The 57,671-nt window shown below is 62.7% G+C and carries 45 protein-coding genes and 1 riboswitch (1 of these 46 running past the window's edge); of the genes, 24 read left to right on the top strand and 21 right to left on the bottom strand.

Annotation, left to right across the window (positions count from 1 at the left end; genetic code table 11):
* Positions 1 to 57 precede the first annotated feature (57 nt).
* From SSA02_RS10075 to SSA02_RS10085, 3 genes are all read right to left on the bottom strand, one after another.
* Entirely contained in the window at positions 58 to 777 is a 720-nt protein-coding gene (locus SSA02_RS10075) for a carboxymuconolactone decarboxylase family protein (RefSeq protein WP_147093964.1), read from the bottom strand.
* A 158-nt stretch (positions 778 to 935) separates the two neighbouring features.
* Positions 936 to 1,505 carry a cyclophilin-like fold protein gene (locus tag SSA02_RS12825; RefSeq protein ID WP_222591074.1) on the bottom strand — a complete coding sequence of 190 codons (570 nt, stop codon included), beginning with the start codon at positions 1,503 to 1,505 and terminating at the stop codon, positions 936 to 938.
* The gene (locus SSA02_RS10085; RefSeq protein WP_147093965.1) at positions 1,477 to 1,872 is read right to left on the bottom strand and encodes a (R)-mandelonitrile lyase; all 396 of its coding nucleotides are present in this window, start codon (positions 1,870 to 1,872) and stop codon (positions 1,477 to 1,479) included. The genes SSA02_RS12825 and SSA02_RS10085 overlap by 29 nt, the downstream gene beginning before the upstream one ends.
* Before the next feature lie 218 nt (positions 1,873 to 2,090).
* Between SSA02_RS10085 and SSA02_RS10090 the strand changes: the two genes are divergently transcribed.
* Complete coding sequence (locus SSA02_RS10090; RefSeq protein WP_147093966.1) at positions 2,091 to 2,795, top strand: DUF4396 domain-containing protein; 705 nt, start codon at positions 2,091 to 2,093, stop codon at positions 2,793 to 2,795.
* Between the two features lie 380 nt (positions 2,796 to 3,175).
* Positions 3,176 to 4,573 carry a carbohydrate porin gene (locus tag SSA02_RS10095; protein WP_186807762.1) on the top strand — a complete coding sequence of 466 codons (1,398 nt, stop codon included), beginning with the start codon at positions 3,176 to 3,178 and terminating at the stop codon, positions 4,571 to 4,573.
* Between the two features lie 66 nt (positions 4,574 to 4,639).
* On the opposite strand, the gene SSA02_RS10100 is transcribed toward SSA02_RS10095, so the two are convergent.
* Positions 4,640 to 5,302 (bottom strand): DUF421 domain-containing protein, encoded by a 663-nt coding sequence (locus tag SSA02_RS10100; RefSeq protein ID WP_147093968.1) that lies wholly within the window; start codon positions 5,300 to 5,302, stop codon positions 4,640 to 4,642.
* A gap of 267 nt (positions 5,303 to 5,569) precedes the next feature.
* Between SSA02_RS10100 and SSA02_RS10105 the strand changes: the two genes are divergently transcribed.
* The 5 genes from SSA02_RS10105 (at position 5,570) to SSA02_RS10125 (ending at position 11,739) form a co-directional block, all read left to right on the top strand.
* Entirely contained in the window at positions 5,570 to 6,355 is a 786-nt protein-coding gene (locus SSA02_RS10105) for an ImuA family protein (protein ID WP_147093969.1), read from the top strand.
* Positions 6,246 to 7,883 (top strand): DUF6504 family protein, encoded by a 1,638-nt coding sequence (locus SSA02_RS10110; protein ID WP_147093970.1) that lies wholly within the window; start codon positions 6,246 to 6,248, stop codon positions 7,881 to 7,883. The genes SSA02_RS10105 and SSA02_RS10110 overlap by 110 nt, the downstream gene beginning before the upstream one ends.
* On the top strand, positions 7,883 to 8,149 hold the full coding sequence (locus tag SSA02_RS10115) for a hypothetical protein (protein ID WP_147093971.1): 267 nt from the start codon (positions 7,883 to 7,885) through the stop codon (positions 8,147 to 8,149). The genes SSA02_RS10110 and SSA02_RS10115 overlap by 1 nt, the downstream gene beginning before the upstream one ends.
* Positions 8,146 to 11,301 (top strand): error-prone DNA polymerase, encoded by a 3,156-nt coding sequence (locus SSA02_RS10120; protein WP_147093972.1) that lies wholly within the window; start codon positions 8,146 to 8,148, stop codon positions 11,299 to 11,301. Before SSA02_RS10115 ends, SSA02_RS10120 begins: the two co-directional genes overlap by 4 nt.
* A gap of 96 nt (positions 11,302 to 11,397) precedes the next feature.
* Positions 11,398 to 11,739 carry a TfoX/Sxy family protein gene (locus tag SSA02_RS10125; RefSeq protein WP_147093973.1) on the top strand — a complete coding sequence of 114 codons (342 nt, stop codon included), beginning with the start codon at positions 11,398 to 11,400 and terminating at the stop codon, positions 11,737 to 11,739.
* Positions 11,740 to 11,796: 57 nt separating this feature from the next.
* Here SSA02_RS10125 and mmsB read toward each other — a convergent pair whose 3' ends face one another.
* From mmsB to chvE, 3 genes are read right to left on the bottom strand one after another with little or no spacing between them, the layout of a single operon-like run.
* Positions 11,797 to 13,053, bottom strand: coding sequence for a multiple monosaccharide ABC transporter permease (mmsB, locus tag SSA02_RS10130; RefSeq protein ID WP_222591075.1), 1,257 nt, complete (start codon positions 13,051 to 13,053; stop codon positions 11,797 to 11,799).
* A 2-nt stretch (positions 13,054 to 13,055) separates the two neighbouring features.
* Complete coding sequence (gene mmsA, locus SSA02_RS10135) at positions 13,056 to 14,657, bottom strand: multiple monosaccharide ABC transporter ATP-binding protein (RefSeq protein ID WP_147093974.1); 1,602 nt, start codon at positions 14,655 to 14,657, stop codon at positions 13,056 to 13,058.
* A 4-nt stretch (positions 14,658 to 14,661) separates the two neighbouring features.
* Positions 14,662 to 15,741, bottom strand: a complete 1,080-nt coding sequence (gene chvE, locus SSA02_RS10140) for a multiple monosaccharide ABC transporter substrate-binding protein (RefSeq protein ID WP_147093975.1) — start codon at positions 15,739 to 15,741, stop codon at positions 14,662 to 14,664.
* 484 nt (positions 15,742 to 16,225) lie between these two features.
* Positions 16,226 to 16,431, top strand: a riboswitch (cobalamin riboswitch).
* A 122-nt stretch (positions 16,432 to 16,553) separates the two neighbouring features.
* Between chvE and SSA02_RS10145 the strand changes: the two genes are divergently transcribed.
* The 8 genes from SSA02_RS10145 to SSA02_RS10180 all read left to right on the top strand — a co-directional run bounded on the left by SSA02_RS10145 (position 16,554) and on the right by SSA02_RS10180 (position 29,603).
* On the top strand, positions 16,554 to 16,958 hold the full coding sequence (locus tag SSA02_RS10145) for a DUF1636 family protein (protein ID WP_147093976.1): 405 nt from the start codon (positions 16,554 to 16,556) through the stop codon (positions 16,956 to 16,958).
* A gap of 9 nt (positions 16,959 to 16,967) precedes the next feature.
* Positions 16,968 to 17,984, top strand: coding sequence for a cobalamin biosynthesis protein CobW (gene cobW / locus SSA02_RS10150; RefSeq protein WP_147093977.1), 1,017 nt, complete (start codon positions 16,968 to 16,970; stop codon positions 17,982 to 17,984).
* Between the two features lie 3 nt (positions 17,985 to 17,987).
* Positions 17,988 to 21,329, top strand: a complete 3,342-nt coding sequence (gene cobN, locus SSA02_RS10155) for a cobaltochelatase subunit CobN (RefSeq protein ID WP_147093978.1) — start codon at positions 17,988 to 17,990, stop codon at positions 21,327 to 21,329.
* A 142-nt stretch (positions 21,330 to 21,471) separates the two neighbouring features.
* A complete protein-coding gene (locus tag SSA02_RS10160) occupies positions 21,472 to 22,821 on the top strand; it encodes a cobyrinate a,c-diamide synthase (RefSeq protein WP_147094142.1) in 1,350 nt (449 codons plus the stop codon).
* Positions 22,818 to 23,387 (top strand): histidine phosphatase family protein, encoded by a 570-nt coding sequence (locus SSA02_RS10165; protein ID WP_147093979.1) that lies wholly within the window; start codon positions 22,818 to 22,820, stop codon positions 23,385 to 23,387. The genes SSA02_RS10160 and SSA02_RS10165 overlap by 4 nt, the downstream gene beginning before the upstream one ends.
* A gap of 58 nt (positions 23,388 to 23,445) precedes the next feature.
* A complete protein-coding gene (locus tag SSA02_RS10170) occupies positions 23,446 to 26,007 on the top strand; it encodes a TonB-dependent receptor plug domain-containing protein (protein WP_147093980.1) in 2,562 nt (853 codons plus the stop codon).
* Positions 26,008 to 26,221: 214 nt separating this feature from the next.
* Positions 26,222 to 27,694, top strand: a complete 1,473-nt coding sequence (locus SSA02_RS10175) for a carbohydrate porin (protein ID WP_246103841.1) — start codon at positions 26,222 to 26,224, stop codon at positions 27,692 to 27,694.
* A gap of 76 nt (positions 27,695 to 27,770) precedes the next feature.
* Positions 27,771 to 29,603, top strand: coding sequence for a glycoside hydrolase family 15 protein (locus tag SSA02_RS10180; RefSeq protein ID WP_147093982.1), 1,833 nt, complete (start codon positions 27,771 to 27,773; stop codon positions 29,601 to 29,603).
* A gap of 136 nt (positions 29,604 to 29,739) precedes the next feature.
* Here the strand turns inward: SSA02_RS10180 and SSA02_RS10185 are convergent, their stop codons facing one another.
* The 5 genes from SSA02_RS10185 to SSA02_RS12935 all read right to left on the bottom strand — a co-directional run bounded on the left by SSA02_RS10185 (position 29,740) and on the right by SSA02_RS12935 (position 35,842).
* Complete coding sequence (locus SSA02_RS10185; protein WP_147093983.1) at positions 29,740 to 30,753, bottom strand: glycosyltransferase family 61 protein; 1,014 nt, start codon at positions 30,751 to 30,753, stop codon at positions 29,740 to 29,742.
* A gap of 370 nt (positions 30,754 to 31,123) precedes the next feature.
* Positions 31,124 to 32,122: an LLM class flavin-dependent oxidoreductase gene (locus SSA02_RS10190; protein WP_147094143.1), complete on the bottom strand. Its 999-nt coding sequence runs from the start codon at positions 32,120 to 32,122 to the stop codon at positions 31,124 to 31,126.
* An 86-nt stretch (positions 32,123 to 32,208) separates the two neighbouring features.
* Positions 32,209 to 33,627, bottom strand: a complete 1,419-nt coding sequence (locus tag SSA02_RS10195) for a chloride channel protein (RefSeq protein ID WP_147093984.1) — start codon at positions 33,625 to 33,627, stop codon at positions 32,209 to 32,211.
* A gap of 200 nt (positions 33,628 to 33,827) precedes the next feature.
* Complete coding sequence (locus tag SSA02_RS10200; protein WP_147093985.1) at positions 33,828 to 34,727, bottom strand: cation diffusion facilitator family transporter; 900 nt, start codon at positions 34,725 to 34,727, stop codon at positions 33,828 to 33,830.
* Complete coding sequence (locus SSA02_RS12935) at positions 34,721 to 35,842, bottom strand: cation diffusion facilitator family transporter (RefSeq protein ID WP_371859212.1); 1,122 nt, start codon at positions 35,840 to 35,842, stop codon at positions 34,721 to 34,723. Before SSA02_RS12935 ends, SSA02_RS10200 begins: the two co-directional genes overlap by 7 nt.
* A gap of 498 nt (positions 35,843 to 36,340) precedes the next feature.
* On the opposite strand from SSA02_RS12935, the gene SSA02_RS10210 reads away from it, so the two are divergent.
* From SSA02_RS10210 to SSA02_RS10220, 3 genes are all read left to right on the top strand, one after another.
* Positions 36,341 to 36,664: a helix-hairpin-helix domain-containing protein gene (locus tag SSA02_RS10210; protein WP_147093987.1), complete on the top strand. Its 324-nt coding sequence runs from the start codon at positions 36,341 to 36,343 to the stop codon at positions 36,662 to 36,664.
* A gap of 44 nt (positions 36,665 to 36,708) precedes the next feature.
* On the top strand, positions 36,709 to 38,376 hold the full coding sequence (locus SSA02_RS10215; RefSeq protein ID WP_186807768.1) for a M28 family metallopeptidase: 1,668 nt from the start codon (positions 36,709 to 36,711) through the stop codon (positions 38,374 to 38,376).
* Positions 38,377 to 38,675: 299 nt separating this feature from the next.
* Positions 38,676 to 39,698, top strand: a complete 1,023-nt coding sequence (locus SSA02_RS10220) for a glycosyltransferase domain-containing protein (RefSeq protein ID WP_147093989.1) — start codon at positions 38,676 to 38,678, stop codon at positions 39,696 to 39,698.
* A 61-nt stretch (positions 39,699 to 39,759) separates the two neighbouring features.
* Here the strand turns inward: SSA02_RS10220 and SSA02_RS10225 are convergent, their stop codons facing one another.
* Entirely contained in the window at positions 39,760 to 40,080 is a 321-nt protein-coding gene (locus tag SSA02_RS10225) for a hypothetical protein (RefSeq protein WP_147093990.1), read from the bottom strand.
* Positions 40,081 to 40,131: 51 nt separating this feature from the next.
* Here SSA02_RS10225 and SSA02_RS10230 point away from each other — a divergent pair, with 51 nt between their 5' ends.
* Positions 40,132 to 41,760, top strand: a complete 1,629-nt coding sequence (locus tag SSA02_RS10230) for an NAD(P)/FAD-dependent oxidoreductase (RefSeq protein ID WP_147093991.1) — start codon at positions 40,132 to 40,134, stop codon at positions 41,758 to 41,760.
* 108 nt (positions 41,761 to 41,868) lie between these two features.
* Here the strand turns inward: SSA02_RS10230 and SSA02_RS10235 are convergent, their stop codons facing one another.
* Both SSA02_RS10235 and SSA02_RS10240 read right to left on the bottom strand, forming a co-directional pair.
* On the bottom strand, positions 41,869 to 43,278 hold the full coding sequence (locus tag SSA02_RS10235) for a cytosine permease (protein ID WP_147093992.1): 1,410 nt from the start codon (positions 43,276 to 43,278) through the stop codon (positions 41,869 to 41,871).
* A gap of 259 nt (positions 43,279 to 43,537) precedes the next feature.
* On the bottom strand, positions 43,538 to 44,194 hold the full coding sequence (locus tag SSA02_RS10240; RefSeq protein WP_147093993.1) for an aspartate/glutamate racemase family protein: 657 nt from the start codon (positions 44,192 to 44,194) through the stop codon (positions 43,538 to 43,540).
* Between the two features lie 249 nt (positions 44,195 to 44,443).
* Between SSA02_RS10240 and SSA02_RS10245 the strand changes: the two genes are divergently transcribed.
* The 3 genes from SSA02_RS10245 to SSA02_RS10255 all read left to right on the top strand — a co-directional run bounded on the left by SSA02_RS10245 (position 44,444) and on the right by SSA02_RS10255 (position 49,148).
* Positions 44,444 to 45,277 carry a GntR family transcriptional regulator gene (locus SSA02_RS10245; RefSeq protein ID WP_147093994.1) on the top strand — a complete coding sequence of 278 codons (834 nt, stop codon included), beginning with the start codon at positions 44,444 to 44,446 and terminating at the stop codon, positions 45,275 to 45,277.
* Positions 45,278 to 45,466: 189 nt separating this feature from the next.
* Positions 45,467 to 46,345 (top strand): SDR family oxidoreductase, encoded by an 879-nt coding sequence (locus SSA02_RS10250; RefSeq protein ID WP_147093995.1) that lies wholly within the window; start codon positions 45,467 to 45,469, stop codon positions 46,343 to 46,345.
* 679 nt (positions 46,346 to 47,024) lie between these two features.
* On the top strand, positions 47,025 to 49,148 hold the full coding sequence (locus SSA02_RS10255) for a Hint domain-containing protein (RefSeq protein ID WP_186807763.1): 2,124 nt from the start codon (positions 47,025 to 47,027) through the stop codon (positions 49,146 to 49,148).
* A gap of 88 nt (positions 49,149 to 49,236) precedes the next feature.
* Here the strand turns inward: SSA02_RS10255 and cyoD are convergent, their stop codons facing one another.
* The 4 genes from cyoD to SSA02_RS10275 form a co-directional block, all read right to left on the bottom strand.
* Positions 49,237 to 49,554: a cytochrome o ubiquinol oxidase subunit IV gene (gene cyoD, locus SSA02_RS10260; RefSeq protein ID WP_147093997.1), complete on the bottom strand. Its 318-nt coding sequence runs from the start codon at positions 49,552 to 49,554 to the stop codon at positions 49,237 to 49,239.
* Positions 49,551 to 50,204: a cytochrome (ubi)quinol oxidase subunit III gene (locus SSA02_RS10265; RefSeq protein WP_147093998.1), complete on the bottom strand. Its 654-nt coding sequence runs from the start codon at positions 50,202 to 50,204 to the stop codon at positions 49,551 to 49,553. The genes cyoD and SSA02_RS10265 overlap by 4 nt, the downstream gene beginning before the upstream one ends.
* Positions 50,204 to 52,237, bottom strand: coding sequence for a cbb3-type cytochrome c oxidase subunit I (locus SSA02_RS10270; RefSeq protein ID WP_456316336.1), 2,034 nt, complete (start codon positions 52,235 to 52,237; stop codon positions 50,204 to 50,206). Before SSA02_RS10270 ends, SSA02_RS10265 begins: the two co-directional genes overlap by 1 nt.
* 98 nt (positions 52,238 to 52,335) lie before the next feature.
* Positions 52,336 to 53,274, bottom strand: coding sequence for a cytochrome ubiquinol oxidase subunit II family protein (locus SSA02_RS10275; protein WP_147094000.1), 939 nt, complete (start codon positions 53,272 to 53,274; stop codon positions 52,336 to 52,338).
* Positions 53,275 to 53,556: 282 nt separating this feature from the next.
* On the opposite strand from SSA02_RS10275, the gene SSA02_RS10280 reads away from it, so the two are divergent.
* Both SSA02_RS10280 and cls read left to right on the top strand, forming a co-directional pair.
* Positions 53,557 to 54,105, top strand: a complete 549-nt coding sequence (locus SSA02_RS10280; protein ID WP_147094001.1) for a hypothetical protein — start codon at positions 53,557 to 53,559, stop codon at positions 54,103 to 54,105.
* Between the two features lie 120 nt (positions 54,106 to 54,225).
* A complete protein-coding gene (gene cls, locus SSA02_RS10285) occupies positions 54,226 to 55,680 on the top strand; it encodes a cardiolipin synthase (protein WP_246103845.1) in 1,455 nt (484 codons plus the stop codon).
* A 9-nt stretch (positions 55,681 to 55,689) separates the two neighbouring features.
* Here cls and SSA02_RS10290 read toward each other — a convergent pair whose 3' ends face one another.
* Both SSA02_RS10290 and SSA02_RS10295 read right to left on the bottom strand, forming a co-directional pair.
* Positions 55,690 to 56,493, bottom strand: a complete 804-nt coding sequence (locus SSA02_RS10290; RefSeq protein WP_147094145.1) for an aminotransferase class IV — start codon at positions 56,491 to 56,493, stop codon at positions 55,690 to 55,692.
* Positions 56,490 to 57,671 carry the 3' portion of an anthranilate synthase component I family protein gene (locus SSA02_RS10295; RefSeq protein ID WP_147094002.1) on the bottom strand. It continues 147 nt past the right edge of the window, so 1,182 of the gene's 1,329 nt are visible here — the last part of the coding sequence; its start codon lies beyond the right edge, outside the window — the gene reads right to left on this strand; it ends in the stop codon at positions 56,490 to 56,492. The genes SSA02_RS10290 and SSA02_RS10295 overlap by 4 nt, the downstream gene beginning before the upstream one ends.

A 57,671-nucleotide genomic window follows, 5' to 3' on the forward strand; every position in this document is an offset into this window, starting at 1 on the left:
CATATACATCCCCAGAAAACAGGGCCATACCGCGATCTTGCGGCTTGGCCCTTTCTCTTATTTCGCTCTTTTTCCGAGCACCGCCGCCACGACCGGAACCGCCGAGAATGCATTCGGCCAGCCCGCATAAAAGGCTGCCTGGGTAAGCACCTCCCCCGCCTGTTCGGCCGTCAGGCCGTTATCCATTGCCTTGTTGAGATGATACGGAATCTGGGCAGATTGCCCGTTGGCGACAAGCGCGCTCACCGTAACCAGGCTGCGGTCTCTCGGGGATAATCCGGGGCGCAACCAGAGATCGCGGAACAAGGGCATGGTGGTAAAACTCTCGAGCCCGGGTGCGACCGGGCCGACCGTTTTCGCCACAGCAGCCACACGCTGCGCTTCGCTTTCCTCGTTGATCGGGTTCAGGGGCGGCGAAGCGGGAGGCAGATGCGCCGGATCGACCCCGCGTCGGGCGAAAACCTCCCGGGTTGCCCGGATCGCGCCCATGGCGTTCGACCAACCCGCATAAAAAGCCAGATGGGTGATGATCTCCGAAATTTCCGCCGGTGTGACGCCGTGATCGAGGGCGATGTCGAGATAGGCAGGAAGATCGTCGGGCTGGTTGCGCGCGATCAGGATCGCGACGGTGACGATGCTTCTGTCCCGTGTCGAGAGCTGGGGGCGTTTCCACAGATCGTCGCGTACCGTCTGATCGGCATAACGCGCCAGAGCCGGCGAGACCGCGCGGATCGCGTCACTCTCCAGGGTCGATACCGGCATGGGGGAAGAGGGCATTTTTCGGTCTCCTTGAGCGTAAGCATTCCGGGGAGCGTAAGCATTCCCGGGAAGCCATCCCCCGGAAAGGACCAGCAGGATCAATCCCGGGATGAGCCGTCTCGTCGCAGCCCCGGAAGCGCCTCTCCTGCAACTGGGAGGGCGGATGATCGCGGTCATCAGCGTTTCCGATCCAGCTGGGCGATCGTAACGGGAATCGTGCCGGAACGATCGAGAGCGGCAATGTCGGACCGGATAGCACCGAGACGGATCAATCCGCACGCATGTCTGAAATCCTGCCGGAAAATCACCAGATTACCCCAGGGGGCGTAATAGGCGATATCGCCCCGGCGGGGAGAATATCCCGCAGGGGTCTCCTCGCTTTTCAGGGGATGCGGCAGATCGCTGACTTTCTCGATCGTGCCGTAATCGGTCAGACGCAATGCGAGAGGCAGCATGGCGGCAAAGTCACGCGCCGTCTCGTTGTCGTCGAGCGATGCCGTAAGGCGCTGTCCTTCGGCATTGATCTCCAGCGTCATGAAATCGACCTTCCGGGGAGATGGGTCACGGCGCGTTGCAGCCATGGCCCCGGAGAACATGGCCCCGGAGAACATGGCCCCGGAGAAAAGGCCGGAGCCGGTCAGCGCGATCACGCCGCCACCCCGAATGGCGGTCAGGACGGTCCGTCTGGCGAGCGTCCCTGCGCCAGGGATTTCGGGATCAGCCTGCATAATCCGCGTCTGAGACATGCTCGAGCCATTCCACGGCGCTTCCATCCAGACGTTCCTGAATGGCGGTATGGGTCATGGCGACATTCGGAGACGCGCCATGCCAGTGTTTTTCTCCCGGTGCGATCCAGACGACATCTCCGGGCCGGATTTCCCGAGCCGGTTGACCTTCCAGCTGCACCAGACCGAGACCGGCGGTCACGATCAGCGTCTGGCCGAGCGGATGGGTGTGCCATGCCGTGCGCGCGCCGGGCTCGAAGGTGACGCTTCCGCCCGAGACGCGTGCAGGATCCTCCGCGTTGAAGAGCGGATCGATCCGCACGGTTCCGGTGAACCATTCCGCCGGTCCCTTCATGGAGGGCTGAGAACCGATTTTGGTGATGTCCATCACTGATCTTCCGTCATGAGATTTGTCTGTGACGACCGGAGCCCCTGTCGGGGAGAGCCGGACGATCCGCTCAGTCTATCGGGATGAGCGTGCGGGATAAGACAAACGGCCTCGCATGAGCCTATGAAAAATCTGCATCAATACGGTGCAGGGAACTCTGACGCTTTCCTTCGCGCTTGAGAAACAGTTTCCTGCATGTCTGTCCCCGGAGTGACGCGATGACGATACTGATCGATCTATGGCTGGCTTTGTCCGTGATTGCGGTGCTCTGGATCGCTTCGGATTGCCGTGCACGTCCACAGCATATGCGTATCATGGATGTCACATGGCCGTTGACGGGTCTCTATTTCGGCCCCCTCGCACTCTGGTTCTATCATCGTCTCGGACGGGCGCCCGAAAAGAGCCATCAGCATCACCACCACCACCAGCATCATCAGCACGAGCACCATCATCACGGTCACGATCATGACCGGGGGCAGGCGGTCTCGGCGCGCTCCACCTTCGTGAGCACGACCCATTGCGGCGGCGGCTGCGCTCTGGGCGATCTGATCGGAGAGACGCTTGTCGGTCTGTTGTCCCTGACCCTGTTCGGCTCCGCGCTCGTTGCCGGATGGACCCTCGATTTCGTTCTCGCTTTCGGTCTGGGTATCGTCTTCCAGTATCTCTCGATCCGCCCGATGAATCCTGACATGCCGCCCGCTCAGGCGCTGCGCGAAGCGCTGAAAGCCGATACGTTTTCCATCGTTGCGTTCGAGATCGGCATGTTCGCCATCATGGGGCTGCGTGCGTTCGTGGCGCCCGGTCTCACGATCGGAGACGGTGCGTTCTGGTTGTGGATGCAAGGCGCCATGGTCGCAGGTTTCGCAACGAGTTTCCCGGCCAACTGGCTGCTCGTCAGGCTGGGGGTGAAACAGGCCATGTAAGCCACCGGGGGACGGCCTCCTCCCGGGATAAGATCATTTCCGAATGATTAAATAAAATCAATATGACCGTTCTGTCTCTCCGCGAGGCTGCGTAAGGAAACCGGATAACGGATTTTCTTCATGCAGGGAGCGTCCAGAACGGTTCTTCGTCTTTCCGGAATGGTTTCAGAACGGACATCCTGCCGGAGTCAGGCAGCGATACCCCCTGCCCGGAAAGTCCCGGCCGGAAATGGATGCTCCCTCCGAAAGGGGGCGGAACGATCGTGTCTGGTCTTGAGCAAAAGGAGCTGCTTCGGGTTTTTTCTTCCCGTCGGCATCAGGAACGCCTTTTCCCGAAGGCAGGGATTTTTCTGCGTCGCATCACGGCCCGGATCTGTCTTGTGGCGGTCGTGTCTCTCGCCGCAATTCCGTTTTCCCCGCTCAGGCAATGCCATGCACAGAGTGTTCCGGACTGGGTAAGGGAGGTGGAATCGTCGCGGCAGATCGTTCCTCTGAAAAACGAGACGCTGGCCCAGATGATCGGACTGACACCTCTTTATATCATGCACCCATTACCCCCCGAGGAAACACAGCATCTGCTGGGTGGCGGTTATGCCCGCATGACAAATGCCCTGCTGAAACGGGGAATCGATTTCCAGCTGGGTTACTGGTCCCAGTTTGCAGCCAATATCTCGGGTGGAACGGCAAAACATCAGGATTACGCCCATCAGATCGGATTGAATATCGGTTTCGATCTCGACAGGATCATGGGTGTTTCGAATACCAAGCTTTTCTTTTCGGGAACCGAGCGGGCCGGTCGCAATCTCGGTTACGATGCCTTGGGCGACAACACCTTCCGGCCTACGCAGATCTACGGTGGCGGTGGCAACGTCCTGTTTCACCTGATCTATTTCTACATCCAGAAAAGCTGGGCCGATGACAGGCTCCGCTGGATCATCGGGCGTTACGCTGTCGGGCCTGATTATAATTTCTCCATGCTGAATTGTACGTTCGGCGCCCTCGCGATCTGCGGTCAGCCGCGTGCCACCACATTTCTGCCGGGATATGTTTCATGGCCCAGCACGGCCTGGGGAACCAATGTGAAGGTCAGACCGACGCCGGATACCTATATCGTGCCGGGACTGTTCGTCTCCAATCCCAAACGGGGGGGAACCGCCGGTACGGCCTGGGGCGATGCGTCGGGTGTGACGCTGGTCGGTGAAATGGGATGGGAGCCGGAATTCGGGCCGCATGAGGATTCGGGCCACTACAAGATCGGCATTCTCTGGGACAGTTCGTCATATCGTTACAACAATGCCCGCAACACGCTCGATCTGGGCAGCCGCAAGGGTATTCTCATGACCTGGGCAGCCTTCGACCAGATGATCTGGCGTCATGGCTCGTACCAGACGGCGGGTCTGATCCTTCTCGGAGGATACACGCATGTGACTTCGGCAATCACCCAGATTTCGGATCAGGCCTATGTGGGGCTGATCGATTTCGGTGCCATCAAGTCACGGCCCTATGATGGCGTTGCTGTCGAATATTCGCAGGGACGTTACGGCGCCAATTTCGCGGCAGCCTATCAGCCCAGCTATTTTCAGGGGCCGCTTTATGCCCAGTCGCAGGGCAGACCGGTCATGGCGTCTCTCGAACGGATTTTCGAGGTGACCTATCGCATTCATGTCGCCAGGGGCGTCTATTTCTCGCCCGAGTATCAGCGCATATGGCGTCCCGGGGGAGGAGGCTATGTCAAGGATGCTTCTGTCTTCAGCTTCGACCTGCGTGTTTTCCTGTAGGGAGAGGAGAGCGGCGAAACAGACCGGTCCCCGTATTTCGTTTTCCGGGGGCTCGTATCCCGTGTTTCACTCTCCGTGTACGATGCCGTCATCGGTCACGACCAGCATGTGATCGCCGACCCATTCGGCGAGAAAGATATGGTCCGGATCGGGAAGACCCATTGCAGTCAGCATTGCGAGAAGCCAGGCTTCGTCCCGGTCGAGTATCCTGAGCTCTTCCTGGAGGATCTCGCCGCGATGCACCAGAAAGCGTGACGGTTTCTTCGCTTCATCCTGCATGATGACGCTGACATGGCCCGTCGTCTCGATCTGGGCGAAGGCGATCCTGTCGAAGCTGAAGATGTTCTGCATGCGCAGGGCGGTCGCGACATCCTTGATGTCGATCCGGCTCGCATTCTCCTCGAAATTCCCGATCAGGAAGCGTCCGTCCCGGATGATGGTGATCGGCTCGCCGATGGTACGCTTGCGCAGGCCGGGGATCTTGCGCGACAGGGCGTTGAAAAGCGCCATGAGCAGGATGCAGAGCACCAGAAGCGCGATGTAGTGAAGAATGGGCAGCTTGTCGTTGTAGAGAATACCCCCCACGACGCCGCCCAGAATGAAGTTTCCGACCAGATCGACCGAGGTCATCATGGCGATCTGGTTGCGCCCGGTGACATTCAGATAGGAGATGATCAGCGTAAAGCCGATCACGAGTTTCAGTATGACCCAGAGATAGAGGGTGATCACGCGAATCCGGTCCTTCAGGTTCTGTATCGTTCGAGCAGGGCATGGCGCGGGAAGAGGCGCGGCCCCCTCTTCATTGCGCCTGTGCGAAAACAGCGTCGGGACGAAAAGGTTTTTCCCGCCGCATCCCCGGCCAAGCGTCTGATTTCAAAAAACATCCTTTCCGTCTGTACCGCAGAGGGATGGAAGAGGGGGCATTTTCCTGCAACCAATATAGTTGTTCTTGTTTTGTTCGTATGATACGGCCCGAACCGGAAGGAGGCTCCAGTCATGAAGAACGGGACAGAGATGGCCCGGCTGCGCGACAGCGTGGCACGGATCGAACAGCGTTATCGAAAGAGTTTTGCAGCGCTCTATCTGGAAACGGGGCTTCCATGCGTGGATGAGGCGCTCAGGGGCGGATTGCGCCGCGGGGTCGTGCATGAATTTCTGGGGGCGGGGTACGATCGCGTGCTCTGTGCCAGACCGACGCATTTCATCGCGCGTGTTCTGGCGCGGGCAACGGGGCCGGTCATCTGGATCGTTCCTGCGGCTTCGGGGCAGGGGACACTGACCCTGGCCGGTCTGGAGACCGCCGGTCTGGCCTCCGAACGTCTGCTCTGTGTCGAGGCGGAGCCCGCGCGTCTGGTGGGCACCATGGAAGACGTGCTGCGCACCCCCGGCGTCACGGCCGTGGTGGCCGATCTGACCGGGCCTCTTTCCCTGACCGCCTCGCGCCGCTTGCATCTGGCGGCCGAGCACGCCGCTGCAACCGGATTCCTGCTGCATCGGCATGATCGCCCGCTTTCGCCCAATGCGTGCTGGACACGCTGGCGTGTCGGCGCTGCGCCTTCCGGTCCCGTCATTCTGGGGCGTCGCGCCCTGCTCCCTTTTGCCGAAGCCTTTTCCCTGTCCCTGCTGCGTCGTCGCGGGGGTGAGGCCCTGTCCTGGAGGATCGGTACAGATCATGCCGCGCCGTCTGCTCTCCCTCTGGCTGCCGCACTGGCACACGACACTCTGGCACAAGGTGCATCCTCACAGCGATCCGGGCTTGCCACTGGCGCTGTATGGGCGTGACGGCCAGAGCCGCAGGATCGTGGCGGTCAATCGGGCCGCTCGGGCGTACGGGGTGCAAAAAGGGCAGTTTCTCGCCATGGCGCGCAGCCTTGTGCCCGATCTGGTCACACATCCCGAAACGCCCGGACGCGATGCGCGCAGCTTGCAGAAACTGGCCGAATGGTGCCGGTGCTTTTCGCCGCTCGTGGCGGCCGATCCGCCGGACGGGCTCTGGATCGACAGCACCGGCTGCGCCCATCTCTTCGGCGGTGAGGCCTCCATGCTCGAGACCGTAAGGGCCCGTCTGGCCGAGCGCGGCCATGAGATCCGGGCGGCCCTGGCCGATACGGCCGGAGCCGCCCATGCTCTGGCGCGTCATGGCGACCGGGAACTCACATGCGTTCCACCCGGAAAAACCGGACAGGCTCTGGCGGATCTGCCCGTTGCTGCCCTGCGTCTGGCGCCGGATATACGGACAGGGCTCGGCCTCATGGGGATCACCCGTGTGGCGGATCTGTGTGCCGTACCGCGCGCCTCGCTCGCACGGCGTTTCGGCATGGCGCCTCTGTCCCGGCTCGATCAGGCGCTCGGTCGGGAAAAGGAGGCGCTGTGCTTCGATCGGCCCGTTGCAGCACTGCATGCGAGACGTGTCTTGCTGGAGCCGATCGGCACGGCCGAAAGCCTGCTCCATGTGGTGGGGGTTCTGTGCGATGATATCGCGTCCCGGTTGCAGAAAGCCGGGCAGGGGGCACGCAGGCTCGATCTGCTTTGTCAGCGCGTGGACGATGCCACCCAGGCCATTCGCGTGGGAACCTCGGAGCCGGTCAATGATCCGGTGCGTCTGTGTCGTCTGCTTCAGGAGCGTATCGAGACGATCGATCCGGGCTTCGGTATCGAGGCGATGAGCCTGCATGTCGATCACGCAGAACCTCGCCAGCCCGTAACCGGAACCTCCGGCCTTACGCCTTCCGGTCTCGTTTCTTCCGACCCGGCCTCTTCCGGCCTCGCCCCTGCCTCCCCTGCGGCGCCCGAAGCGCCCCGCATGCCGGCCATGCTGGTCGAGCTGGCGGAGCGTCTGCGCAACAGACCGGGATTGCGGGGGATCTATCATCTGGCGGCAACCGACAGCCCTTTTCCGGAACAGGCCCAGAAGCCGGCGGACAGACCGGCGCGTCGTGCGGCCGGGCCCTGCGCTTCCCGCTTCCGTTCGCCGGGGAGCGATGACACTGCCGGTGACGGTTTTCCTCGCCTCTGGCCGCGTCCCGTGCGGCTTTTTGCGGCACCATGTGCCATTGCGCCGCCCGTTCTGGCCGAGGATGACAGCCCGAGGCGTTTCGTCTGGCAGGGGCAGATGCTGCGCATTCGCGGGGCGAACGGGCCGGAGCGATTGCATGGCGCCTGGTGGCAGCATCCTGCACAGGCCGGTGCCATACGCGATTACTGGATCGTGGAAACGGAAGCGGGCGACCGGTTCTGGCTCTTTCGTCGTGGAGACGGACAGAACGCCTGGTCGGGCGATGGCGCCTGGTTCGTCCACGGGTTATTCTGATGGCACGGGATTCCTCTTCTCCCCTGTCGGTCATGCGCCCCGCCGAACCGCGGGAAATCGCCGAGGCCCTGACCCATGCGCTGCGTTTCGACGGCCGTCGCCGTGTGCATGATGCCGACGAACTCATGGCGACTCTCGTGGCAGAGCGGCTGGTGGCGCATCTGGCGCGCTGCGGTTTCGTGCTCATGAAGCGCGCCGATACGGTGCCCCACGACACGAGCGGGCATCATCATCCCCATGATTCGCCAGGAGGGCAGGGGGCATGACGACCCCGCTTCAGGTCACCTCCTATTATTCCTTCCTGCGTGGCGTCAGTGCTCCGCACGACCTGTTTTCCGTCGCCCATGCGCAGGGACACAAGGCACTGGCCCTGACCGACCGTCATTCCGTGGCGGGCATGGTGCGGGCGCATGATGCGGCGCGACAAAGCGGTTTGCGGCTTCTGCCCGGCTGTCGGCTCGATCTGCTCGATGGATCGACGCTTCTGGTCTATCCGGTCGACCGGACGGGATGGGGCGCACTTTGCCGCCTGCTGACGCTCGGGCACCGCCGGGGCGCACGCGCGCTCTTTTCTCTTGGCTGGGACGATCTGCTTCAGGGTGCGCGGAACCTGATTCTGGTGCTGCTGCCCGATCGGCCGGATATGCAGGCACAGCAGCAATTTCGTCATCTTGCCCGGATCGGCGCTGCTCTCGGTCAGCCTGTCTATTGCGGGCTGGCGCATCGCAATGCGCCGGGCGATCTGCTGCGGTTGCGGGATCTGGAGATACTGGCGTCTTCCTGTGGCGTGGCCAGTGTCGTGACGGGGGACGTGCTCTATCACGAGGCGCGCTGTCATGTGTTGCAGGATGTCGTGACCGCCATTCGCGAGAACTGCACGCTGGAGACCCTGGGCGACCGGCGCGAAAATCACGGTGACAGGGCACTCAGGACGCCCGGTGCCGTGGCGCAGCTCTACGAGGCTTTTCCCGAGGCGCTGGCGCGTGTGGCCGAGATCGAGGCGCAGTGTCGCTTTTCGATGGAGGATCTCTGTTATCAATATCCGCAGGAGACCGACCGGCCGGACGAGACCCCGCAGCAGACCCTGACCCGTCTCGTGCGCGATGCCCTGCCGCGGCGTTATCCGGCCGGCGCGAGCGAGGCGGTGAGAAAACAGATCGCCCATGAGCTCGCGCTCATAGACTCACTCGACTACGCTCCCTATTTCCTGACCGTCCACAGCATCGTGCATCAGGCACGCGCGCTCGATATCGTCTGTCAGGGGCGTGGTTCGGCTGCCAATTCCGCCATCTGCTATGTGCTGGGCATCACGGCCATCGACCCCGTGCGTTCGGGGCTCCTGTTCGAGCGGTTCATTTCCGCGGAGCGTCGCGAGCCGCCCGATATCGATGTCGATTTCGAAAGCGACCGGCGCGAGGAAATCATCCAGTGGATCTATCGCCGCTATGGCCGCAGCCATTCGGCGCTTTGCGCCACGCTCATGCGCTATCGTCCCAAGGGCGCCCTGCGTGAGACAGGCAAGGTTCTGGGTCTGAGCGAGGATCTTCTGGGTCTGCTCTCGAAATATCTCGCATCGTCTCTGGGAGACCCCGAACAGCTCAGAACGCGTGCGGCGGAGCTGAACCTCAATCTGTCGGACAGGCGTCTGGCCCTGACCCTGCGTGTGGCCGCCGAGCTCGTGGGCATACCGCGTCAGCTCGGTACGCATCCGGGAGGTTTCGTGCTGACGCGCGACAGGCTGGACGAACTCGTGCCCGTTCAGCCTGCCGCCATGGAGGACCGCCAGATCATCGTCTGGGACAAGGACGATATCGACAGTCTCAGATTCATGAAGGTCGACGTGCTGGGTCTTGGCATGCTGGGCTGTCTGCGTCGCGGTTTCGAATTGCTGGCCGCGCATCGTATCCGTCAGCTCGACATGGCGTCGGTGCCGCCCGAGGATCCCGCCACCTATGCCATGATCCGTCGCGCCGATACGCTGGGCACGTTCCAGATCGAGAGCCGCGCCCAGATGTCCATGTTGCCGCGTCTCAGGCCCAGGACCTTCTACGATCTGGTCATTCAGGTGGCGATCGTGCGTCCCGGCCCCATCCAGGGCGACATGGTGCATCCCTATCTGCGCCGTCGTGACGGTCTCGAGCGACCGGATTACCCCAGGCCGGAACTCGAACGGATTCTCGGCAAGACGCTGGGCGTACCGCTGTTTCAGGAACAGGCCATGCAGGTGGCCATTGCCTGTGCCGGGTTTACGCCCGGCGAGGCGGACCAGCTGCGCCGTTCCATGGCGACCTTCAAGTTCACCGGTGGGGTGTCGCATTTCCGCACGAAGCTGATCGAGGGGATGGTCGCCAATCATTACGACCGAGACTTCGCCGAGCGTACGTTCCGTCAGCTCGAGGGGTTCGGATCCTATGGCTTTCCCGAAAGCCATGCCGCCAGTTTCGCGCTTGTGGCCTATGTCTCGAATTATCTGAAATGCCATCATCCCGATGTCTTCTGTGCGGCCCTGCTCAACTCGCAGCCTATGGGTTTTTACGCGCCCGCCCAGGTGGTGCGCGATGCGCGCGAGCACGGCGTGACCGTACATGCCATAGATATCAATGCCTCGCGTTGGGACTGCGCGCTCGAGCCGGATCGGGACAAGCCGACACTGGCCGTTCGTCTGGGGTTCCGTTTCGTGAAGGGCCTCTCGAACGCGCATGCGGCGAAACTGATCGCCAATCGCTTTCCAGCCTATGAATCGCTCGACGATGTCTGGCGGCGCGCGGATATTCCCGTTTCGGCTCTCGAGGCGCTGGCGGCTGCCGATGTCTTTCGCAGCCTCGACCTCGATCGTCGGGCCGCGCTCTGGGCCATCAAGGGGCTGGCCGATACGGTCCTGCCGCTTTTTGCCGCTGCCGATCGCAGGCTCAACAGACCCGGACCCGAAACGATCGAACCCGGTTATACGCCCCGCCCCATGAGCGAAGGGCGCGAAGTGGTGGAAGACTACAACACGCTCGGCCTGACCCTGCGTCAGCACCCGATGGCGTTTCTGCGTCCCCGGTTTTCAGCGCGCGGCATGGTGACCTGCGCCGATCTGCGCCGGTTGCGCGACGGGAGTCGCGTGGTGGTGCCGGGTCTGGTGCTCATGCGACAGCGTCCCGGCACGGCCCATGGCGTGATGTTCATGACGCTGGAGGACGAAACCGGAACGGCCAATATCATCATCTGGAAAGATCGCGCCGAAGCCCAGCGCCGTATCGTGATCGGCGTCAATGCCGTGGCCTGTCACGGTATTCTCCAGCGTGAAGGAGAGGTCATTCACGTGGTGATGCAGCGTCTGGAGGATCTGACACCTCTGATGCGCGATATCGCCATGTCCGAGGCAGAAGAAGGGTCGGTATCGCCACGGTTGAAGGCGAGGGATTTTCATTGAGATAAAATATTGTTCTCTCTATCTTGCGAAGAAGCGGAAGAATATTCCGGTTATTCTGTCTGTTCCGGAGACAGGTTTGCGGCGGAGGTCGGGATAATGGCTTATGATCCGGCTGTTTTGCAGAGAATACTGACGATTCCGGAGCTGGCGGAATTCGATCTGTCCTTCAGATCGATGTTCGGCGGGATCATGGGCTATGCGGGCGGCAAGGTCTTTGCCTCCCTCTCCGATATCGGCCTCGCCCTGAAGATGAGCGGCAAGGACCGCGAGGCCCTTCTGGCGCTCCCCGGAGCGTGCGCCTTGCGTTACGAGCCGGAAAGCGCTCCGAGCAAGACCTATGTCGTCGTGCCGGAGGCGCTGCATACGCGCCCCGATGCGTTGAAAATCTGGGTGGCGCGCTCGATTGCCGGTCTTCCTGCGCGCAAACCGCGTCGATAGGGGCCATCCGCAGGCGAGAGGCGGTTTCATCCTCTCGACATCTGCATCCGGGATTATTCATGCCCTGCGCTGGTTGTAGACATCCACGCAGACGGCACCCAGCAGCACCAGCCCTTTGAGCACCTGCTGGTAGTCGATGCCGATACCCAGGATCGACATGCCGTTATTCATGAGCCCCATGATCATGGCGCCGATCACGGCCCCGCCAACCCGGCCCACACCGCCATAGGCAGAGGCCCCGCCGATGAAGCATGCGGCAATCACATCCAGTTCGAAACCGAGCCCGGCTTTCGGGGTGGCCGTGTTCAGCCGTGCTGCGAAAATCAGTCCGCCAAGCGCCGCGAGCACGCCCATATTCACGAAGGTCAGGAAGGTGAGGCGCTCGGTGCGTATGCCCGACAGCGCCGCTGCGCGTACATTGCCGCCCACTGCATAGATCTGTCGTCCCAGCGTGGTGCGGCTGGTCACGAAGCTGTACAGCGCGATCAGTACGGCCATGATGATCAGCACATTGGGCAGGCCGCGATAGCCGGAGATCAGGGTTGCGAGATAGACGATGATGCCGAAGACAGCGACATTCTTGCCGATGAAGAGCGGCATGGGCTCGACATCGATCTCGTTGCGCTGATAGCGCGCACGGGCGCGCACCGCACCGACCACCATCGCCGCAGCAACGATGACGCCGAGAATGAGCGAGCTCGGGTTGTAATGACCGATTTTTGGCAGGAATTCGGGGATGAAGCCGGAGGAGAGCTTCTGGAATACGGTCGAGAACGGCCCGAGAGACTGCCCGCCCAGCAGGGCCAGAGCCAGCCCCTTGAAAACCAGCATGCCCGCCAGGGTCACGATGAAGGAGGGGATTCTGAAATAGGCGATCCAGTAACCCTGTGCCGCACCGATCAGCGCGCCCGTGGCAAGGCAGGTCAGCGTCGTCACCACCACATTGCAGTGCCACTGCACCATCAGCACAGCGGCTACGGCACCGGTGAACCCGGCGACGGATCCGACCGACAGATCGATATGACCCGAGACGATCACCAGCAACATACCGAGCGCCATGATGACGATATAGCTGTTCTGGAGCACCAGATTGGTCAGGTTCAGCGGACGCAGCAGCGTGCCGTTGGTCATGATCTCGAAAAACAGACCGATCGCGACCAGCGAGATGAACATTCCGTATTCGCGCAGATTGTTGCGGATGAACCGCCCCATAGCGCTATTGCCCAGCGTGTGGCCGCCCGGCGCCCCACCGGCTGGGCCGGTGTCGCCAGCAGAAGAGAGCGGATCGCCGGGGAGGAGGATATGGTCGCTCATGATCATGATGCTCCCGCAGCAAGTGAGGACACAGCGAGACTGGCTGTTTCGCTCGGGATGGTGGAAATGGGCATGGAGTCGGACGTGCTGCGCACGATGGCGCGCATGATCTTTTCCTGACTGGCCTCCTCGCGGGTGAACGCGCCCACGAAACGCCCTTCATTCATCACGCAGATACGGTCGCAGATACCGAGCAGTTCGGGCATTTCGGATGAGATGACCACGCAGCCCCGACCGCTATCGGCCATTTGCTGGATCAGCGCATAGATCTCGTATTTGGCCCCCACATCGATTCCGCGCGTGGGTTCGTCCAGAATGAGCACGTCGGGATTGGTGAACAGCCATTTGGACAGCACCACTTTCTGCTGGTTGCCGCCCGAAAGCCTGCCCGCCATCTGCTGCACATCCGGCGAGCGTATGCGCATCCTGTTGCGGTAATCCTGCGCGATACGCAGCTCGGCGATCTCGTCGATCACGCCATGACGGGCAATGCCGCGCAGTTCGGCCAGGGAGATGTTGTGGCGGATCTCGTTGCCCAGATGCAGCCCGAGTTCCTTGCGATCCTCGGTGACATAGGCGAGTCCCGCCGCAATGGCGCGGCTGACGGTAGAGACATCCACCGCCTTGCCGCGCATGATGACGTCGCCCGATATACGCGTGCCGAAGGAGCGCCCGAACAGGCTCATGGCAAATTCCGTGCGCCCTGCACCCATGAGGCCGGCAATACCCACGATCTCGCCCGCGCGAACGTGGAAATCGACATTGCGTATCACCTGACGGTCGGGGTGGAGGGGGTGCCAGGCCGACCAGCCACGCACTTCCATCAGCATTTCACCGATAAGCGGCGTATGCGGTGGGTAGCGATGCTCCAGATCGCGATTGACCATCAGGCGGATGATCTCGTCTTCATCCGCAGGGCCGTTGCGGCAATCGATCGTGCCGACACTGCGCCCGTCGCGCAGCACGGTGATACGATCAGCCACGCGTGAGATCTCGTTCAGCTTGTGCGAGATGAGAATGGACGACAGCCCCTCGGCCTTGAAGGCAAGAAGCAGGTCGAGCAGGGCTGCGCTGTCGCGCTCGTTCAGACTGGCCGTCGGTTCGTCCAGAATGAGCAGACGCACCTTTTTCGAGAGTGCCTTGGCGATTTCCACGAGCTGCTGCTTGGCGACGCCCAGATGGGTCACCAGTGTCTCGGGGGCCTCCGTCAGCCCGACCTGACGCATCAGATCCCGCGCCCGCACCCGCGCAGCGTCGCGGTCGATCACGCCGAAACGCCCCGGCGGATGGGTGATGAAGATATTCTCCTGCACCGAAAGCAGCGGGATGAGCGCCAGCTCCTGATGGATGATGATGATGCCGAGCGCCTCGGAGCCGTTGAGATCGGCAAAACGGCGCTCTTCGCCATCGAACACGATCTGCCCGTCATAGCTCCCGGCGGGGTAGACCCCGCTCAGGATTTTCATCAGGGTCGATTTGCCCGCGCCATTCTCGCCGCAAAGCGCATGAATCTCGCCGGGCTCGACCGAGAAACTGACATCGCTCAGAGCTTTTACGGGTCCGAAACGTTTTGCGATGTTCCGCATTTCCAGAATGGTGCTCATGGCGCTACTCGATCTGGCTTGCGGTGTAATAACCGCTATCGATCAGGACCGGGCGTATATTGGCCTTTGTCACCACGACGGGGGTGAGCAGATAGGCAGGCACCAGCTTGACGCCGTTATCGTAGCTCTTCGTGTCGTTCACCGGCACGGTTTTCCCCGCCAGCATGGCATCCACCATATCGGCAGTCACACCGGCCAGCTTGCGCGTATCCTTGAAGATCGAGGAATACTGATCGCCCGCAAGAATGGATTTGACGGAAGGGATCTCGCAATCCTGTCCGCTGACATAGGCCATCTTCGTATCGCCACTGCCATAGCCCACCCCCTTGAGCGAAGAGATGATGCCAATGGAGATGCCGTCATAGGGCGAGAGCACGGCGTCGAGATGACGGTCGGTGTAATAGGCACTCAGCAGATTATCCATGCGCGATTGCGCGGTGGCGCCGTCCCAGCGCAGGGTCGAGACCTTGTCCATGGTCTTCTGGCCCGAGGGGATGACCAGCTTGCCGCTATCGAGATAGGGCTTGAGCACGGACATGGCACCGTTGAAGAAGAAATAGGCGTTGTTATCGTCCGGCGAGCCGCCGAAAATCTCGATATTGAACGGTCCCCCGGCATCGGGCAGACCGAGCGCCCTGATCAGGGAACTTGCCTGAAGCACGCCGACCTGGAAATTGTCGAAAGTCGCATAAGTGCTGACATCGGGAGAATTGCGGATGAGACGGTCATAGGCGATGACCCTGACCCCGCGCTGCGCAGCCTTGTGCAGCGTATCGGAGAGGGTCGTGCCGTCGATGGCAGCGATCACGAGCACCTTGTCGCCTTTGGCAACCATGTTCTCGATCTGCGAAACCTGATTGGGCACGTCGTCATCGGCATATTGCAGGTCGGTCCGGTAGCCGCGCGATTGCAGGGTCCTGACGATATTGTTGCCATCCGCAATCCAGCGCGCGGAGGATTTGGTGGGCATGGCGATGCCGATCGTGGGTTTGTCGGCGGCCTGGCTGGGGGCTGCGCATGAAAGCGCGATCAGCGCGGAGGAGAGAAGGATTGTGCCATTGAGGCCTGTGCGCGTTCTGCTCATGATGGGCGATATCCGATTGATGGGATGCGGTCAGAACCGGTTCTGTCGGAAAATGATATGAAGGCGATACGAGGTCCGTTCCGGTCCTGGGGGGCATGGCCGGGACAGACGATCGGGGGCAGGTAAGCCAAGGCCGGCGCGCCGGGTTCTTCGATCCGGGTCATCGGCGCTCTGCGTCTCGCTGAAGCAGGGATCTCCATCGGGGTGTGTCACGGCGGCGGTTTCCCCTCCCGGAGCGGAAACCTGCCTCGTAACATTTCATGATATAAACATATCATTACGATGTTATAAATAACGAAATGATATGTTCCCGATCTTGTGATCGTCATCCGGCTCCGGATAACCGTCCGGCGCACCTGCAGGGATCGACGCCGAGAGGGGGAAAGCCGGGAACCGGCTGATCGTGCAGTCGATCATGCGGTCGATCTACGGTGTGCTTAGCGCCGATCGTTCGGTGTGCTTTGCACTGGCACGCCCCGAGCTGCTAGACAGGGGCAGACGGTGCCCCGCAAGGGGTGAAAAGGGAAGCGGGTTCGTGCCTTCGGGCATCAGTCCCGCGCTGCCCCCGCAACTGTATGGAAGAGAGCGCCCTTCCCGCGATCCCACTGGAGCGATGCTCCGGGAAGGGGGGAGGGGCTTCGGGAAACCGCTTTTCCGAGCCAGGAGACCTGCCGTCATCGTTCTGATTTCACCGTCCGGCGGGGTGCCCGGAAGGTGACGGTCCGCATTCAGGCGATGCGGCGGGTCGGCCCGGGCCGACAATCATCCCTGCGCCCCTTTGCCCGGAGACGGGAAAAGGTCTGGAATCCGCCATGTCCGAACCCGACGAAACTGCTCCCGGCTCCTCCGTGTCCGGCATCCCTGCGCCGGCCGGTCCCGTCATCCATGTCTGCACCACCTGTCGTGCAGGCGGCGAGGATCTGCACGGGACCCTCGCCCGCCTTGCCGAGGGGTCGGAGGTGACCGTCGAGGGCGTGCGCTGTCTGGCCGCATGCGGGCAGGGATGCACGGCAAGTCTCTCCATGCCGGGAAAATGGTCCTGGCTGCTCGGGCATCTCGCACCGGAAACGGCCAGCGATCTTCTGGTCTATGCCAGGGCCTATGCAGCCTCTACCTCAGGAACGGTCATGCCGTCACGCCGCCCTGAAAGCCTGCGTGACGTGGTTCTGGGTCGTATGCCATCCTTTCCGGCGCCGTTGCGGGCCGGGTCATCCTGAAAGCGTTCCATGAGCAAGATCCCTGTCACGATCATCACCGGTTTTCTCGGAGCCGGAAAGACCACCTTGCTGCGTCATCTTCTCGAAAGATCGGCGGGGCGTCGCATCGCCATCGTGGTGAATGAATTCGGCTCGCTCGGAATCGACGGCGAGACGCTGCGGGGCTGCGCCATTCCGAACTGTCCGGAAGAGGATATCGTCGAGCTGACCAATGGCTGTCTCTGCTGTACCGTTGCCGATGATTTCATACCGACGATGGAAGCCCTGCTCGACCGGTCCGATCCGCCCGAGCATATCGTGATCGAGACCTCGGGTCTGGCATTGCCCAAGCCGCTGCTCAAGGCCTTCGGATGGCCCGGCATACGGACGCGGATGACGGTGGACGGGGTGATCACGGTCGTCGATGCGCCTGCCGTCGCCGAAGGCCGTTTCGCCGACGATCCCGAGGCGGTCGCAAGGCAGCGCGAAGCGGATGACGCGCTCGATCACGACAATCCGCTCGAGGAGGTCTATGAGGACCAGCTCGATTCGGCGGATCTCGTCATCCTGAACAAGACGGACCTGCTCGACGAGGCGGCACTTTCCGCCGTGGAGACGGCACTGGCCCGCCGCCCGCGCCGTGTGCGTACGATCAGGGCGAGCGAGGGGCGTGTGGATCCCGCGGTGCTGCTCGGCCTCTCCGCTGCGGCGGAGGACGATCTGGCCGCCCGCCCGTCGCATCACGACGGTGCCGGGGATCATGAGCATGACGATTTCGCCAGCTTCGTCATGGAGCTTCCCGAGCAGGAAAGCACGGAAGCGTTTCTTTCGCGTCTCGACCGCGTCGTTCGCGATCACGACGTGCTGCGCATGAAAGGATATGTGCCCGTGGCAGGCAAGGCGCTGCGGCTCGGCGTTCAGGCTGTGGGAGGACGGATGCGTCATGCGTTCGAATCCGGCCCGCGTGGCGAAAGCGGGCGGCTCGTCGTGATCGGATTGCGCGGTCTCGACCCCCTTCTTGTGCAGCGCAGCTTCGGATCCGTCTGATCCATGCATCTTCTGGTCCGGGAAACGCACGATCTCGAACGACAGGACATCGCTGAGGATCTCGCTCACGATCCTGCCGATCTCGTCCTGCTCTCCTTCTCCGAAAGCGATCTTCTCGGAATGGAGGACGTGCACGGACCGGGGGACCCCAGCCTGAGAGTGGCGACTCTCGCCCGTCTCGGTCATCCGATGTCGGTCGATCTCTATCTGGACCGGACCGTCTCGCAGGCGCGCTGCGTGGTCGTGCGCCTGCTGGGCGGAACCGAATACTGGCGGTACGGCGTCGAGGAATTGCGGGCCCTCTGCCGTGAGCGGGATATCAGGCTGGTCTTCGTGACCGGGGAAGCGCATCCGGATACGGCGCTGCAGAAGCTCTCCAATGTGGACGAAGCCCGTTGGACGCGACTGGATGCGCTGTTCCGCGAGGGAGGCGCGCGGAACCTGCGTTGTGCGCTGTCCCTGATGACCGCGCTCGCCGGATTGGGGGAGGATGCCGGACAGACGGTCGAACGCCTTCCCGAATGCGGCCTCTATCGCCGCCTCGTCCAGCGTCCCGACGGGGCAGATCCTGCACAGGCGCGTCGGGCCCTGATCGTGTTCTATCGCGCCCATCTCCTTGCCGCCGATCTTGCAGGGATCGATGCGCTGGCCGAGGCATTGTACGCGGGCGGGTTCTCGGTCGATCTGCTCTATGTGCCCTCGCTTCGGGCGTCTTCAGCGCGCGCGTTCCTGCGGGGCTGGCTGCAGGAGAGCCCTCCCGACATCGTCCTGAACGCCACGTTCTTCGCGTCGGGCGGAGAGGCGGGAGAGGGCTGCGTGCTCGAGACCGCAGGGGTGACGATCCTGCAGCTGCTCCAGCCCGGCACGACGCGTCCGGCCTGGGAAAACGCCATGCGCGGTCTCTCCCAGTCGGATCTGGCGATGCAGATCGTCCTGCCCGAACGCGATGGAAGGCTCGCCTCCGCTCCGGTCTCGTTCCGCGGCGAGGCGGCGCCCGGCCTGCCCGCCCGCCGCGAGCCCTGGATGCCGGGCATAGCGCAGATCGTCGCTCGTGCGCAGGGATGGGTGACGCTCGCCGCCAGGACACGGCAGGCGCGACGTCTGGCGCTGGTCGTGTCGGATTATCCGGGCGCCGAGGGGCAGGCGGCCCATGCGGTCGGGCTCGATGCATTGGCGAGCGTGACGGCCATAGCGTCTCTCCTGGCCGATAACGGATATGCGGTGTCCGTGCCGGAAGCCGCGACCCTGCCCGAGCGTCTGTGCCGGGCGACCCCCGGGACGATCCTTTCGGCGGCCGCCTATCGCGCCGCTTTCTCGACATTGCCCGAGGCGTTCCGGAACCGGGTGGTTGCCGCCTGGGGGGAACCCGTGGACCCGGTGGCCGTGCGCGTGCTCGAATGCGGCTCCATGCTCGTTGCCGTGCAGCCCGGCCGCGGAACGCACGCGCAGCGCAAGGCCCGGTATCACGATCCCGATCTGCCGCCCTGTCACGATTATATCGGTTTCTATCTGTGGCTCGGATCGGTCCGGCATATCGATGCCATGATCCATCTCGGCACGCATGGAACGCTCGAATGGCTTCCGGGCAAGGCCGTGGCCCTGTCGCCAGACTGCGCCCCAGCCGTTCTGTCCGGCGGTCTGCCCGTCATCTATCCCTTCATCGTGAACAATCCCGGAGAGGCAGCGTCGGCCAAGCGGCGCCTCGGGGCCGTGACGCTCGGTCACATGACGCCGCCCGTCCAGCGGGCCGGTCTCGCACCGGAAATGACCGAGCTGGAGCGCCTGATCGACGAATATGCCGAAGCCGACGGGCTCGATCGCAAGCGCGGCGGGCTGTTGCGCCGGCAGATTCTCGATCGCGCTGCCGATCTCGGCATCCTTGCCGAAAGCGGTGCGGCGTTGCCCGACGGGGACGAAGCAGAGGCGCTCGCACGTCTGGATGCCTATCTTTGCGACGTCAAGGATCTCCAGATCAGGGACGGGCTTCATGTTTTCGGACGGACCCCTCCCCGACAGGAGGCGCTCATCGAGGCGATCGCCGACTCTTCCGCAGTGGAAAAGGCTCTTGTGGCCAGCCGGCTTGCAGCCTGTCCCGCAAGCGAGGCGCGCGGACTGCTCGACGCCCTCGACGGGCGTTTCGTCCCCTCCGGACCATCGGGAGCGCCGACTCGCGGACGTCTGGACGTGCTGCCGACGGGGCGGAACCTGACGACGATCGACCCGCGCACGCTCCCGACCCGGTCGGCACTGCTTCTCGCGCACAAGACTGCGGATCTCCTGCTGACGCGCCATCTGCAGGAAGAGGGCGACGCGCTGCGTCATCTCGTGCTCGATCTCTGGGGGAGCGCGACGATGCGTACGGGCGGGGAGGAGATCGCACTCGCCTTTCTGCTCATGGGGGTGCAACCGCACTGGGATGCGACCAGCGGGCGGATCAGCGGGTTCGAGATCGTCCCCCTCGCGGTGCTGGACCGGCCTCGCGTTGCGGTAACGTTGCGTATTTCCGGCCTGTTTCGCGACGCCTTTCCCGGGCTTGTCGCGTTGTTCGACCAGGCCTGCTGCGCCGTGGGGCAGCGGGACGAGGCCGCTTCATGGAATCCGCTCGTGAGCGAACCCGGGGCGGCGCGCGTTTTCGGCGCTGCCCCGGGCACTTACGGAACCGGCCTCGAGGAAAGCCTCGCATCCGGCGCATGGCGCGACAGGACCGGTCTGGGCGCGCTCTATCTCGCCGGGTCGGAATGGAGCTATGGCGGCGGGCGTGACGGGCAGAGCGATCGCGCCGGTTTCGAGGCGCAGCTGGCCCGGGCGGATGTGCTCTTGCATATCCAGGATCATGCCGAGACCGATCTGCTCGACGGGGTGGATACGGCAGCCCATGAAGGAGGGCTCGCAGCAGCGGCGGCCAGCCTGGGAAATGCACCCCGGCTCTGGCATGGCGATACGAGCCGGGCGGGCAGTCCGGTTCTGCGTCCGGTGGCACAGGAAGTGGCCCGGATCGTACGCGGAAGGCTGAGCAATACGCGCTGGATCGAGGGGATGAAGCGTCACGGATATCGCGGTGCGGCAGAGATCGCCCGTGGCATCGCAGCTCTGGCGGCCTATGCGGCGACGCTGCCGGAGCGTCTCGATCCTCAGATCGATCTCGCCTTTTCTGCAACGCTTGCAGACGAGTCCTGTCTGGCCTTCCTTGCCCGGCACAACCCCGAGGCACTCGCCGACATGCGCGCGCGATTCCGCGATCTCATGCAGCGCGGTCTGTGGCATCCGCGCAGCAACGATGCGGCTTTCCTGCTCGATTCATGCGCGAGCCAGCCTGAAGGGACGCCCGGATCGGCACCGCCGTGAGCAAACCGGAACTGCCCTCTGCCGAATCCCTCCCGCACGAAGCCCTTATGGAGGAGGTCTCGACAGGAATGACGGACACCGCCGCGACGCGCGGCATGAAAGGACGGAACATGACAGGTCTGCGCTCTTGACCCGGGTTCTCATGGTGGCTGCGCCGCGTTCCGGCTCGGGCAAGACCACTTTGACCCTTGCCCTGCTCAGTGCCTTCCGTCGCCGGGGGCTCGTCGTGCGGGCGCTCAAGACCGGGCCGGATTATATCGATCCGGCCTTTCATGAAGCCGCGACCGGACAGGCCTGCGGCAATCTCGACAGCTGGGCGATGTCGCCCGATGCCCTGCGGACCCGGCTGCTTCAGGCCCGGCTGGCACAGGCCGGGCGCCATGCCGATCTCCTGATCGTGGAATCGTCCATGGGTCTGTTCGACGGGCTGACCGGACCGGAAGGCGCGCGCGGCGCAGCTGCCGATATCGCGGCCCGTTTCGGTATTCCGGTGCTTCTCGTGCTCGATGTGCGCGGGCAGGGGCAAAGCGTCGGCGCCGTGGCCGAGGGCATGGCGCGCTGGTCGGACCGCGTGGCGGTGCGCGCCGTCGTGCTCAACCATGTGGGGTCGGCGCGTCACGAGGCCCTGTGTCGCGATGCCTTGCGTCTGCCCTGTCTCGGCGCTTTCCGGCGCGACGCGGCAATCGCCCTTCCGGAGCGTCATCTCGGTCTGGTTCAGGCCCGGGAGCGCGGCGATCTGCCCGGTTTCTTCTCGCTCCTGGCAGACAAGGCAGAAAAGGAGCTCGATCTCGACGCGATCCTTGCCGAAGCGGCAGAACTCCCGGCAGAACTCCCGGCGGAACCCCGGAGACCGGAAAACCGGCGGCAAGGAGAAAGAGCGCAGGAAAACGGGTTCGTCCCCCCTCCGGGTCAGCGCATCGCCCTGGCCGATGACGCCGCCTTTTCCTTTCTCTACGCACATCTCGCGCAGGACTGGCGCGCTGCGGGCGCCGAGATCCTGCCTTTTTCGCCTCTGGCCGATGAGGGGCCCGATGAACGGGCCGATTGCTGCTGGCTGCCCGGCGGTTACCCCGAGATCCATGCAGGGCGTCTCGCCGGGGCGGAGCGTTTTCGCGACGGTATGAGAGCCTTCGCGCAGACACGGCCGGTCCATGGAGAATGCGGTGGATACATGGTGCTCGGCGCGAGCCTGGAGGATGCCTCCGGCACGACCCATGCCATGCTCGGCCTGCTTTCGCATGGCACGTCTTTCGCCCGCCGCAAGATGGCGCTGGGATATCGCGAGGCTCATCTGCTGAACGATACGCTCCTCGGTCCGGCAGGACGGGTGCTGCGCGGTCACGAGTTTCATTATGCCCGCGTCGTCGATCCCGGGCAGGATGCGCCGTTCGCGACCCTGTTCGACGGGGAAGGGAGCCCCCTCGGCCCGGCTGGCGGACAAAGGGCCCGTGTGTCGGGCACGTTTTTCCATATGCTGGCGCACCGGTCGTGACATCCGGTTTCTCGATGCTGCTTGTGCGTCATCCGCCGGTCGTCACCGGGCCGGAATGCTGTTACGGGCGGCTCGATGTGCCTCTCGCTCCGGGCTGGGAGCGCTGTCTGTCCCGCTGGACGGGGGAGGGGCCGATCTTCGCATCGCCTGCCTCGCGTTGCAGGCTCCCGGCTGCGCGTCTCGGGGCGGAGGAGGGGCGCGCCGTTTCGGTCGATCCGCGTCTGGCGGAGCTGGATTTCGGATGCTGGGAGGGAAAACGCTGGGAGGAGGTGCCGCGAGAGGCACTCGATACCTGGGCTGGCGCCCCCCTGACCTATCGCCCCGGTGGCGGAGAAGCCGTCCGGACGCTCATCGAACGGGTCACGGCGTTCTGGGAGGAGCGTCTGGCCCATCGACAATCCTGTCGGGTCGTAACCCATGGCGGTCCGTTGCGCGTCCTGCTCGCGCTGGCGGAGAAACGCGCCTTCCGGATGAGCGATCGGGCCCCGGCACAGGGCGATGGCCGTCTGTTGTATTTTTTCAACAACGATCGTGGTATGAATATCGAGACGCTTGCGCTCCGTTGACAAACTGAAACGGAAGAAACAGGAATGACGCAATCCTGAATCACAAGTTAGGTTTGTCATGCTGCCACGCGCTCGTCTTCTCTCGCCATCGGACACACGCAGGAGGGCGCTCGCCCTCGTTGCCACGACGTGTCTGGTGTCCTGCGGGGGCGTGGCACAGGCGCAAGGCCAGACACAGACCCAGGCACAGACCCGGACCGGAGTACAGGCCGGAGCCCGCTCTTCTTCCGATGCCTCTGCGACGGGATCGCGGGGTGCATCTTCGTCTTCCGGTCGGGGGCATTCTCATGCGGCGCCCGTCCGAGCTGCCGGTGAGGTGGACGGCGGAAGCGAAGCCATCGTGGTCACGGGGACGCGCGAGATCGGGAAAAAGGCCCGCGATTCCATCGCACCGCTCGATATCGTCTCGCGCAAGCAGATCGCTGCGACCGGTCAGGGCACGCTGCGCGATGCCCTGAGCCTCATCCTGCCTTCGCTCACGACACCGACCGCCGGGTTCGATGCGGGCGCCATGACCGACACGATCAGCCTGCGCGGGCTGAATCCGAACGAGACCCTCGTTCTGGTCGATGGCAAGCGCCGTCACACGACAGCCAATATCTATTCCAACCCGGGACCGCAGCAGGGCTCAACCGCGCCCGATATCGACATGATTCCGATGGCCGCCATCGATCATGTCGAGGTGCTGCGCGACGGCGCATCGGCGCAGTACGGCTCGGATGCGGTCGCCGGGGTCGTGAACATCATCCTCAAGAAACAGGCGCGCGGTTTCCACGCGCAGAACATTACGGGCATCACCTCCGAAGGCGACGGCTACCAGCAGGGCGTCTATCTCGATGGCGGTGCCGGGCTCGGCAACCGGGGCTTCGTGCATGTCAGTGGCGATTTCGTGCATCAGGATCACACCTATCGCAGCGCGCCCGACAATCGCACCGGAACCTATCAGAACAACATCCTGAGCCAGCCCGAACAGACGCGCGAGAGCGTGGCCATCAATGCCGGTTACGACATCACCGACGATATCCAGGCCTATGCGATGGGTACCTACGCGCATCGTGCCGCACAGTCGTACCAGAACTACCGTCTGGCTTCGTCGCTTCGGGCCTATCCGGAATATCAGGCGATCTATCCGTGGGGCTACTCGCCGCTCGAGACGCTCAACGAGAACGATTACGAGCTCAAGGCCGGGGTGAAGGGTGTTTTTCACGGCTGGCACTGGGACGTGTCGAGTGTTTACGGGCGCGATTACGACGATATCGGCCTGATCAATTCGGTCAATCTCTCGCTCAACCGGGCGACGGGCCGTACGCCCACATCTTTCGACGTGCAGGGTTTCAACAACCAGCAATGGACGAATGATTTCGATTTCAGCAGGAAATTCACCTTCAGCGGCTGGCCGCAGAGCGTGAACGTGGCTGGCGGCGCCTCCTATCGCTACGAGGGATATTCGGTCGGCACGGGATCGCCGGATTCGCTCTATGGCAGCGGGTCGGATGCCCTGGCTGGAACCAATCCGGGCAATGCAGGCAATTACAGCCGCGACGTGACGGCAGGCTATGTCGACATCGCAACGACCCTTGCAAAAGGGCTCCAGCTCGATCTGGCCGGGCGTTACGAGCATTATACCGATGTCGGAAACACGGAAAACGGCAAGGTCTCGCTGCGTTACGACATCACGAAGCGTATCGCCCTGCGCGGGACGATCAGCAACGGCTTTCACGCGCCGACACTCGCCCAGAAATACTATTCCGCCCTCAATATCTCGCCGACGGCAGCGCGCGGTCTGATCGGGGCCGGTTCTCCCGGGGCACTTGCCAATGGCTCCTCCGGGCTGAAGCCCGAGCGTTCGACCAATGCGGAAGGCGGGTTCATCGTCGAGCCGATCCGCAATCTGCATGTCACGACCGATGTCTATCAGATCAACATGCGTGACAGGATCATGCCGGGAGGCAATATCTCCGGCGCGACCGCGATCAACGCGATGGAGCAGAACGGTTTTGCCCTGCCTTCCGATATCGGAAGCTGGAACCAGAGCGCGATCACGGCGAACTGGTTCGCCAATGTGGCGAGCACGCGCACCCAGGGCATCGATATCACGGCCACCTATCTGACCCGTCTCGGCCCTTACGGCCGGATCGACTGGGATGCGGCGATCAACCTCAACCGGACCCGCCTGTCGCATCAGACGACCAACCCGCTGACGGGGGCACCCCTGCTCAACGCCTCGGCCGTCGCCTATCTCACCACGGCCTATCCGCGCAGCAAGATCATCTTCGGCGGTCGCTGGACCCATGCGAAATGGACGATCGGCCTGCACGAGATCCGCTGGGGTCAGACGACCAACCAGCTCACCTATTATGCGCCCGGGCCGAACCAGTTCAGCACGACCCATTTCCTCGAATATCAGAACAAGCCGAAATGGACGACCAATCTGGATGTGAGCTATCGCGTGACACCGCGCTGGACGGCGACGATCGGCGGTAACAATATCTTCTCCGCCTATCCGACACGCGTGCCGGACGGAAACCGCTATCTTGGCGCCCCCCAGTATTACATGAGCACTTCGCAGCTCGGGATTAACGGTGGCTACTATTATTTCCGGGTGAATTACGATCTCTGACGGCGAAGATTAACGTTATCTCCGGGTTCGGCGGATGATTGCCGTCCCGGTCATGATTTGTCACGCATGTGCGACCGCCGGAAACCCCCGGTTTTCCGCGGTCGTGACAAGCCGCATACGGCCTGAAACAAAAATTCTCTCCCGGGCGGGTTCCAAAACGCCTGACGAAGTTCTTACAACTCGTTCATCCAGCCATCGGGAGCTTGAATCAAGAGTGTCTCTGACCGTTCTGCGTCGCCTCGTATTATGCCTTGCCCTGACGTTTTTCTCCGGCCACGCGCGTGCAGAGGGCGATCTCCCGGCGCCGACGAAGCCGGGCGAGATAGGCGCCATCAGAACGGGAACCTTCCCTGCGGTCGAGGCCCAGGCTGCGCGCCCAGTGCTGAAGGCCGACACAACCGTCGCCCCCTTGCCGCGTCCCGAGGCCATCTTCACCGATCCGCACGGAGTCAATTCCTGGCTCCGTGAACGCGGTATCGCGTTCCTTCTCGACAACACCAACGAGATGGCGGGAATGATTCACGCGCCGACCAGAGGGCTCGGTCTGCGCAAGGGCGCGAGCAATGCCGGACAATACTCGGTCGAGAGCGATATCGACTGGGAACGACTGGCGGACTGGAGGGGATTTGCGACCCATGCCGTGATCGTCGGGCGATACGGCATACCGGTCAGCCGGATGTTCGGCGACAATCTCAACCCGAGTCAGGAAATCTACGGCGCGGGCGGCAATGTGTTCGTCCATCTCGTCTTCGCATATGGAGAAGAAACGCTCTTCAACGACCGTTTCGACGTCGCAGCGGGCCGGATGTCGTTTCTTTCCGATTTCTCGGCCAATCCGCTCTACTGCAACTTCATGAACAATGCATTCTGCGGAAATCCGAAGGCCTCGAGCGATAACACCGCCCATGCGTCCTATCCCGATTCCAACTGGGCGATACGGTTCCGGCTCCGTCCTTCCGAAACGACGATTTTCCAGTTTGGCGTCTATTTCACCCAGACGCAGGGCATTTACGGCAATACCCAGATGCGTACCGGCTTCAAGTTCAATGGCGCCGACATAGACGGGCAGGCGATGCCGGTCGAGTTCATCTGGTCGCCGAGGCTGGGTCACGATCACGAGCTCCCGGGCCATTACAAGCTGGGTTTCGTGTACGATACCGCCGATCACAAGGACAATTACTACGACGGTAACGGCAATCCCTTCGCGCTCAGCGGGCTTGCGCCGCGCGATGTGCACGGGGCCTGGGCGGCCTGGGGACTGATCGACCAGATGGTCTATCATCATCCCGGGCAGGCAGCCGATGCAGGGCTCACCTTTCTGGGTGTTGCCTATGTCAATCAGCCCGAGACGCAGACCCGTGCCGACCAGCTTTCCATCGGCCTGCTCGATCGCGGGTTCTGGAAGGCGCGGCCGCTCGACGGGCTGGGTCTAAATTTTTCCTGGACACATGTCTCCGACGCCCTGACGCGCTCCCAGCGCCTCTATGCGATGCAGGGGCGTCCCCTGCCCAACGGATCCCTCTTTCCGCAGACGAGCACCTATAATCTCGAGCTGCTCTATCAGATCCATGTGATGCGCGGCGTTACCTTCGCGCCCGATTTCCAGTATTACTTCAATCCGGGCGCGCAGAAGCAGCTCAACAATCAGGCAGTTATCGGCTTCAAGAGCCATATAGAAATATTCTGAAAACTTTACCGGAGAAACTTCCGGATCGTCTGGGTTGTTTCTGGTCGCAGCATGAGCGATCAGGAGTTTCCCCGCGATGTCACACAGCCTTCCCGCACTGGCCGATGCCCTCACGCCCGAGGGTCCGCTCGACGGATTCTGGCCGATAGAGGATTACGCGGCACTCGGAGACGGCCGATCCGTGGCGCTGATCGCGCCCGATGGCAGCGTCGACTGGTGCTGCGTGCCCAATCTCGACTCGCCACCCATGTTCGACCGGCTTCTCCATCGCGCAGGCGGTTTCTTCCAGATCCGTCCTGTGGCGCCCTTCACCGCGACACGGCAATATCGCGAAGACAGCAACGTGCTCGAGACCCTGATCGAGACGGAGCACGGCTCGGCCCGGATCACGGAATCCCTCAACAGTACCTTTGCTGGGCGTCTGCCCTGGACCGAATTCGCACGCCGCATCGAGGGGATTTCAGGGCGTATCACGTTTCTGGTCCGGTTCCGTCTGGGGACGCGCTGCGGCACGGTCGCTCCATGGATCCAGTCGACCGAAAACGGCGACGTGCATCACATCGGCTCCGTTCTGGCCCATCTCGTCCATACGCCCAACATGCGTATCCTGCGTCAGCTCGATGAAGCCATCGAGGCGGAAATCATCGTGGGAGACAAGACCCATGCGCTCGTCGCGCTCGTCGCGACACAGGACGAGCCGCTTGCCGTGCCGACTCCCGAACAGATCGACGAGCGTATCGAGACGAGCGATCGCGCCTGGCGCAACTGGGCCCAGTCGCTGTCCTATGACGGCCCCTATGCCGGGCATGTGAAACGCAGCGCGCTCGCGCTCAAGCTTCTGCTCTATGCGTCGAGTGGCGCGATTGCCGCTGCGGCGACCACCTCCCTGCCGGAACGTCTGCGGGACGGCAAGAACTGGGACTACCGTTTCGCCTGGATCCGCGATGCCGCCTATGTCGCGAATGCCTTCGTCAGGCTGGGCGCGATTGCCGAGGTGAAGGCCGCTCTGGCCTGGCTGGTGCATCATCTCGGTGAGCAGGGACCGCTCGTGATGTACGGTCTTTCCGGCGACAAGGTCGAGGACGAGACGTTTTACGAGGATGTGGACGGATATCGGGGCATCCATCCGGTCGTGACCGGGAACCGCGCCGCCGGACAGCATCAGCACGGGATTTACGGCGATATCTTCGAGACGGCAGCGCTGTTCGTTTCGCGCGGCAATCTTCTCGATCAGAAGACGGCGCAGCTGCTCGCGGGCCTTGCCGATCTGTGTGCCGATCACTGGCGGCAGAAGGATGCGGGGATCTGGGAACTCATGGAGGATCGCCACTACACGATGTCGAAGGTCAGTTGCTGGCAGGCGCTCGACCGGGCTTGCCAGATGGCGGAACGGGGGCATCTCGCCAGGGATCGCGTGCCGCGCTGGACGCGCGAGAAGGAGCGTATTCTCGACTATATCGACAAGGAATGCTGGTCGGAGAAACACCAGGCCTATAGTTTCTACGCGGGTTCCGACGAGCTCGATGCGTCCATCGCGCTCGCCGTTCCGTTCGGTATCGACCGGAAGGAGCGCATGCTCTCCACCCTCGACGCCGTACGCAAGCAGCTCGGTCGCGGCCCCTTCATCTATCGCTATACCGGGATGCAGCAGGAAGAAGGCGCCTTTCTCGCCTGTTCCTGCTGGGTGGTCGAGGCGCTGGCGCTGCTCGGCCGCAAGGACGAAGCCGAGACCATGTTCGCGGCATTCCTGGAGGCACTTCCGAAGAATACGGGGACCATCGCCGAGATGATCGACCCCGATACCGGCATGTATCTGGGCAATACGCCTCAGGGCCTGAGCCATCTCGGTATCGTCCATGCGGCCTGTGCTCTGGCAGGCGACCGGATGAAAGCGTTCGATCTCCCCTGATGCGCTCTTGCAAGCCGGCACATTCCAGTCGTTGCGGGAGATTCGGGCCGCGGGAGTCCATATCGGGCTCCCCTGTCGGGCTCCCCTGTCGGGCTCCCCTGTCGGGATCGTCACGGCGCTCCGCGCGGCAGAACGCTCAGTTCCGCGTAAGTGTCTGGACGATTCTCACGAGATCGATCGCCAGCCTGTCAGGCTCGGTGATCTCGTAGGTCTCATGAGGATCGGAGGTTTTCTGCAGATAGGCATGGGTATTGAGATAGAGGGATCGATTCCGGGCTTCCGAGTCGATCATTCTCTGTGTGCCGAAGATATAATCGTCATGATTGAGGATGATTATATGTTTGCCTCCGAAGAAGATGCTGTTGATGAAGGCCGACCCGGAGAATCCGATGACGATATCGTACTCGCTCCATAGATTTATCTGATCCTGGAATTGCAGTTCTTCGGGATGGCAGATATCGACGCCCATTCTTTCGAGTGCTTCACAAAGCATGTCCTCCCCCAGATACCGGCGTGTTGCCGATCTGACCCGGTCCCGGCTCAGATAGAGAGGATTCATTTTCGGGCGGCTGACGCGTTTCCCTGTCAGACAGTGTCCGATGGAGCGCATGAACCCCGCCCAGGCAGGATAAGCATGGCTGTTTTCGACAAAAACAGGTTCAGCCACGACGATATCGTGCAAGGAAGACAAGTCCCTGACATTCAGGATCTTTCCTTCGTCGATTTTCAGAATATCGAATATTTTCGATATGAACGCGTCGTTGCGACCGGAAACCTCGTCGTAATTGACGCATGTGAAATATTCGAAATGCCGATCGGTCGCTTTCAGATACCACAATCGTTGCAAGGTGCTGGTCAGGAAATGGCCGAAATGCGTATGGAAATAACCGATCCAGAAACTGCCTGACGGTCCGGTAGCGCTATGGGGAACGGGGTCTATGATATCCGGCGCATAAACATGATAGTGGAAATGACCGTCGGTACCTTCGCCCGTACAGTAAGTGGAATGGGCGATCAGACCGCCGTACGTATTATAGAGCGAATCATGCTTTACGAGCACCTGCGGATGCAGCGTGACCGAAGGTGACCCATATGCCCTTATCGAGCGTCCGAAGGTCTGTGCGCAGATTTCGAACCGGGAATGTTTCATTGGCGGCAGGTCGGGTGGGAGGCCCCATGTCTCGATCCCGCGCGGCTCATCGAGGACATCATGAGAGTATGATCTGTGACTATTTCTTCCTTATCGAAGAATAATCATGGATTTGTTCGATATATAAATCAATTCATTGAGACATCGTGACTATAGACCTGTTTTCGTCCCGTGTCGTTCAGGTCGCCCGGTGTTGTCAGGGTCTCCCGAGGGGTTTCCGCGGCAGGCCCCGTCCGTTACCGCCCCCGGCCTTTCACGGGATGAACCGTCCGGATTGACGTCGCGGCGTCGGATCGGAAAAACGATCCCGGGTTTATCGCGATCGTATCGCGTGCATGTTCCGGATCGGTCAGTCGGTGGGCGCGCCTTCTCAGGTCGCGTAACCCGAGAGGGTCCAGGCCTCGCGGGCGCGCGTCAGCCCGTGCAGGCGCGCGCCGGGGTCGTAGATCGGAACGCTTACCATCACCTCGTCAGGGGCATGGCGTGTCATGAAGTCTTTCATTCCTTCTGCGACCTGCTCCCGGGTTCCGATCAGGCTCGTCGCCTGCACCGTATCGAGCTGCGTGCTGATCTCGCGCGACCAGGGAAGATCTTCCGGCGGGACGGGCGGCAGGACACGCCCCGGTCGGCCCTGTCGCAGCGCCGCTACGAACAGACGGCGTGAGGTCGCGAGGAAGTCCGCTTCCTCCGCCGTGTCCGCAGCAATCACGTTCATGGCCAGCATGACATAGGGCGCGGCCAGATGCTCAGAGGGGCGGAACGTGTTGCGATAGAGATGGACGGCCTGTTCCATCATCTGCGGCGCGAAATGCGAGGCAAAGGCGAAAGGCAGGCCCAGAGCCGCCGCCAGCTGCGCAGAAAACAGCGATGAGCCGAGAAGCCAGACCGGAACGTTCGATCCTGCCCCGGGGGTGGCCACGACGCCGCCCGCATCCCCTTCCGGCGAGAGATAGGCCATGAGTTCGAGAACGTCCTCGGGAAAGCGATCCGCGCTGTCTCCCGTCCGGCGCAACGCGCGCAACGTGCGCTGATCCGAGCCGGGAGCACGACCCAGGCCCAGATCGATCCGCCCCGGGAACAGGGCCTCGAGCGTGCCGAATTGCTCTGCGATGGTCAGGGGCGCATGATTGGGCAGCATGATGCCCCCGGCACCGATACGCATATGGCGCGTGGCGGCGGCGAGATGACCGATCACCACGCTCGTCGCGGCAGAGGCTATGCCGGGCATGGCGTGATGCTCAGCCACCCAGTAGCGCTTGAAGCCGAGGGCTTCGGCGCGAATGGCCATGTCGCGCGATTCGAGCAGGGCCTCCCGGACGCTGCCATCTTCGCGGATGAAAGAGAGGTCGAGAACGGAGAGCGGTGTCATCATCGCGATATGGGCAGCGACAGGGCGCGTGAAAAGCCCCGGATGACCGGACGCGATGAAGGGCGTATCCGCGTGTCTCCCCCGGCTCAGCGATCCGCCTTGCCTGCGGTTGCGTCCTCCGCCAGCGCCTCGACGGCCGGGGTGGTTTCCCCTCGCGTATAGATCGGCTCGGGTGCGGTCTTGTGCGCGGCTTCCATGAAGCTGTCGGCCAGCGCCCCGTACAGCGCGTGCTTGCAGATCATGCGCGAAACGCCGAAAGCGAGGAAGGACGTCGCCATGAGCGCCAGCGTGACCTGCTGGTTGTCGCACATTTCCATCACGATGACCGTGGCTGTGAGCGGTGCCTGAACCACCGCGGAGAAATAGGCCACCGTGCCGAGAAGAACGACGGCGCCCGGAGTCGTGTGCGGAAGATATTGCTCGATCCATCCTCCGATACCGGCACCGACGGAAAGCGAGGGGGCGAAAAGCCCTCCGGGGATACCCGAACAGTAGGAAACCACGGTCGCCACGAATTTCAGGATGAAGAACGAGGCGGGATAATGCTCCGAACCATCGATGATCTCGCGCGCCTGGGTATAGCCCGTTCCGTAGGTCGCCCCATGGGAAACCAGACCCAGACCGGCAAGAACGACGCCGCACGAGGCCGCGAACAGCACCGGGCGTGCCTTGATCCCGCGACCCAGCCGTCCCGGCAGGCCCTTCGAGAAGCGGATCAGAATGGCGGAGAACGTGCCGCCGGCCAGCCCCCCGACGATCCCGCAGGTCAACACGGCGATCCATGCCGTTCCGATCGGGACATCCACATCGGTATGGCCGAAATAGGAATAATTTCCGACGAGCGCGATGGCGGTCACACCCGACAGAACCACGCCGGTCAGCATCGTGCCCGACGTCTTCTGCTCGAAGGAATGGGAGAGCTCCTCGATGGCGAACACGATCCCTGCGAGCGGCGTGTTGAAGGCGGCGGAGACGCCTGCCGCACCGCCAGCAAGAATAGCGCCGCGCCGCGCCGCTACACTCGAAATGCCCAGAAGACGTGAAAATCCGTGCATGATGGCCGCGCCGATCTGTACGGTCGGCCCTTCACGTCCGATCGAGGCTCCGGCGAGAAGCCCGAAACAGGTCAGAACGATCTTGGCGGAGGCGACCTTCAGCGAGAGGACACGGTTCACGATCGAGAAATTCTCGATATGAAGCGTCGCGATCGTCTGGGGGATGCCGCTCCCCTGTGCCCCGGCAAAAAAGCGACGGGTCAGCCAGGTCGAGAAGGCAAGACCGCTCGGGATCACGATCAGCATCACATAGGGATTCCAGCCGACCATCCTCCCGCGGACACGCGCCGCCCAGTCGGCCGTGCCGGCAAAGGATACGGCCACGACGCCGACGAGTATCGCCCCGAGCCACCAGGTAAGGGTACGACGCCACTGTGTCGTGGTGCGTCGTGCGGTGCGACGGAGGTGCTGTATGCGGTTGCTCTGCCGCAAGGCGGTGCTGGGGCGCATGGATTCTCGCCTGGCTGGGAGTCGAAGGGGACGACCGGTTTGTGACGCTCCTGCCAGCACCCCGTGCGGCTGGTCAAGGAATGGGGAATTGAAAAGATCGTAACGAAGCAGATTGCGTCAGGTTCGCGCTTCCATGCCGGGGGTATTCCAGCCTCCCGCCGGTGTCGCGCCGGGGCTGCACCCGGCGGAGGGCGCGTGTCTCACACCAGAACGGGAATGCCCGTCTGCTTCGCCTTTTCCTCGGGTTCGACGTGGATATGGATGATGGCCCGGCCGATATGCTTGCGCAGCATGTGTTCCACGCGGTCGCAGATATCATGGGCCATGGCGACCGACATCTCGCCCGGAACGACGAGGTGGAATTCGATGAAGCTGACGCTGCCCGCCGTGCGTACGCGGATGTCATGGGCCTCGATCGCGCCGGTCGCCTGTTCGGAAATGATGCTGCGGATGGTGTGAAGGGTTTCCTGGTCCGGAGCCTCATCCATCAGCCCCGCGATGGATTGACGCATCATGTCGAAGCCGACGCGCAGGACATTCACGGCGACCAGTCCGGAGAGAATGGCGTCGAGACGTGTGTACCCCGTAAGGGGGATGAGCGCGATTCCCAGAACGAGAACCACCGTGGTCCAGACATCGGAAATGACATGACGGCCATTGGCCGTCAGCGCGGGAGAGCGTCTTTGGCGCCCCTGGCGGACGAGCACGAGCCCCCAGGCGAGATTGACCACGCCGCCCAGCGCATTGAACGCGATACCGAGCCAGGGTGCGATGTCGTGATTGGGGGCGAGCCAGCTCTTCCACGCGACCCAGGCAATCCCGATCGCTGTCAGAACCACCAGAACGGCCTCTGTCACGGCAGAGAGATATTCGGCCTTGTCGTGACCATAGGTATGGTTGTCGTCTGCCGGGCGCTCGGCAACGTTCAGGGCCCAGAGGGCACCGAGGGCGGCTGCGACATTGATGATCGTCTCCAGCGTATCCGAAAGCAGCGCGCTCGAACCGCTGACCCGCCAGGCGATATATTTGAGGCCGAGCGCCACGAGGCTCACCAGAAGCGAGAGCCAGCCGAACAGGATCTTCTCGGGAGGTTTCAGCATGAGGCGGTGTGGGCGCAGGGATATTCGGCTCCCGGCGCCTCGATCTGGAATGTGGCATGACCGATGCGAAAGCGGGCCTGGAGAAGCTGCCCTGCCTCGCGCAACAGGACATCCTGCTCCGTCACGGAGGCGGTGCTCACGAGATGGACCGTCAGTGCGGTTTCGGTCGTGCTCAAAGGCCAGACATGCAGGTGGTGAAGATCCTCGACCCCGGGCAGGGCGCACAGGGCGCGGGAGACCTCGGTCAGATCGATGCGTGAGGGAACGGCATCCAGCGCCATGTCGAGCGAAGCCCGCAGGAGCGACCATGTGCCGACGATGATAGAGAAGCAGACGAGGAGGCTGACGATCGGGTCGAGCAGGCTCCATCCCGTCAGCATGATGACCAGCCCGGTCACCACCACGGCAAGGGACATCACGGCATCGGCGGCCATATGCAGGAACGCCCCGCGGAGATTCAGGTCCTCCTTGCCGCCGCGCATGAAGAGAAGCGCCGTCCCGCCATTGACCAGAATACCGATGAAGGCGACGATCATGACGACCCGACCCGCGACCGGACCGGGATCCGCAAGGCGCATGACCGCCTCCCAGATGATGCCGCCCGTGACCAGGAGCAGGAGCACGGCATTGCCGAGGGCCGAGAGGATGGTCGAGCGTTTGAGCCCGTAGGTGAAGCGGGATGTGGGCGCGCGTCGGGCCAGGGAATGGGCAAGCCATGCCGCGCCGAGCCCCAATACGTCAGAAAGATTGTGCCCGGCATCGGAAAGCAGGGAGAGCGAGTGGGCGAGCAGGCCCCAGACGGTTTCCGCCACGATATAGGCGATGTTGAGCGTCATGCCGATCAGGAAGGCGCCCCCATAGCTGGCCGGTGCATGAACGTGCCCGTGATGCCCATGCCCATGCCCATGCCCATGCCCATGCCCATGCCCATGTCCATGACCATCGTGATCGTGCCTGCGGTGATCGTGCCCATGGTGATCGTGCCCGTGGTGCTCATGTTCGTGCGCCGCGCCCGCGCATCCTGCCCCCGGGGCGTGGGTGTGCCCGCCCGGTGCATCCTGTTGCGGATCGGCAGTTTCCTGGGGAGGGGCATGGTCGTGCGCGTTTCCGGCCACGGGCTCGCTTTCGATAGATCGTCGTAAGATACCGCATATAGGGCATCCTGCCCGGTGTCGCCATCGGGAAGCGTGCCGCTTTCGATGTCGGAACGGGAAAAATGCCGTGGCTCTACCCGTGCCGGGACAGCTGCGCCGCCATGGGCAGAACGGGTCAGCCCCCCGGAAGTGAAAGGGTTTGTCATCGAAAGAGGACGATTTCAGGATTGAATTAAATGAGCCTGTCGGGTGGTATGCATCTCGCCCTGTGCCTGTCGCGAGGGAGGGGGGGAAGTCCGAATTCCGACTGAGTTCCTGATCGCGATCGTGAAAACCGGATGCGCCGCCTTCGTCACGCGGTTCGTCCGGACAGTTTTGTTTTGGAGCTTCCCGTTTGAATTCATTTTCGCATGACCTGCGCCGAGCGCGTCTTTCCGTGTCCTCGCGGGACATCGCCGCGCGGTCTGTCTTGCCCGTCCGGCGCGATGCAGCCAGCCCCGGCGGGGCAGGGCGTCGGCAATGACGGACGAAGCCCCGCCAGCTGGGGATACGGCGCTTCGCGCCCTGAGAAATATCGGTCCCGCGGCGTACAGGGATCTTGCCTTTCTCGGGATTGTCGACCGGGCACAACTCGCTCTGTGCGAGCCCGATACCCTCTATCGTCGTCTTTGCGTCGAAACCGGGGTTCGTCACGATCCATGTGTGCACGATGTTTTCGCCTCGGCAATTCATCAGGCGCGAACGGGTGAGGCATGCGACTGGTGGCACTTCACCCCCGGGCGCAAGGAACGGCAGAAAAACGGGAGTTTCGTCTCCCTCCCCGAAACAGTGAGGAATTCCTGATGCGTCCACCCCGTCTGCCAGTCCTGTCCGGCCTTATCGTGACGATGGGACTGATCGGCAATGCTGCTCATGCCGCCCCGGCTGCGTCGCAGGATGCTCATCAGGACGCGCTCTATGCGCCCATCGATCCTGCACGCATGTCCGAGACGATACGGGTTCTCGCCTCCGATCCCTTCGAGGGAAGGGCACCGGGCACGATCGGAGCGGGACGTACGGTCAATTATCTGATCGCCCGGTTCAAGGCGATCGGGCTGGAGCCGGCGGGCGAGAACGGCAGCTGGGTGCAGGAAGTGCCGATGGTCCATACCAAGATCGGGCCGGACGCATCGGTCCTGTTCAGGACCGGGAAAAAGGAGCCTCTCGACTATCGTCAGACCCGTGAGGTCTATCTCACGACGAATACGCCCTCCGCCCGGATTCATATCGACGATGCCCCCGTGGTGTTCGTGGGGTATGGCGTTCATGCCCCCGAGCGGGACTGGGACGACTTCAAGGGGATCGACCTCAAGGGCAAGATTGCCGTCATTCTCGTGAACGATCCCGATTTCCGGGCCGCGCCCGGCGACGCGGTTTCGGGGCGTTTCGGCGGTCGGGCGATGACCTATTTCGGCCGCTGGACATATAAATACGAGGAAGCGGTCCGGCGTGGCGCCGTCGGAGCCCTGATCGTGCACGATACCGAAGCCGCCTCCTACCCATGGAGCACGGTGATCGCGCCCGGCGGAGAGGCCTATGACATCGCGCACTCCGGTGCTCCCGAGAGCCTTCTGGTGAGGGGCTGGATCGAGGGCAGTGCGGCGCGCAAGCTCTTTGCCCGTGCCGGGCTCGATTTCGACCGGCTGAGCGCACAGGCGCGCCGCCCCGATTTCACCCCCGTGACCCTGCCCGATACGTCCTTCTCGGCGGATTTCGCGGTAGCGACGAATACCCTCCAGAGCCGGAACGTGATCGGGAAGATTCCCGGCAAGGTGCATCCGGACGAATCCATCGTCTACGGCGCGCATTGGGACGCTTTCGGCAGGAGCAGATCCCGCGACGGCAAGACCGTCATCAGACGCGGGGCGGTCGATGACGGCTCGGGCATCGCGGCCATTCTCGAGATCGCGCGCGCCTTTCGCGCAGGACCGCAACCCGATCGCACCCTCCTCTTCGCCGCCTGGACGGCCGAGGAACGCGGGCTGCTCGGTTCGACATGGTATGTCGAGCATCCCCTGATGAGCCTGCCGAAAACCGTGGCCAATTTTACGGTCGATGTTCTCCAGATGGCCGGATTGTCGCGGAATGCCTTTCTCGTCGGCGCCGGACAGGACAGCCTCCAGGACGATTTCGTGACGATGGCGAAATCCCAGGGGCGCACCACGCAGGAGGAGGCTCTGCCGGAGCGGGGCGCCTTCTACCGGGCAGATCATCTTCCGTTCGCCCGGGCCGGGGTGCCAGTGCTGCCGATCATGGATCTGGCCGGTTATCCCGATCTGGTCGATGGCGGCGTGGCGGCGGGGCGCAAATGGCTGGACGGCTATATGGCCTGCTATCATCAGCCCTGCGATGCCTGGAGCCCCGACTGGGACCTGCGCGGTGCGGCCGAGGATACGGCTGTGCTCTACGAGGTGGGGCGCAGCCTTGCTTTTTCCCGGATGTGGCCGAGCTGGAAGCAGGGCTCGGAGTTCAAGGCGATCCGCGAGCGAACCGAGTCCGAACGCCCCGCGCTCTAGCGCGGGAGGGAGGCCGATCCGGATGAGCACTCAGCGCGAGTATTGCCTCAATCGGAATCATGTTGCTTTTCCGGCGTCGAGACACGGTCGTTCATAGATGCGATCTGGCTCGACGGCTGGATTGTCTCGCCGCCCGATCGGCAGGTACGACAACGCTTTCTCCTTTTATTTTAATCAAAAAATCAGAGAATTATCTTCCCGATTGCATTATACACGCTCGAAGAAACCGGAAGAACAAAGATAGGTCTCCTTTCATGTATCATATGACTGTTTGTTACCCTTACGGTGACAATAATCATTTGCAGATTCGTTCCGAAGCACTCGGTCTGCGTTACATAAATAGCCCCAGGCTATTGAATGGAGACAGGGATTACAAGCACATCAAGAAATTCGTGTGGATCATACACGAGCTGGAGAGCAACGAGCTCCTGAGAAATTCGGTCGTCATGTTCACCGATGCCCATGATATCATGGTGATGGCCAATAGTCAGGAATTGTGCTCGCTTTTCTATGCATTCGACTGCGACTTCCTTATCAGCGGTGAGAGCCATTTTTTCCCTGAGCCCGAAACTGAGGACCGGCGCCTGATCCGGGACTATTTCCATAACGATCATCCCGCACCTTATCCCAATGCCGGAGCATGGATTGCCTATGGTTGGGCAGCACTCGAACTGCTCAGGGAGTCGGTGGCTCACGCCAGGGAAATCGGGAGCGACGACGATCAGCTGGCCATCCAGGATGTCATGGTCGTGAACGAGACCCTTCGTATCCGGGTGGACCACGACAATCTTGTTTTCAAATCCGTGGTCGGAAATATCGACAATATATCTATACGCGGGTCGTCGATATTCGATGAAAATCTCAGGCGTATTCCGGTTCTTCATTTCAATGGAAACAGGCATCATCTGGATTTCTTCAGATTCTACAACGATCTGTTTACGCTGAATCGAAACCCCGACCTGCTTCTGAGAGTTGTCGAAACCGCAGCCGGGGCATATGTCGCGTATGACGAAGGTCGCTTCGCACTCACGGAGCATCGCTCCCCGAAAATCCTGTTTCTCCTTTCCGCGCCGTCCGGCAATTCCTGCCTTATGACCGGCGACGGCAGAGTCGTGACGATTTCTCCGGAGTTCAACCTGGCGGCCGGTCATCACCGGGTCGATGGCTGGGAAATCATCAGAACCTCGAACGTACAGACCGTGCTTCAGACGTTTTTCCCGGATGAGACGTTCGCATTTCTTCCCCTCAAAACGCGCGATATCTGCGACGCGCATCTGCGAGCGAGCACGACGAACATACTCGAGTATTTCTACAATCTCTGATTTCCAACGCAAGAGGGCAGATGCAGGAAAAGGGCAGATGCAAGACTGGCCGGATGACACGTCAAACGGTGGATCCCGGCCCCCTCCGGTGATGCCGGGTCCGGGTTCCTCCTCCGGTTCCATGTCCGGGATTGCCCGATGTGAGGCGACCCGGCATCGCAATCGCATTCTGGCGTCGTGACAGGCATGGATCGCTGCCTTCGCGATGCGTCTTGCCGGGATGACCCGGGATGACTCCGGGAACCGGCTCGGGCCGGACGGAGAGGATACGGTCCGTCGGGCAATATCCTCCGTTCGGCCCGATCCGGATCCTCCCTTGCGTCAGACCGTTCTGGCGCGGGATCACGACCGGGCCGCTCCATTCCGGGAAGCAATGCGGCACTCATCTCCTATTTTCTTGACAAGACCCCACGCTCCGTGACTTCCAGCCGGAATGATCCGGCTTACCGAACTCAGACTCCCCCTCGATCACGACGAAACGGCGCTCGTCGAGGCCATTCTTGCGCGCCTCGGTGTCGCGCCCGAGGCGCTGCTTGCGCATACGATCGTGCGGCGCGGCTACGATGCCCGCAAACGCGGGAAAATCGTCCTGGTCTATAGCGTGGATTGTCGTCTCGCCGACGAGCCTGCCCTCCTCGCGCGGCATGAGAACACGCCTAATATCCTCCCCGCGCCCGAAACGCGCTATGTCCTGCCGAAAGCCCCGCCCCGGGCAGGCAGGGGCGGGAGCGAAGCCACCCGGCCCGTGGTCATCGGCGCGGGACCCTGCGGGGTCATGGCGGCACTGATTCTCGCCCAGGCCGGTCTGAGGCCGATCGTCCTCGAACGCGGCAAGATCGTGCGCGAACGTACTGTCGATACCTTTGCCCTCTGGCGTCGCTCCGAACTGACCCCCGAGAGCAACGTCCAGTTCGGAGAGGGCGGGGCAGGCACGTTTTCGGACGGCAAGCTCTATAGCGGCGTCAGCGACCCGCGCAATCTCGGCCGCAAGGTCATGGAAGAATTCGTGAAGGCGGGCGCGCCGGAAGAGATCCTCTATGTATCGAAGCCCCATATCGGAACGTTCCGGCTCGTTTCCATGGTCGAACATATCCGGGCTGAAATCGAGTCTCTGGGCGGGGAATACCGGTTCGGAACGCGCGTGGACGGGCTGATCACCGAGGGTGTTTCGCGCCGCCTCAAGGGATTGCGACTCTCCGATGGCTCTGTGCTCGAAACCGATCATGCGATTCTGGCAGTCGGCCACAGCGCGCGCGATACGTTCGGGATGCTCCATGCGGCTGGCGTTCCCATGCAGGCCAAGCCCTTTTCCATCGGTGTCCGTATCGAGCATCCGCAATCGCTCATCGACTGCGCGCGCTTTGGCGACCAGCGCGGTCATCCCCTTCTGGGAGCCGCCGATTACAAGCTCGTCCATCATGCCAGCAATGGTCGCGCCGTCTATTCCTTCTGCATGTGTCCGGGAGGAACGGTCGTGGCTGCCACGAGCGAGCCGGGCCAGGTCGTGACCAACGGGATGAGCCAGTATTCGCGCGCCGAACGCAACGCCAATGCCGGAATCGTTGTGGAGGTTTCGCCCGAGCGCGACTATCCGGGCGATGTGCTTGGCGGCGTGGCCTTCCAGCGCCGCTGGGAGCGTGCGGCCTTTCTCGCCGGAGGCGGCGATTACAGGGCACCGGCGCAAAGGGTCGAGGATTTCCTCGCGGGTCGGGCCTCGACTGCTCTGGGCGAGGTGGTGCCGTCCTACAAGCCGGGGGTCACGCCTGCCGATCTGGCACAATGCCTTCCGGATTTCGCTGTGGCGGCCATTCGCGAAGCGCTACCGGCCTTCGACAGGAAGTTGCGCGGTTTTTCCATGGGCGATGCCGTCCTGACCGGGGTCGAAACCCGCACGTCCTCGCCGATACGCATCGCGCGGGCGGAAGACGGACAATGCCCCGGCCTGCAGGGGCTTTTTCCGGCGGGAGAGGGGGCGGGCTATGCAGGTGGAATCCTGTCCGCGGGGATCGATGGAATACGCGCCGCCGAATGGGTGATCGCCGCCTCGCGCGCTGCGGACTGAGGCGCGGGAGACGGATCCGGATCGTGCTGCCGGAGCAGCCCGGGGAGGGGCTCGCCTGCGCCGGTTCCGGCCTGTCGTCCGGTCAGGGAAGCCGGACGATGGGCAGCATCATTCCTCGACCGGGGTGAGAGCCAGAGTCTGCGGCGCAGGATGCATACGCCGGGGATAGGCGAACACCACATAGAGCGCGAAGCCGCAGAGCGCCCCCACGAACCAAGAGAAATTGCCCAGTGCCTCGCATCCCGGCACGAAACCGGGCGCAAGCGCCGCAAGAGCGGCCAGACACATGGCAAGCAGGGCCGGCACGCCGCTTTTGCGTTGGCCGACACAGTCGCGACGCACGGCATAGCTTTCGGCCACGAGAATACCGAAGATAGGCCCGATGACGGCAGCCAGCAGATCGAGCGTCATGTGCATGTGCGCCGGGTTGTTGTAGAGCCGCCAGGGCATGATCGCGATCGATCCCAGGCTGAAGATCCAGCCGGCGCCCCTCCACCCGATCTTTCCGGGTGCGAGAACGCAAAGATCGAGCACACCCGAGACGAGATTGGCCGCGATGTTGATTCCCGCCGCCGCCACGAGAAAAGTGAGAATAGCAATGGCGACGATCTCGGTATTGCCGATCCGGCTGATGATCTCCACCGGATCGTTGAGTGCCGATCCGAAAAGCGGAACGGTCAGGGCGGTGGTGGCGACACACAGGGCCGCAAAGAACAGGAAATTGAGAGGAAGCCCCAGAAAATTGCCCAGTGCCACCTGACCGACCGAGCGCCCCTTGCGCGCATAGTCGCCGAAATTGAGCATCGGGCCGGAGAAATAGGAGACCACCAGCGCGGTCGCATTCGCCCAGAGCAGCGGATGGCTGCCTTCATGACCGGCGCCCGCGCCGAAGCCGAGGCCGGGCCAGCGCCAGTGATTGCACCAGAAGAGATAGGCCAGCAGGACCATCATCACCCCGTATATGGCGGGACCGGCGAGGTCGAAGAAACGCCGTATCGTCTCGACGCCGCGCCGGAAGATCATCAGCTGTATGGCCCAGAGCGAGAGAAAACAGACCCAGCCGAGAACGGAAAGCCCCAGAAAGCCGTAGATGTTCTCTCTGGTGAAGGGAGAAAGGGATGGAACGAGCCGCGCCAGCAGGATGCAGACGGCGTTCGAAGCGAGCCAGGTCTGAATGCCGTACCAGGACATGGCGATCAGTGCCCGCAGCGCGGCCGGTACGCGTCCGGCAGCCGGACCGAAGGCATTGCGGATCACGAGAGCGAAAGGCACGCCCTGTTTCTGGCTCGGCACGGCGACGAGCGTTGCGAAAACACAGACCAGCAGGCTCCCGGCAACCAGAGCGAGGAAGACCTGTCCTGCCGGTAGGCCCAGAGCGAAAAGCGATCCGGCCATGACATAACCGCCGATACTATGCACGTCGGTCATCCAGTAGGACAGGAAATCGTACCACCCCCAGTCCTTTTGCGAGACGGGGGCGAGTTCGTCCCGGTTTCCGGCGTGGGCATGCGGTCTCATGCCCTATGCGCTCCGCAACGACAGCGATGGTCCGTCCGGGCGACAGTGCTGCGCGATCGCCTCATATCCGAGCACGTCATGCCCGGGCATTTCATATCCGCGCACCTCGCGAAGGTTGCGTGCGCTCTGGCGGGCGTCGTTGCCTGTCCGAATCCTGGCTGCATGGTCCGTACTCCGTACCTGCGGGGGACTCCCCGTATGCATGCGACCGGGGAACATTCCATTCAGGAAACTATCCGCAAGGCGGTCGTGTCAATCCTTATTGTTTACAATCCGAAGCGATGCTCACGGCGTGCAGCGTGCTCTGCCATGAGCAGAAGACCGGCACATCGACCCGTTCGGCCAGTGAGCTATGGAACGGGGCCAGACCCGTGCCCCCCAGAAGAACCGGTATCGGGCCGTGTCGTTCGGCAATGTCCCTTACGGCTGTTTCGAGCGCGCGGAGCGTTTCCTCCCGGTTGGTCCGCGCCTCTTCGCCGAAGCGATCTATGGTGCGTATGTCGACCAGGCTTTTCTCGTAACCGCTTCCGTCGGCGAGATCCCGTATGAGCGGCGACCAGGCCTGGCCGCCGGTCACGATCGCGAATCTTTCGCCGTGCGTGAGGCAGAATGCCATGGAGGATTCGGCCATGGCCGTTACGGGCGTGGCAATCCGGCGTCTGAGCGACATCAGGCCGGGATCTCCGAAACAGGCGAGAACGATCCTGTCATAATGCCGGACCCGCTCGGCTGTCAGCGTGGTGACGGTCACTTCCGCGGCACGGTTCAACGTTTCGGCGCAGGCGATGTATCGCGCACCCGATGGTGCCGTAAGCCCGTCGATATGGGCTCCCGGCAGAGCTGCACATGCCGACCGGACGAGCTCCTCCGTGATGCTGTCATTCGTATTGGGATTGAAGACGAGAATGCGCGTCATGCGAGACCTTCCGGAAATGGCACAGGATCGATGTCGAAGCAGAACGACATCTCCAGGAACAGGAGGATTGTTTACAATGATCGTCAACAATCCGGAACAGGATCGTGTTCAGCTGCGTGCCCGGGGAAGAGCAGAAGGGGAAGGCGAGGACGGCAGGCCCGGGCGATCGGCGCCAGCGCGGCATTGCCTTGCGCGACGCGCCTCGTGCATATCGTGATCATGATCCCGGATCCTGTCGAAGACCCGATTATGGCCAGCCCCGTATCCAGCCCCGTATCCGGCTTTCTGTCCGGCTCCGTGTCCGATCTCGTCCCGTCCGAAGCAGCCATCGCGCGGCGCATACGCGATGCGATATTCGACCGGACTCTCGCGCCGGGCAGCAAGCTTGCCGAGATGCATCTCGCCGAGGCATTCGCGACCACGCGCGCGCGCATAAGACGGGTGCTTCTGGCGCTTTCGCGCGAACATGCCGTGGATCTCCTGCCGGGGCGCGGTGCCTTCGTTGCACGTCCGACACCCGCTCAGGCACGCGATGTGCTCGTGGCCCGTCGCGTGCTCGAGATCGGGCTTCTCGAGCGGCCCTGCCGCCCGCTCGATGAGAAGGCGCATGAGGCGCTGGCCTCCCTGCTGCAAAAAGAGCGCCAGAACCGGGAACATGAGAACCGGGAGCGTCAAAGCCATGCCGGGCGTGCGCGTATCGAGATGATCAGGCTTTCGGGCCAGTTTCATGTCGTCCTCGCCCAGGCCCTGGGTAACGACGTCCTCGCCGGAATGCTTCAGGGGCTCATATTGCGCAGCTCGCTCGTCATCGCCTCCTATGAGCGCGAGAAGGCGACATGCTGCCTGCCCTCGGACCATGAGCAGATCCTGATGGCGCTCACGCGGCAGGCCCGGGGCGAGGCCGTACGGCTCATGACGCGCCATCTGCTCGAGATCGAGCAGAATCTCGATTTCGATCGTCCCCCTGTGACCAAAACGCCGCTCTCGGCCCTGCTCGCACTGAGTGAAACCGGGAGCGAAACCGGGAGCGAAACCGGGGGCGAAACCAGCAGCGAGGCCAGAAGCGGGTCCGGCGCACCGTAGCCCCGCATGACTGCTCCTGCCTCGTCATAGTCCTCCCTGATGGAATGCGGCCGTCGGGTCGTCCTGCGTGCGAGGCCCACGCAGTATCGCCCGGAGGGCCGGGAGTTTCCTCGCAGATGGCAGAATATAATCCCCGAACTCTGCAGTCCTGCTGTCGTTGGCCGTCAAACCCCAGCAGCGAGAGATGTCATGCCCCTCATCGACCCACGCACCCGTTATCCGGCCGCTCCTTTCGAGACCCAGCCCCAGGCTTTCCCCGGTCTTTCGGCCGAGATGAAGCCGGAACCCGATTATGGCGAGCAGAGCTATCGCGGCAGTAACCGGCTCGAAGGGCTCGTCGCCCTGATCACCGGAGGCGATTCCGGAATCGGCCGCGCCGTCGCCATCGCCTATGCGAAGGAAGGCGCCGATATTGCCCTGTCCTACCTCCCTGAAGAGGAAACCGATGCGAAAAACGTTGCCGCTTCGGTAGAGAAGACCGGACGTGCCTGCCTGTTGCTCCCCGGCGATATCCGCGAGAAACCGGTCTGCGAGTCCCTCGTTTCGGAAACCCTGGCCCGCTTCGGCCATCTGGACATTCTCGTCAATAATGCGGCCTTCCAGCATCCGCGCGAGAATTTTCTGGAGATCGAGGACGAGGAATGGCGTCGTCACTTCGATACGAATGTGCATGGCATGTTCTATCTGACGAAAGCGGCACTTCCCCATCTGAAGCCCGGGGCCTCGATCATCAACACATCCTCGGTGAACACGAAGACGCCGATGCCGATCCTGATCCCCTATTCCATGACCAAGGCAGCGATCGCGAATTTCACGGTCGGTCTCGCCGGGAGCCTGGTGAAACAGGGTATCCGGGTCAATTCCGTCCTCCCGGGACCGATCTGGACGCCCTTCATCGCGACCGGAATGCCGCCCGAACAGCATGAGAGCTTCGGCGCGCAGGCGCCCATGGGGCGCCCGGGACAGCCCGCGGAGCTGGCGGGGGCCTATGTCTATCTCGCCGATCCGAATAACAGCTTCACGACGGGGGCTCTGTTGCCCGTGCATGGAGGCATGCCCCAGCTCTGAGCCGCAGGGCGCTTCGAACCGGACGGGCATGATCGCGGCCCGTCCGGCTTCGTCCGATCCGCCCATGCCCTGTGTTCCCTGTTCCATGCCGCCCGAAGCACGCTGGCGGCGGCATCCGCGTCGTTGCGTCACGCGACCGGCAAAGAGGCCATCTACGGGGATGCGACAAGTCATGCGCGATATTGCGCGCGAATTACCATGCCGGTCATATTAAAGCCCCAGAAGAGAGGCGTATTGTTCTTTCCGGTTTCCGGAAAAGCGGCTGAGTGACGACAGGTACCGGATGCCCACATTGTGGTAAGCGGGCCGGAAATTGCCGGACATGAAAGACTGTATATCCCAGAACATGGAATATACCATAAAGATACTCCGCAAGTCCAAATTGGCAATCGGCTGTTATGGAGCATTAACGATTTGACGTATTTGAACGTTAATTAAATACTTCCCGTTTTAACAGTCCCGACTTACAGTTCAGTTATACCGTGATTGTCCCCTTTTTGACGACAAGGCAGGACATCGCGTCTTCTCAACATGGCGGCATCGCGCCGACACGACCGTTCACGATCGTCCAGTCCTTTTTGACGGATGGATGACGTGTGCTGCCCTGCGGATTTCGAGCCGGACAGGGGCGAGCACGAACAGGACGTGCGGCGACCCGCCCAGCGCTGGAACTGGAGCGATGGCAACCGATATCACGGGCATCTGGTCCGCTGTCAGAAATACGGACGGAGTTACAGTCTATGTGAGCGGTCAGGCGATCGTCGATGGACCGGTTCGGCTCGTGGGCGGCGCGACATTGCGGATCATGAGCGGCGCCACGGCGTCCGGTGTCACCAATTCCGGCAATACACCCACCATCAGCGTGACCTCCGGCGGCACCCTGCTGAGCGCCACCGTCATCAACGGATATGTCTCGGCGCTCGGCGGCGCGACGACGGCGGAGAATACGCTCATTTCGGTACCGGTCACCTATTACAGCGGCGCCGAATCCCATGGAGATCTGTTCTTCGCATCCGGGCTCGGGGCCGATACGGCCACGTTCAACTCGGGAGCCGTCGTCATCGATGCGACGACCTCCTCGGGCGGACCGATGGTGTTCAATGCGGGTGCGACGGTCAGCGGTGTCACGGTCTCCGCCGGCGGCTCGGTGCGCTTCAACTCCGGATCCGTAATCTCCGGGCTGATCGTCGAGCCCGGCGGTTCGGCGGTCGTCAATACCGTCTATGGCAATCCGGTTCTGTCCGGGCCGGAGCTGCCGGTCGATAATGTGACGGTCCTGACCGGCACATGGTCCGCGGTGCTGAGCGGCGACCGGACGGTCTATGTGAACAATGCCAATACCAGCACGGTCAACGCGCCGATCCGCATGAGCGGCGGCACGCTGATCGTCACCAGCGGCGCCGTGGCATCCGGGGTGCTCGGTCTCGGCGGTTATCCGACGGTTTCCGTTCTCAGCGGCGGCACGCTCGCTGAGTCGCAGATCAATAACGGTTATGTCTATGTGAATGGCGGCGGCGTCACCACCGGGAATGCGTTCAACTCCAATCCCATCGTCTATAGCGCCGGGGCCAGCTCGATCGGCGACATGTTCTTCAATAGCGGTTATGGCGCCGACAGCGTCTCGGTACGGGACGGCGCGACCCTGATCGACCCGCAGATCCAGAATGGCGCGCCCGTGACCATCAGCAGCGGCGCCACGGTCGTCAATCCCGTCGTGACGTCGGGCGGTTCGCTCACCATCGCAGGCGGTTCGGCCAAGGCGTGTTTCCTCGCCGGGGCCATGATCGAGACGCCGGACGGCGAATGCCCGGTAGAGGCGCTCGAAATCGGCCAGCTCATCATGGTCTATCGCGACGGTGTGGCCCGCCCGGAGCCGGTCACACGGCTTCTCAAGGCCAGAGCGGAGGTCGATTCCGCTTTTGAGGACGATCGCGCAGGCTATCCCGTGCTCGTTTCGGCCCATAGTTTCGGCCCCTCGGTGCCATGCACCGATCTTCTGGTGACGGCAGAGCATTGCTTCCTGCTGGAAGGGGCATTCATCCCCGTCAGAATGCTCGTCAACGGTCTGAACATCCGTTATCTCCGCGACCGGACGCATTACGACTACTATCATGTCGAACTTGCCCGGCACGGGATCATCCGGGCCAACAACGCCCTGACGGAGAGTTATCTCGATACGGTGACGGCGCTCCGCCGGGACGAGATGGCCAGGCTCGAGGACGAGGCGGCCGGCACGGGCGTGGCAGTGCATCGGAGCTGGCCCGTTCACGGCGCCGCACCGCTGAGGATCGGGCGGGACTTCGTCAAGCCGGTTCATGACGCCATACGGGCGCGCTATCGCAGACGGGATATTCGTCCCGGCCTGTCGGTTCCGTCGGAAGCGCCGGAGGTGGAGACCGATCCCGACCTGCATCTCGTGACGGAGGACGGAACGCGCCTCGATATCCGTCGCAGGACGGAACATGAGCGGATTTTCGAGATTCCCGAAGGAACGCGGCGTGTCTATCTCGCCTCGCGAACCATGCGACCCTGCGATGTCGAAGGGCCGTTTCTCGACGATCGGCGGCATCTCGGCGTGCTCGTCGGACGGATGACGCTTTTTGCCGCGCGCGGCACCCATCCTGTGAACGCCCATCTGGAGGGGGGCGATCTCGAGGGGTGGGAGGCGCTCGATTGCGGCACGATGCGCTGGACGACGGGCCATGCCACCCTCGCGCTTGGGCCATATGCAGAGACCGGCCCCGGCCTGCTCGCGATCGAGATCCTCGCGGCCGGCCCCTATCCCGCCCGCGCGACGGCCTGAGCGGGCGCCGGGGGCGCGCCCCCCGGGGGAGCAGGCGCCCCGGGGGATGAACAGCTCATGGCGGGAAGGCTGGACGTTCAGCCCATCATCAGCCCATCATCGCCCTCTGGTTTCCAAGAACCCAGAGTGTCCCGCCGACCATGAGCACCACGATCAGCAGAGAGAACAGGATGAGCTGAAGGTCGTCGCGATGCGACCGGGACAGATCGATATGCAGGAAGAGGCGGAAATGCACCATGACCTGACAGAGTGCTGCGATCGCGATGGTCCAGACGATTCCGGCCCGGGGGAGGGCGCCGGTCATGACGGCCGCAAACGGTATGGCGGAGAGGATCAGGGCAAGACAGAGCCCGGCGATATAGCCGTGGAGCTCCTGACGGCGCTCCCTGCGGGGATCGGCACTCATGAGATCACTCCGAGCAGATAGACGATCGAGAAGATCCCGATCCAGACGACATCCAGAAAATGCCAGAAAAGAGCCAGACGCATGAACCGCGTCTGCACGAGAGGATCGAGGCCGAATTTCGCAACCTGTGCGAACATGATCAGAAGCCAGATACATCCTGTCGTGACATGAAGCCCATGGGTTCCGATCAGCGCCCAGCTCGCCGAGAGCCATCCGGAGCGCGAGGGGACACCCCCCTTTGCAGCCATCGCGATGAAATCGTGCAGCTCGAGCGAGAGAAACACCGCGCCGAGAAGCAGGGTCACGACGAACCACAGAAGGGTCTTCTTCACCGACCCGTCATAGCGCATGTAGAGCGTCGCCAGACCGCAGGTGAAACTGCTGAGCAGCAAGGCGATCGTCTCGAGCGCGGCGCTGTGTATGTCGAAAAGCTGCTTCGGTCCCGGTCCTCCCGCCAGCGCGTGGGTCATCGTCGCATAGGTCGCGAACAGCATCGAGAAGATGATGAGATCGCTCATCAGGAACACCCAGAAGCCGAACAGGGCTTCCTCGGCCTGGGCGCGTGCCTCCTCCTTGTGGCTCGGAGGGGCATCGTTGCTCATGCGAATGCCGATATGGCTCGGGCCCTTGCCCTCGACTGTGTAGGCCATCAGACCGGCTCCCGGACCAGACCGCGATTGGCGGTCGTAAACATGGCTTCGTTCGCCACAGGGGGTGTCTCGCTCAGGGCGAGCAGCCAGTTTTCCTCGGTTTCCTGCACTTCTCCGGACGGTACGATACGCATCGTGTCGCGGTTGAAGCTGCGCAGGACGATCGAGCCGAAAAAGACCAGGGCCGAGACGACGACCGCCCACCAGATATGCCAGGTCAGGGCGAAGCCGAAGGCACCGCCGGAGACGCAGCACAGGAAACCGACCGGCGAATTGGCCGGGAGCGGAATATCGAAATACTCGTCCGGAGCCCGCCAGGCCGTACGCTGCTGCTTGGCCTGATAGAAGGCATCGACACTGTCGACCTTGGGGATGCGTGCGAAGTTGTATTCCGGCGGCGGGGCTGCGATCGACCATTCCAGCGTGCGCCCGTTCCAGGGATCGCCCGCGAAGACCCGAAGGGAATCGCGGTTCCTGATGCTCGTCCAGAGCTGGATCGCCATGCTCGCCAGTGCGCAGAAGACCAGGGCGGCACCCGCCAGGGCGACATACATATAGGGCTGATAGACCGCCTCGAAGAATTCCTGGCTGCGTCTCGGCATTCCGAGCGCCCCCACGATATAGAGCGGCATGAAGGCGAGCAGGAAGCCGCCGGTCCAGCATGCGAAGATGATCCGTCCCCAGACCTCGTTCAGGCGGAAGCCGAACGCCTTGGGGAACCAGTAGTGATAGGCGCTCAACATGCCGAACAGCAATCCGGGGATCAGCATGTTGTGGAAATGGGCGACGAGAAACAGCGTGTTGTGAACCTGATAGTCGAAGCCGGGATTGGCGAGCATCACGCCCGTGGCACCGCCGACGACGAACAGGATCATGAACGCGCTGGCATAGAGCATCGGCACGGAAAGCCGGATACGCCCGCGGAACATGGTCAGAAGCCAGTCATAGACCTTCACCCCGGTCGGGATGGCGATGAGCATCGTCGCGATTCCGAAAACCGCGTTGACGCTGCCGTCCTGGCCCATGGTGAAGAAATGGTGGAGCCAGACCGTGAAGGAAAGAACCGCGATCGAGACCGTGGCCCATACAAGTGAGGTATAGCCGTAAAGCCGCTTGTTCGAGAACGTGGCGATCGTCTCGGAATAGACGCCGAAGGCGGGAAGGATGAGGATATAGACTTCCGGATGGCCGAACAGCCAGAACATGTTGACGTAGTTCATCATGTTGCCGCCGAGCGCATTCGTGAAGAAATGCATGTCGAGATACCGGTCCATGGCCAGCATCAGTGTCGCGACGGTCAGGGGCGGCATCGCGAAGATCATCAGGATGGAGATGCACAGCGCCGTCCAGCAGAAGAGGGGCATCCTGAACAGGGTCATGCCCGGTGCCCGTTTCTTGTAGATCGTGACGGCGAAATTGATCCCGGTCATGGTGTTGCCGAGCGAGCTGAGCGTCAGGGCCCAGATCCAGTAATCGACCCCGACACCCGGACTGAAGGAGAGCTCCGTATAAGGCGGATAGCCCGTCCATCCGCCCGTCGAGAACTTGCCCAGACAAAGGGAGATCATCATCAGGACGGCGCCCGCACTGGTCAGGCCGAGGCTGATCGAGTTCATGACCGGAAAGGACACGTCGCGCGCACCCAGCTGCAACGGCATGGCGAAATTGTAGATGCCGATCAGGAAGGGCATGGCCATGAAGAAGATCATGATCGTGCCATGGGTGGTGAAGAGCTGCGCAAAATGCTCGGGCGGGATGAAGCCGGGGCTGTCATACGCCACGGCCTGTTGCGAGCGCATGACGCAGGCCTCGATGACGGCACGCGCGAGCATGACGAAAGAGACCACGACATACATGATGCCGATGCGCTTGTGGTCGACGCTGGTCAGCCATTCGGACCAGAGCGCGCGCCAGCCGCGCAACCATGTGATCGAGCCGACCACCACGACCGCACCGAGCACCACCACCGAGGCGGCAACGGTCGCGATCGCGCTGTAGAAAGGCAAGGCATTATATCCCAGCTCGCCGAACAGAAAATGGATCAAGAACCTGACCTCCGGGAAAAAGGGGCGAGAAGCCTGTACCGTGTCGCGCGCAAGGCGGGCGCGATGAACGCTGTGTAAAAGGGGGCTCAGCCGGGGATACGGCCCGGCGCTCCGGTGTAACGGGCAAGAATCCCGCGGAAGAAATGCTCGGGAACGCCGGCAAATTGCGGCATCGCCGTTTTCTGTCCCGAATCCGGCTTCAGAGCCTTCGCGGCCTCATCGCCCGTGCTTTCCTTGCGCAGGATCCGATACGTCCCGGCGTCGAGACGGAGCGGGCTTTCATGCGCCCGGGCGATCCAGCGGTCGAACGCCTCGCCCGGCATCACGTCGACGGCGAATTTCTGGTTCTGGAATCCCATGCCGTTGAACTGCGTGTTCTCGCCCAGAAAACGTCCCGGTCGATCGGCGAGCAGATGCAGATGCGTCACCATCCCCGCCATGGCGTAGATCTGGCTGCCGAGGGAGGGGATGAAGAAGGATTGCATGGTGGAATCCGAGGTAAGCCTGAACACCACCTCGCGTCCCTGGGGAATGACGAGATGATCGAGGCTGGCGACGCCGGAATCCGGATAGACGAACAGCCATTTCCAGTTGAGCGCGACGACATCGACCGCAAGCGGTGGGGCATCCGTCAGGGAGCGCTCGGGGCTGAACCGCCGCTCCGGCCCCCATACGAGAAGCGAGAACAGAACCACCACCACCGCCGGAACACCCCAGACGAGAAACTCGAGCGGCAGGGCGAAATCCCAGTTCGGACGGAAATCGGCCTTGCGATTGCCCGCACGATAACGCCAGAGACAGAGAGGGACCCCGATCAGAACGGGGAGGATGACCACGAAAAGCCCGATGAGCAGCAGGAAGAACCAGTGACGCTGCATCGAGGCGATCGGCCCCGCAGGATCGAGAAAGGTGATATTCCCGGCATCGCATCCGGTCAGGAACAGGCCGGAAAACACAAGGGCAGGGAGAAGCAGGCCCGGACGACCACGATTCAGACCTGCCAGGATTCGTATCAGACGCGTCACGACCGGCTTCTTCCATCACAGACAGTTTGCATATAAACGGATTTGCTGAACAACCCGTAACGAACGCGTTCGTTCCCGGCCCGGAGTCTTAAAAACTCTTTTCATCTCCCCGCTCACCTGCCCGTGCCCGCAGCCGTCGCCGGATTGCCGGACGGTTTTCTTTTCGTCATGCGCGGATCGTTTGCAGGGCGGGGTTTCGCTGTTAAGATGACACTCAGGCAACTCGCGCCTGACCGATGCGTCAGGATGCCGGGACCGTTCATGAAAAAGGAGGCGATGCTCATGTCCGCTCGTTCTATTGCAGCGTTTGTCGCCTCGGTGACGGTCGGTCTCGCAGCGCCGTCGGCAATTGCCGGAACGAGACCGAAGGCCCAGATCGCGCCGCCTGCCACGCCCTCTTCGTCCGGGTCTTCCGCCGCCGAGACTCCAGCCGGGAAGGATGTCCGTCCGGACGCCGCCATCACCTTCGCGTTTCAGGAGGTCGGGGGTGGGCTCGGCTATGAATGGGGAAAGGGCACGCTCAGGCATAACGGGCGCGATTATGCCTTCGAGATCGGTGGCGGCGGCATTGCCTCTCTCGGCTACGTCACTGTCACCGGAACCGGCACGGTGGAGAATCTGGCCCGTCTCGACAAGTTCGACGGCACATACTGGACCGTCAAGGCCGATGCGGCGATCGGTTCCGGGGTCGGCGTTGCCGTTCTCGAGAACCAGTACGGTGTGAAGCTGCATCTGGACATGACCATGAAGGGCGCTCATCTCGGCGCATCCGTCATGCGGCTTCGCTTCCGCCTTCTGCCGGATGGCCAGGACAAGATCGCCTCGCGCTGACCCGACGCCCCCGCACGTCTCCCCGCCCGGACCGGGCAGGGCCGATCTGGCGACAGGAAATGCGCCGGCAAGGGGGCGGCGCGGTGCGATGAGGGATACGACAGGAGGTTACCCCATATCATGGACATGAACGGCTGGCGCCTCGCCGGAGCCGCACTGAGTTTCGCCGTTCAGGTCGTCTTCATCGGTCGCGCGCTCCTTCGCCCGCATCGTCAGCCCGCCTCGCGCGTGGCCTGGGTCGCGATCATCGCAGCTCTGCCCGTGCTCGGAACGCTCGCCTATCTTGCGCTTGGCGAGACGAATATGGGCAAGGCGCTCGTCGCGCGGATCCGTGCCGCCCGGGACCTCCTCCCCATTCCCGGCAAGAGTTCCGATGCGCTGATCGATGCAGAGGGGAAATACCATCTGCCGCCACGTCAGGCGCCGCTCTTTCGCGTCGGCCAGTCCGTCAGCGGTTATCCGCCCGAGGGGGGAAACCGGGCCACGCTCCTTGCGGATTCCGATTCCGCCATCGATGCCATGGCGAGGGATATCGATTCCGCTACGGCGCATGTGCATATCTGCTTCTATATCTGGCTTGCCGATACGAACGGCATGAAGATCGTCGAGGCGATCTGCCGTGCGGCAGCCAGAGGGGTCACCTGTCGTGTCATGGCGGACGATCTCGGTTCCCGGCGGCTGATCCGTCACGCGGCCTGGCGCCGCATGGAAGAGGCCGGAGCGCATCTCGTCCGGGCGATGCCGCTCGGAAACATCCTGACCTGGCCGCTTCATGGCCGGATGGATATGCGAAACCATCGCAAGATCGTGGTGATCGACAACCGCGTCACCTATTGCGGCAGTCAGAACTGCGCGGACCCGGCCTTCCGGATCAAGGCGCGTTTTGCCCCCTGGGTCGATATCATGACCCGGTTCGAAGGGCCGGTCGTCATGCAGAACCAGCATCTTTTCGCAACGAACTGGATGGCGCATACGGATGAGGATCTGCGCGCGATTCTTGCAGCCACCCCTGTGTGCGAAGAGGGTGGTTTCGTCGCCCAGGTCATCGGCACGAGCGCTGCCGTGCGCTATGCCGCCATGCCCGAGGTTTTCGTCTCGCTCATGAATGCCGCCGCGAACGAGCTGACCGTGACCACACCGTATTACGTCCCGGACGAGCCGATCCAGGCAGCGTTATGCGCTGCTGCCAGACGCGGCGTGAAAACCACCCTGACCGTACCCGCCCGGAACGATTCCTGGATCGTCGCCGGGGCGAGCCGGAGCTATTACGAGGAATTGCTGGATGCCGGCGTGCGGATCTATGAATATCCGCACGGTCTGCTGCATACGAAGGCCCTCGTATTCGATGGCGAGATGGGACTGATCGGCTCCGCCAATCTGGACCGTCGCAGCTTCGACCTGAATTTCGAGAACAATATTCTCTTTGCCGACAGGGATTTCGCGCATCGGATCCGCGAGCGGCAGGAGCGCTATATCGCGGCCTCGGTCGAGATCATGCCGGAAGAGGTGCGGGCCTGGCCGTGGTACCGGCGGCTATGGAACAATGCCCTCGCCATGATCGGTCCGGTCCTCTGATCGCTCCGGTCAGGCATCGCCATAGAGCGTTTCGCGCATCCGGTCAGACCATTCCGGAGCGTCATCGAGCGAAACCCGGCCCACGCTCTGCACCCTGCGCAGGGCAAGGGCATTGACGAGCCAGGCGGCGCGGGCCGATTCCAGAGCCTCCAGATCCAGACGTCCTTCCCGGCAGTGTCCGGTCTCGAGCAGACGCGCGCGCGCCAGACCGCAGAGCGCGCCGTCCGAAAGGGGCGGGGTTACCAGCCCGTCTTGCGTGAGGACGACCAGATTTGCGGCACTCGCCTCGGCCAGATGCGTGCCGTCCTGGCTCATCAGCAGCGCATCGTCGAATCCCGCCTCCCCGGCCTCGATACGGGCAAGGATCTGCGGCAGGTAGTTCAGATGCTTGATGCGGCTCAGCGGCGAATTCCCATCCCGGCGATAGCGGCTGGGCATGAGGCGACACGGCCCCGGATCGGCCATGGGCGGTGTCTGGGTCACAAGAAGAGTGGGGCGCGGCTCCGACGGAGGCAGAAGCCCGCGCGGACCCGGCCCCCGGGTCAGGGTGAGACGCAGCGCACCCGACGACGCGCCGTTTTCGGCGATCACCCTGCAGACCGCGCGGCGCAGGACCGGTTTCGGGGGGAGGGGAAGCCGCAGGAGTGCCGCCCCTTCGGCGAGACGCGCGAGATGATCCTCGAGCCGTGCGACATGGCCCGCAGCGAGGCGCATGGTCTCGAAAATGCCATCGCCCAGCAGGAGCCCGCGATCGCTCGCCGCGACCTGCGCCGTTTCCCCCGGGATAATCCGGTCGTCGAGCCAGGCCTTCATGCCCCGAAGGCCCGCAGGAACGGCGCGGCCTTGAGGCACATCTCCCGGTATTCCCGCTCAGGATCGGACAGGGTCGTGATGCCTCCTCCTACACCGAGGGTCAGGGCTCCCCGCGTCATGGAAAGGGAGCGGATGATCACGCTGCTGTCGAGCGCGCCATCCGCGCCGATCCGGAAGAGGCTGCCGCAATAGGCACCGCGCGACGATGCCTCGACGCCATCGATGACCCTGAGCGCCTGATGTTTCGGCGCGCCTGTGACCGACCCGGGGGGAAGGCAGCGTTTCAGAAGGGCGAGGGCATCGAGACCCGGAGCGAGATGCGCCGTCACCGAGGATACCAGATGATGCACATGGGCAAACCTCTCGACAGCGCAGAAGACGGGAACCGCAACGGATCCGAGCCGGGCGGAGCGCCCGATATCGTTCCGCATCAGATCGGTGATCATGAGATTTTCGGCGCGCTCCTTCTCGTCCGACGACAGCGCGGCAGCAATCGCCCTGTCCTCGCCGGGCGAGCTGCCGAGCGGCGCCGTTCCCTTGATGGGGCGGGTCTCGATCGTGCCATCTGCCTGCATCGAGACGAAACGCTCGACCGAGGCGCTCAGCAGCGCCTCATCCGGCATGTTCACGAAGGCGCCGAACGGGGCAGGAATGCAGCGGCGCAGTCCGCGATAGAGGTCGGACGGCGAGAGACGCGGATCGGAGCGCGCGCGCCATTGGGTCGTGAGATTGGCCTGGAAGACCTCGCCCGCGTCGATGCGCGAGACGATCTCCCGCACCGCGCGGCAATAGGCCTCGCGCCCCAGATCGGGCGAAAAGCCCAGACGGGGCAGAGGCGGTGCCGGCGGCGCAAAACCGGGCGAGGCCCCAGGCAGGGCTCCGGGCAAGGCTCCGGGCAGGGCGACCGGTGGAGGCGCGTCGTAAGCGCTGCTCCAGTAGAGACGTCTGTCGAGACGATCGAACACGAAGGCCCCGTCATAACGGGCCGCCACGAGACCGGGCCGCGAAGAGGGATGGCGAGAGACGATTCCCTCGAGCGCGAGACCGGCTTCATAGCGTGCAAGGCCGATCACCCCTCCGGAAAAGGGCAGGGGTCCCGGCCCGGTCTTCCGGGGCATCAGCGCGCCGAGCGCCGACCAGTCCTGCTTCAGGCTGTCGATCGCCCCCCTGGCCGTCAG

The organism is Swaminathania salitolerans (genome assembly GCF_007988945.1).
Taxonomy (GTDB): domain Bacteria; phylum Pseudomonadota; class Alphaproteobacteria; order Acetobacterales; family Acetobacteraceae; genus Swaminathania; species Swaminathania salitolerans.

What these genes read in the sequence shown, in the direction of transcription:
- chvE (WP_147093975.1), bottom strand. Translation starts at nt 15,741, where the DNA reads ATGAGCAGAACGCGCACAGGCCTCAATGGCACAATCCTTCTCTCCTCC.
- cls (WP_246103845.1), top strand. Translation starts at nt 54,226, where the DNA reads ATGGACATGAACGGCTGGCGCCTCGCCGGAGCCGCACTGAGTTTCGCC.
- cobN (WP_147093978.1), top strand. Translation starts at nt 17,988, where the DNA reads ATGCATCTTCTGGTCCGGGAAACGCACGATCTCGAACGACAGGACATC.
- mmsA (WP_147093974.1), bottom strand. Translation starts at nt 14,657, where the DNA reads ATGAGCACCATTCTGGAAATGCGGAACATCGCAAAACGTTTCGGACCC.
- SSA02_RS10215 (WP_186807768.1), top strand. Translation starts at nt 36,709, where the DNA reads ATGGGACTGATCGGCAATGCTGCTCATGCCGCCCCGGCTGCGTCGCAG.
- SSA02_RS10245 (WP_147093994.1), top strand. Translation starts at nt 44,444, where the DNA reads ATGGCCAGCCCCGTATCCAGCCCCGTATCCGGCTTTCTGTCCGGCTCC.
- SSA02_RS10160 (WP_147094142.1), top strand. Translation starts at nt 21,472, where the DNA reads ATGGTGGCTGCGCCGCGTTCCGGCTCGGGCAAGACCACTTTGACCCTT.
- SSA02_RS10210 (WP_147093987.1), top strand. Translation starts at nt 36,341, where the DNA reads ATGACGGACGAAGCCCCGCCAGCTGGGGATACGGCGCTTCGCGCCCTG.
- SSA02_RS10125 (WP_147093973.1), top strand. Translation starts at nt 11,398, where the DNA reads ATGGCTTATGATCCGGCTGTTTTGCAGAGAATACTGACGATTCCGGAG.
- SSA02_RS10200 (WP_147093985.1), bottom strand. Translation starts at nt 34,727, where the DNA reads ATGCTGAAACCTCCCGAGAAGATCCTGTTCGGCTGGCTCTCGCTTCTG.
- SSA02_RS12825 (WP_222591074.1), bottom strand. Translation starts at nt 1,505, where the DNA reads ATGTCTCAGACGCGGATTATGCAGGCTGATCCCGAAATCCCTGGCGCA.
- cyoD (WP_147093997.1), bottom strand. Translation starts at nt 49,554, where the DNA reads ATGAGTGCCGATCCCCGCAGGGAGCGCCGTCAGGAGCTCCACGGCTAT.
- SSA02_RS10290 (WP_147094145.1), bottom strand. Translation starts at nt 56,493, where the DNA reads ATGAAGGCCTGGCTCGACGACCGGATTATCCCGGGGGAAACGGCGCAG.
- SSA02_RS10085 (WP_147093965.1), bottom strand. Translation starts at nt 1,872, where the DNA reads ATGGACATCACCAAAATCGGTTCTCAGCCCTCCATGAAGGGACCGGCG.
- SSA02_RS10250 (WP_147093995.1), top strand. Translation starts at nt 45,467, where the DNA reads ATGCCCCTCATCGACCCACGCACCCGTTATCCGGCCGCTCCTTTCGAG.
- SSA02_RS10235 (WP_147093992.1), bottom strand. Translation starts at nt 43,278, where the DNA reads ATGAGACCGCATGCCCACGCCGGAAACCGGGACGAACTCGCCCCCGTC.
- SSA02_RS10180 (WP_147093982.1), top strand. Translation starts at nt 27,771, where the DNA reads ATGTCACACAGCCTTCCCGCACTGGCCGATGCCCTCACGCCCGAGGGT.
- SSA02_RS10265 (WP_147093998.1), bottom strand. Translation starts at nt 50,204, where the DNA reads ATGGCCTACACAGTCGAGGGCAAGGGCCCGAGCCATATCGGCATTCGC.
- SSA02_RS10105 (WP_147093969.1), top strand. Translation starts at nt 5,570, where the DNA reads ATGAAGAACGGGACAGAGATGGCCCGGCTGCGCGACAGCGTGGCACGG.
- SSA02_RS10190 (WP_147094143.1), bottom strand. Translation starts at nt 32,122, where the DNA reads ATGACACCGCTCTCCGTTCTCGACCTCTCTTTCATCCGCGAAGATGGC.
- SSA02_RS10170 (WP_147093980.1), top strand. Translation starts at nt 23,446, where the DNA reads ATGCTGCCACGCGCTCGTCTTCTCTCGCCATCGGACACACGCAGGAGG.
- mmsB (WP_222591075.1), bottom strand. Translation starts at nt 13,053, where the DNA reads ATGAGCGACCATATCCTCCTCCCCGGCGATCCGCTCTCTTCTGCTGGC.
- SSA02_RS10110 (WP_147093970.1), top strand. Translation starts at nt 6,246, where the DNA reads ATGCCGCGCCGTCTGCTCTCCCTCTGGCTGCCGCACTGGCACACGACA.
- SSA02_RS10115 (WP_147093971.1), top strand. Translation starts at nt 7,883, where the DNA reads ATGGCACGGGATTCCTCTTCTCCCCTGTCGGTCATGCGCCCCGCCGAA.
- SSA02_RS10120 (WP_147093972.1), top strand. Translation starts at nt 8,146, where the DNA reads ATGACGACCCCGCTTCAGGTCACCTCCTATTATTCCTTCCTGCGTGGC.
- SSA02_RS10255 (WP_186807763.1), top strand. Translation starts at nt 47,025, where the DNA reads ATGGCAACCGATATCACGGGCATCTGGTCCGCTGTCAGAAATACGGAC.
- SSA02_RS10185 (WP_147093983.1), bottom strand. Translation starts at nt 30,753, where the DNA reads ATGAAACATTCCCGGTTCGAAATCTGCGCACAGACCTTCGGACGCTCG.
- SSA02_RS10280 (WP_147094001.1), top strand. Translation starts at nt 53,557, where the DNA reads ATGTCCGCTCGTTCTATTGCAGCGTTTGTCGCCTCGGTGACGGTCGGT.
- SSA02_RS10230 (WP_147093991.1), top strand. Translation starts at nt 40,132, where the DNA reads ATGATCCGGCTTACCGAACTCAGACTCCCCCTCGATCACGACGAAACG.
- SSA02_RS10145 (WP_147093976.1), top strand. Translation starts at nt 16,554, where the DNA reads ATGTCCGAACCCGACGAAACTGCTCCCGGCTCCTCCGTGTCCGGCATC.
- SSA02_RS10075 (WP_147093964.1), bottom strand. Translation starts at nt 777, where the DNA reads ATGCCCTCTTCCCCCATGCCGGTATCGACCCTGGAGAGTGACGCGATC.
- SSA02_RS10195 (WP_147093984.1), bottom strand. Translation starts at nt 33,627, where the DNA reads ATGCGCCCCAGCACCGCCTTGCGGCAGAGCAACCGCATACAGCACCTC.
- SSA02_RS10240 (WP_147093993.1), bottom strand. Translation starts at nt 44,194, where the DNA reads ATGACGCGCATTCTCGTCTTCAATCCCAATACGAATGACAGCATCACG.
- SSA02_RS10090 (WP_147093966.1), top strand. Translation starts at nt 2,091, where the DNA reads ATGACGATACTGATCGATCTATGGCTGGCTTTGTCCGTGATTGCGGTG.
- cobW (WP_147093977.1), top strand. Translation starts at nt 16,968, where the DNA reads ATGAGCAAGATCCCTGTCACGATCATCACCGGTTTTCTCGGAGCCGGA.